Here is a 55874-nt window from a genome sequence, read left to right on the forward strand (position 1 = left end):
GGCGTCAGCAGCGTCTTCTACGACGGGGTCGCCGAGGTGTGGGTCGACGACATCGCCGACGCCGCCCGCTGGTTCACCTCCGAGACCTACACCACGACCGTCGCCGCGGACGAGGAGCAGTTCATCGACCGCTCCCTGACCCGCTTCCTCTATACGACCGAGACGCCGATCTTCGGCTGAGCACTCCGCCGGATGGGCGAATAGCTCCGTCATCCGGCCGCCCGGGACCGGTCGATCGGCCGGCAACCGCCCGCGAACATGACGTGTCGGCAACCCGGGTGCATGATGGCGGTGCTCGACACCACGACTCGTCCGCGATATCGCGGGCCGGCGCTTGGTGCTCCCGGCCGAAAGGAAAGTCCATGCGGTACAGCGAATACCGGGCCTACGACGCGGTCGGCCTGGCCGAGTTGGTGGCCAAAGGTGAGGTGCGCCCGGCCGAACTGCTGGAGGTCGCGTCGGCCCGCCTCGAACAGGTCGACCCCGAGATCAACGCGATCAGCCTGCGCATGGACGAGGTCGGGCGGGCTGCGGCCGAAGGCCCGCTGGAAGGACCGTTCGCCGGCGTGCCGTTCTTGCTCAAAGATCTCGGACAGGATTTCGCGGGCTATCCGACGGCATCGGGCACCGGTCCCTTGCGAAAACTGAAGGCCGACAAGAACGCCACGGTGGTGCAGCGGTGGATCGATGCCGGTCTGGTGATCTTCGGCAAGACCACCACCCCCGAGTTCGGCGCCGTCGCGGTCACCGAGACCCGGACCTACGGCGCGACCCGCAATCCATGGAATCTCGACCGCACCCCGGGCGGTTCGTCCGGGGGCTCGGCGGCCGCGGTCGCGGCGGGGATCCTGCCGATGGCCGGCGCCAGTGACGGCGGCGGCTCGATCCGCATCCCGGCGGCCTGCGCCGGGCTGTTCGGGCTCAAGGCCGGGCGCGGGCTGGTCCCGGCGGGTCCCGACTTCGCCGAGCACATCTTCGGCGCCGCCACCGCCGGTGTGCTGTCGCGCAGTGTCCGCGATTCGGCGGTGATGTTCGACCTGCTCAGCGAGCCCGATCCCGGCGGTCCCTACCTGCCGAGCCGGTCCGCCCAGCCGTACGCCACCGCGGTGGACGCGCCGCCGCGCCGGCTGCGCATCGGGTTCACCCATGAATCCCCTTTGGGCACACCGGTTCACGCCGAGGCGGTGCGCGCGGTCGAGGCGACCGCGGCACTGCTGGAACAGCTGGGCCATCACGTCGAGCAGGCCGCGCCGCGGATGGACAGCAGGCAGATGGCGCACGACTTCATGACGGTGTGGACCGCCAACCTCGCCGCCCGCCTCGCGCAGGCCCGAAAGCTCAGCGGCGCAAGCGATTCCGACTTCGACCTGACCACCCGCGTGGTCGCGGCCGGCGGACGCGCCCACTCCGCCACCACATTGATCGAGGCGCACGGCCGGTGGAACACCTACACCCGCGCGCTCAGCGAATTCCACGAAACCTACGACCTGCTGCTCACCCCCACCCTCGCCGAGCCGCCGCTGCGCATCGGCCAGACGAAACCGCCTGCGGCCCTGGAGAAGATCCTGGCCGTCCTGCTGGAACTGCGTGCGGGCACGGCGATCACGCGCACCCCGATCTACCGCGACCTCGTCCTCACCAACCTGGCCCCGGTTCCGTTCACCCAGCTCGCCAATGTCACCGGCCGCCCGGCCATCAGTGTTCCCCTGCACCGCACCGCCGACGGTCTCCCGCTGGGCAGCCAATTCGTCGGCCCGCTCGGCTCCGAATTCCTGCTCCTGCAACTCGCCGCCGAACTCGAACAGACCCAACCTTGGAGTCACCTCGAACCCCCGCTCGCCCCCGCGGCGGTGGAATGACCGAAGCCGACTTCGATCGTCGCATCGAACCGTTCCGGACGGAGCTGCTGGCGTACTGCTACCGGATGCTGGGTTCGGCGCACGACGCGGAGGACCTGGTCCAGGACACCTATCTGCGGGCGTGGCGGGCGCGCGAGCAATACGACGAAACGCGCAGCTCAGTGCGCACCTGGCTCTACCGGATCGCGACCAACGTCTGCCTGACCGCGCTACAGGGCCGAGGCGGCCGACCCCTGCCCTCGGGGCTGGTGGACGCGGCGGATCCGCTCGGGCCGTTCGTCCGGAGAGAGCACGCCACCTGGCTGCAACCCGTACCGGATTCATTGCTGCACAACGGGGATCCGGCCGGCACCGTGATCGATCGCAGCAGCCTGCGCTTGGCCTTCGCTTCCGCTCTGCAACACCTGTCGGCGCGGCAGCGCGGCGCGCTGATCCTGCGTGAGGTGCTCGGCTTCTCCGCGGCCGAGACGGCGGAAATCCTCGGCACCACCGTCGTGTCGGTGAACAGCTCGTTGCAGCGGGCGCGCGCCCGCTTGAAGGAGATCGGGGCCGGGGAACGGAGCAGCGAACCGTCCACGGCCGAGCAGCGCGCCTGGGTCGAGCGCTATATGACGGCGTTCGCACGGGCCGATGTCGAGGCGCTCAAGCGGCTGCTGACCGAGGACGTCGTCATGGAGATGCCGCCGATGCTGAATTGGTTCAGCGGGCGAGGCAACTACGGCCTGTTCATGGAATGGGTCTTCGAAGCTGCCGGGAAGGACTGGCTGCTGGAGCCGGTCACCGCCAACGGCGGCCAACCCGGATTCGCCGCCTATCAGCGCATCGACGGCCACTACCAACTGCACACGCTCCAGATCTTCACGGTCACTACCGAGGGCATCAGCCGGAATTCGGTGTTCCAGGATCCCGAGATCTTCGCGACTTTCGGGCTGGTAACCAGGCGCGACGCTTAGTCCTGCAACGACACTCGGGTGCGTAGGCGCTACTTGCCGTTCGGGTGGCCGACGGTCGCCAGGGCGGCGGTCCAATCGGTCGCGATCGCGCTTTGCGCCTGGGCAAGTGGGACTTTGCCCGCACAGATCAGGCTGTGCAGGCTGTTCTCCACCTGATCTTTTGGATTATTCACGCCGTCTTTGGTTTTGTGCCCCGGCGAGGGCGGCTCGACCCAGAGGTTCTGCGGGTCGTTCGGATCGCCGCCGAGCTCCAGCGAGATCAGGTGGTCGTACTCCGCTTGGCGCGGATCGCCGGTGTAGCCGTAGGACTGGGCGTTGGCCTTCTTCTCCGCGTCGGTGATCGATTCAGCGGGGCGGATCGACTTGGTGTACCCGGATTTACAGACCGTGTTCGCGAGATTCGATTGCGTCACCTTGGGATTCACGGCGCCCGGCGTGCACACCGGGTCCGGCAGTGGTTGCCCAGCCGGTGTCGACCGAACATGGCAACTTCCCGGTGCGGGCTGAGACTGCACGGTGTAGTTCGTCGGGCCGGGGCCGATCGGAATGCCCGCCGCGGGTGGCGCATCCGGTGCGGGACCGACTCCTGGCGCGGCGGGCGGCGCGGAAGTCGTTGCTGTGCAAGCGCTGACGGATAGCGTGACGGTCAATGCGGCCACAACGGGGAGCACGCCGCAGAGCCGACGCCAGGATGGGCGAATGACGAGCAAGCTCCGCTGCCCGCCGCGGGGTTGCCTGCCGATGAAATCCATATCGTCCTCCGCCTTCGATTATGAACGGGCGGAGCTGGATTCGGGCGGTAACCGGTGGTGCACAACGTCAGCGTGCTGCCCGGTTGTCTTCGGTCTGCGGATGCCGCGGCTCAGTAATGCGTTGTCCCACAGTCTTGATGAGGTGTGTTCGGAGTCCATCAGTTTGTTCTCCGCTAGCGGACTGTCGTCGTTCTCGACGGTATCCGGCTCGAACCGCACCAAGGTCAGGCTGTTGCCGCGCAAGGTTTCGACGGTGCGCTGCACGGATGAGGTTTCGCCGCGTCCGATGGCGCACTCGCGCGCACGACCCCGCGATCACGGAACTGATGAGACTCAGCTCACAAACGATGGATTGAATCCTCAACGACCCGATCTGACCTGCCGAGCCGGGTGTACGGCAGGTGAACGCGTGATCACGGCAGACGGATCCGGTCAACTAAAGATTGCCAATAAATAGCTGCGATGATTTTCTATGGGTCACTCATCCGCTGTGGCACGCGCTCCGGTGGGCAGATTTCAAGCTCCTCAGGGGAATTACGGCGTTGATCGAATAGGGAGTCCGGGTAGCGCGTTGGTCGCTATAGATGTGCCAGGGGTTCGTCGGGATGGTCAACGGAGCTGGTTTCGGGGCAGCTGGTTCGAGTGCTTCGTCCGCCATTCATTTTCGTAAGGGGTAGTAGTCGATGTTCGAACCTGATCTCAGCCGGCGACGGCGCCCATGGCGGCGCGCCGGCGTCTCGCTGGTGGCGACGGGAGCTGTGCTGGTGGCAGGCACGGTTGTCCTGCTGACCGATCCGTTCGACGCACCGGCGCAGGCTGGGCCCTACATTCCGTGTGAGCAGTGGCAGCAGATGCATCCCGGCTGGCCTTGCGTCGACGTGCCGGATCCGCCGACGCCACCGCCGGGACCGCCGACGACACCTCCAGCGTTGCCGACTCCGGCCCTGCCCGGTCAGCCTTCCGCCGGGACCGGCGCCGGCAGTCAAGCCGGTGCGCTGACTCCGCCACCGGTCGGGCCCGGCAATGGCACGCCGATCGTGCCGGTGCCGGGAGCCGAGCCCAACGGGAGCATGGGACCGACGGCCGGCGCAGGTCCGAGCCCCGCATTGCCGACCGAGCAGGCGCGGGGCACCACACCGGCACCGTCTACGTCACCCGTGTCGCCGCCGGAACCGGCCGGAGTACCTCAGGGGCCGGTGGACATTTCGAGTCCGGCCTACCGGATGGCCGGGTTGTTCGGTTGCGACTGGACCGACCTCTGGTGCGGTCTGAACAAGGGCTGGGACACGCTGAAGAAATCCGGCGAATGCCTGCTCTCCCTCGGAATCATCCTCGCGCCGTTCACCAAATTCCGCACCGTGTACAAACTGCTGACCGACCTGGCCACCAAATTCCCTAAATTCGAAAAGCCGATCAAGGGACTGCTGACGCAGCTGGAGAAGATCTTCCGGAACGAGAAGGGCAAGGACCTAGTCGACAAGATCTCGAAGACGATCTTCAAATTCCTGGTCGACAACAAGGCGTTACGCACCATTATCTTGGAGGCATTCGGCATCCTGCAGGCCTACAACAGTTGCAAGGGCGCGCTGGAAGGCTGGCTCGGCCAAGAACTTCCCGATCCGCTGGGCAGCGGTGACGGCGACGGCGGGGAAGGTGACGGCGGCGACGCGGGCGACGGTAACGGCTCGAACGAGGGTTCGGCTACCGGCGCAGGTCAGAACGCGCCGAGCAGTCCGCCCCCGAACACGACGATGGCACCGCCGCCGCCACAGCCGACGCAGCAACCGCAGCCGCCACCGACCACTCGGCCGTCGCCGCCGCCGGTGACAGTTCCGCCGCCGACGACAACCCCTAATCCGCCGCCGACCGGTTGCGGTGCGAACCCGGCCTGCCTGGCCTAGCGAGGAGGGAAATCATGCGAATCAACTTGACGAGAACACTTATCGCGCTGCCGTTCGCCGCATTTCTCGCGGCCGGCTGTAGCATCGGAACAAGTGCACCCGCTGCGCCGAATTCGCAATCGGTACAACAGGTCACCGCCGGTGCCGCGCAGCTGGCCACGTTGATATCGACGGGACAGTACAAGGCGGCATACGCGATGCGCTCCACGAAATGCCAGGCCGTGATTTCGGAAGAGGAATACGAGAACGGCATCCGAAACCTGTACGGCGTCAGAAGGGATCTCGTCTCGATCCCGCCATCGATCGTCGTGACATCGGCCGATGCGGACCGGGCCGCGGTTCAGGTGATCTACCACGACGAACCGGCGGCACTGTCCGATGACCGCGGCCCGCGTCGGTGGGTGAAGGAAAACGGCACTTGGAAGTTCGACAACTGCGAATAGCCGACGCTCCCCACCGATCGAGTACAGAACAGGAAGACGAAATGTCCGAACAGAATTCAGGCGAGGCCGGGTCGACCGTGGTCGAGCCGCGTCGCTCGGAGCCGTCGCGCTGGCTCGTCCCGGTGGCGTTGATCGTCGCACTCGTCGCGATCATCGTCGCCGTCGTGGCGGTGCTGTCTCGCGACGACGGCAGCCGAGCGACGTCCGAGTCCGAATCCGCAGTGCAGAACGCGGTCAACAATCTGGTGACCCGCTACAACGCCGGTGACAAGGACTACCTGAAGGCGAACAGTTGCGGCGAGCTCTATGCCCGAACTACCTCGGACACGCTGGGTGGCTTGCTCGACTCGAGTCAGCCCGATGGCCCCGCGACCGCGCGCGCGACAACCAGTCTCAGCGACTTCGAGTACTTCACCCAGACCGGCAAGGCGGCGCAGCTGTACGCGCGAGTCCGGCTCGACTACGGCCCAGGGCAAACTGTCAGCGACCATGTCGGCACCTTTGTGCTCCTGCAGGACGACAAAGGAACCTGGAAGGTCTGCACGGCGTTTCTGCTCAGCACCACGGGCGTAGCCTGAGCGCGACTGCGGACCGAGCAAACGAAAGGAGCGGGGCAATGCCCGAGCGCAATCTCGTCGCGAAATACCGCTGGTGGTCGGTGCTCGCACTCGTCGCGGTAGCCGCCCTCACCTTCCCGCTCTATGGTGACTCGGTTGCCGACTTCGGGCAGGCGCTGGCCGATTCGGGCCGAGCCGACGGCGGGTTCCTCGGCGTGCTCGAGCTTGCCGCCGCCTACGCCATTCTCCCCGTGGTCCTCGCCCTGGGGGCGATCGCCGGTGTGCTCACCGGCCTCGGCAAGCTGATCCTGGTGTTCGTCGCGGTCGGGCTCCTCGGCGCGGTGTTCATACTGTTGCGGCGCCGCTGGTCACGCCGGGGCGCCGCAAATCAGCCACCTCGGCGCGACCCGCACAGCGACTAGCCGGAATCCACTGCCGCTCAGTGGAATCGGATGGGCTGGTGGCATGGACTGAAACACATCGCGTTCCTCGAGCCGGTCACGCAGATAACCCGCTTGACCTCGGGTCGGAAATTCTTTCCGTGGGCGCGATGAGTTCGGGCACCGCCGCCGGTATGTATCCCTGAGTTCGCCGGACACTCCCGGCGAGCCGATCAACAAGGGAGACCTTCCGATGTCGAACCATCGTGCCGCCGACGAGGCCGCGATCCAGGCCGTGCTGGCCGATTCCTATAAGGCGTGGGCGGCGGGCGACGCCGACGCCATGGTCGCCGACTACACCGCGGACGCGACCGCCATCATGACCGGCTCGCTCCGCGACAACCGCGAGGTGATCCGCCAGAGCATGGCGCTGTCCTTCGCCGGACCGCTCGCCGGCAGCTCGACCGTGAACAGGCAGCTCAGTATCCGCTTCGTCGGCGCGGACGCCGCGATCGTCATCAGCGAATCCGCCATCCTGTTCGCCGGTGAGACCGAAGTACCCGCCGACGAGCGAAAGGTGAACGCCACCTGGGTCTTCGAGAAGCGCGACGGCCGGTGGCTGATCGCCGCTTATCACAACAGCCCGGTGCTGGCGCCTGCCCAGTGAGCTGACCGGACGGCCCTCGTCCGTCGACGCGGATGAGGGCCTTGCGCCACGATCGTCGACGCGCCGGGGCGGTCGCTCAATGGCGTGCGGTAACGGCATACCGGGGATCGACCGGAGCGGACTCGGCCTTCATGGCATCGAGGGCAGCGGCGAGAACGGCGCGCTGGCGCACGGCGATGTGTTCGTCGGTGCCGAGTCTTCCAGTGTGGCGCAACCATTCCCGTGCGCGTGCCACCTGGCGGAGGGTCAGGACCACTGGATGGTTACGGGGTGGGGTGCCGTCGGGGTCGGTGACGGAATTGACGATGCGACCGGCCCCGCCCCAGACCAGAGTCGACACGACTGGACGAAGGACCGGCGCCAAGATCGGCCGGAATGGTTGCGGTAGTACACGTTCGGCTCTCAATCCGCTGCGCAGCAAGGCCTTGGTCAGGATGACGGTGTCCTCGTCGGGCGGCGCGAACACGACCGTGGCGGCGAGGTTGAACGCGGCGGCGCGCTCGAGCGAATGCGGCAACAGCTCGTCCGGCACGCCCATGAGATACGCTATCCAGAACCACAATTGGCGGATCGCCTCCAGTTCGTCGTCGCGTAGCGAGATGTCGAACAGCTCGTACATCGCCAGCGGCAGGAGCAGGAACGCCTGCGCGGTGACCGCCATGCCGGTGGTGTGGATCGGCTCGCCCCACGCGGTTCGGTCCCAGCTACCGCTCTCGCGCAGATGGCGCCGAACCATGGCGTGCACGAACCGGATTCGGATGGTGGAGTCGAAACCGGTACCGCCCGGCCCGAGCCTGCCCGGCTCGGTGGCCGCCAGCACCCAGCGGGCGGTTTCCTCGTAGCGGCGGGCGGCCATGATCTCCGAGCGGGAGTTCATCGCCTGCGGCTTGTTGAGATCGCCGTAGGCGTACGCGCTCAGCAGCGTGCCGCCCATGCCGATGATGACGGCGGGCGCGAACCGCCACCACAGCTGTGCGCCCTGGCGGACCTGATCCGGATCGAACCAATCCGGCGGATTCAGCAACGGTGTCAGCATTTCTCGCAGCGAATCCGGGCAGTCGGGCGGGTTCGGATCCCGACTACGCAGCGCCTCCTTGAGGACCCGCCAGCCCGCACCGCGGTCCATGGCCGCGAAATCCGCTACGACCGCGTCGATTACGGAATCGGTTCGGAACAGTCCCCGCACCACGCAATCGACCGCATCGTCGGGTGCGTACTGCCGCGCGCGGTCGATCCGCGCCAACCGCGCCGGGTCGAACGGAATCGAGGAGGTAGTCATGTCTTCGACGGTAGGAAGCCGCTGATCGGACGGACAGGTGACAACCTGTCGGGTGTTTGTTAGTTTCCGCCATATGGGGGAACCGGCTCGTCCCGGGCGGTGGCAGATAGCCCGCCCGGCGGTATCGACACGGCTGCTGCTCGACACCGGCCGCGACCATGGACTGTCCGCCGACGACTGCCTGGCCGGAACCGGGCTGCGCCGAGACGATCTCGATCATCCGCGCGCAGTCGTGTTGCCGGAACAGGAATTACGGGTCATCCGGAACCTGCTCGGATGCGGCGCGGACGCACGGGCGCTCGGCCTCGAAACCGGGCTGCGCTATTCGCTCACCAGCGCCGGCCTCCTCGGCTACGCGATGCTGTCGAGTTCCACTGTGCGCGAGGCGATTCGGCTGCTGCAGCGGTTCACCGAACTCACCTCCGACTTCTTCGACGTCTCCTACACCGAGACCGCGGCCGGCTTGCTCGTGGTCGTCGGCGACGGTGATGTTCCCGCCGATGTCCGGCCCTTCCTCCTGATCCGCGACCTGGTCGCCGGTTTTCAGGTGGCCTCGCTCCTGCTCTCCGCGGGAGCGCGCCAACTGATCGAGGCCATGGACGATCCGGTCCGACTCGAGCTCACCGACTCCGGGCCGGTCGAATACGCCATGATCGCCCAGGCGCTGGTGGAACCGTTCGGCATGTCGATCATCATCGAATTCGATTCGCCCCGTAACGCTTTCACCATCCCGCACGCATTCCTCGACCAGCCGACCCCCGCCCCGGACCCGCATACCGCCGCGCTGTGCGTCCAGCAGTGCGCGGAACTCCTCGACGAACGGTGCCGCTTCACCGGCACCGCGGCCCAGGTCCGCCATCTGCTGTTGCAGAATCCCGCCGCCATGCCCTCCCTCGCCGCGGTCGCGCGCGCACTCGGTCTCTCCGAACGCACCCTGCACCGACGACTTTCAGCCGAACACACCACCTTTCGCGCACTCCTCGGTCAGATCCGCCAACTACTCGCCGACGAGCTACTCGCCCAAGGATTGACGGTAGAAGCAGTCGGCAGACGCCTCGGCTACTCCGACACCGCCGCCTTCAGCCACGCTTATCGCCGCTGGCACGGCCACCCACCCGGCAGGCGATAACCACTCGGCGGGGCTCGTCACATGGGTGCGTCGTTGGTGCGAGTGTTGTAGGTGCGCAGGCCGATTACGGCAGCGATCAGGACGGCGATGCTGCTGGCCAGCAGTGCGCGACCGAATCCGGAGGCCAAGGCTTCGGGCGGGGCCGTCCCAGCGTGCAGCAGGTGGGTGGTGTGGGAGGTCGCGAGGGTGGTCAGCACCGCGAGACCGAGCGCGCCGCCGAGTTGCTGGGAGCTGTTCAGCAGCGACGCCGCGAGTCCTGCCTGGTCTGGTGATACTCCGGCGTTGGCGGCGTTGGTGACCGACACCAGGACCGTGCCCAGGCCGACCGCCACCACCATCATGCCGGGCAGCAGATCGGTCAGGAACTCGCCGTCGACCGGCAGCCGCGACAGCAGAAACACACCGGCGGACGCGAGTACGCAACCACCCACGATCAACGGCCGGGTTCCGATGAGCGGAATCAGCTTGGTCGAGCCACCGGCGCCGATCCCGACCCCGAAGGTGAGCGGGAGATACACCAGGCCGGTCTTCAGCGCGGAGTATCCGAGCACGTTCTGCATGTAGAGGGTGAGGAAGAAGAACATCGACAGGAATCCGGCGATCGCGATCAACTGGGTGGCGTCGGCGGCCGCGAGCCCGCGGACCCGGAAGATCGACAACGGCATCAACGGATTCGGCTGCCGGTACTCGTTCACCACGAACAAGACCAGCAGCACAGCCGCACCCGCGAGCCGGCCGATCGTGCTCAGCGAGTCCCAGCCCGCGTGCGGCGCCTCGACGACCGCATAGACCAGCAGCAACACGCCACCCGTGCTCAGAATGGCACCAGCGGTGTCGAAGTCGCGGCTCGGCGCACGGTGCCGATCATCGGGCAGCAGCCGATAGATCGAGGCGAGCAGCACCGCACAGATGATCGGATTGATCAACAACACTGCGCGCCAACCGAAATACTCGGTCAGCACACCACCGAGCAGGACACCGGCGGTCGAGGCCAGCCCGATCATCGCACCCCAGGCGCCGAGGGCTCGATGCCGATCCGAACCCTCCTCGAAGGTGGTCGTCACCAGCGACAACGCCGCAGGCATCATCAACGCCGCCCCGGCGCCCTGGAACAGACGCGCACCGACGAGCAACAGCGCGGTGGTCGCGAACCCACCGACCAGCGATGCCAGCGCGAACACGACCACGCCGACGACGAGCACCCGCCGACGCCCGATCAGGTCCGCCGCACGACCGCCGAGCAACATGAACCCGCCGTAGGTCAGCAGGTAACCGGTAGCCACCCACTGCAAGCCCGGCTCGGAGAAGTCGAGCCGATGCTGGATCGAGGGTAGTGCCACGTTGACGATCACCGCGTCCATGAAGTCGAGGAACCCGACCGAGCAGAGTAGCGCGAGGATCAGCTTGCCGCGCGTGGTCGACAGGACGGCCGGATTATCCATCGCGCGAGTCATGACAAGGTGCCTCTCTGGAGTGAAAGCATCTCGAACCAGGCGGGTTTCGGGGCCGACTCCGCCCGGCAGGCGTGCCCGTTGCGCGACACCCCCGGCTGGTTGATAAAATCAAGCTTGATGGATGAAGTCAAGCGTAGGCCGAAAAGTCCCCGCTCCTACGAGCAGTTCTGCGCCCTCGCGCGCGCCCTGGATCTCGTGGGCGAGCGCTGGACGCTGCTGATCGTGCGTGAGCTGCTCCCCGGCCCGATGCGCTACTCCGAGTTGAAGACGTCACTCGCCGGGATCGCGACCAACCTCCTGGCCGAGCGGCTGCGGACGCTGGAGTCCAACGGCATCGTGCAGCGACAGCTCGGAGCGGCGGGCGTCCAGTACGCCCTGACGCCGTGGGGCGCGGGACTCCAAGAACCGATGGAGGCGCTCGGCCGGTGGGCCGCGCCGTTGCTGATGACCGGGCGTAACGGCGATTCGTTCCAGCCGCGCTGGCTCGCACTGGCCCTCCCTGCCCTGCTGCGGGGAATCACCGCGACTCCACCGGTGGAACTCGGCATCGACACGGACGGATTCCGCCTGATCCTGCGCGTCGACGAGGACGGTCCCCGCGCGGTCGCCCAGACCGACCAGCAGCCGGACACGATCTTCACCGCCATCCCGGACGTTGTCATCGGGCTCGCGGCGGGCGGACTCACGATCGATCAGGCCCTCGCCCTCGGCGATCTCCGCGGCGACCGGCGAACCCTCAGCGCGGTGTTCCTGCCGGGACGGACGATCGACGCAACCGGAGTTCCGCCGGTGACGAACGACTGACGGCACCTCCCGAAATCTAGCAACGCTAGACAATGTAGCGAGCGGATGTTACCGTTGCTCCAGCTTCTAGCGCTGCTAGATTTCGGGAAAAGGAAGTCGAAATGCTCATCGTCACCGGCCAGATCATCGCCGCCGTCGCCGTCCTCGCCAATGCCGTCGTCTACGGCACCGATGTGTGCGGGGCGGTGATCATGCGGGCGGTGTATCGCAAGCTCGATGACGCGACCGTGACCGTGAGTGCGGGCTGGGGCCACTATTACGGCGACAAGCGCATGCCGGTTATCGGTGCGGGCGGTGTGATCACCGCGGTGCTGACGCTGCTGTTCGCGCTGTTCGCCGGGCAGGCCGGAGCCGCAGTGGCGGCGGGGATCACGGTGGCGGCGCTGCTCACTTGGCTCGCCCTCTACGTCCGCATCGCCAAGCCGATCAACACCCAGCAGACCGCCGCCGCGCAGAGCGGCATCATTCCCGCCAATGCCCGTGCGCTGCAAGACAAGTGGGACAGCATCCTGAAGTACCGGGTCAGCTTGCAGTTCATCGCCATCGCCGGACTGTGCGCCGCGCTGATCCTGTTCTGATCTACCCCTGATATCGAATTCACCGAGGAGACCGACATGACCTTCACCGTCAACGAACAGCAGTTCCTCGCCGAGGCCGGGATCGGCCGGCTGGCCACCGTGTCGCCCGACGGCGTGGTGCAGAACAACCCGACCAGCTATCGGGTGAACGCCGACGGCACGATCGACATCGGCGGCATGCGGATGCGCGCCAGTCGAAAGTTCCGCAACGTCGAAGCGGGCAGCCGGGTGTCGTTCGTCATCGATCAACAGGTTTCCGTGGAGCCCTACGTGATTCGCGGCATCGAGGTGCGCGGCACGGCCGAGGCGCTGGACGACGAGGAGCCGCCGTTCCCGCCGCAGGAACGCGCGGTCATCCGCATCCACCCCGACCGGGTCATCTCCTGGGGCCTCGACGGCGGATCCTTCGACTTCACCAGTCGCACCGCCGAGTAGTCAGTCCGGCCTGCCCGTCAATCCTGCTGCGCCAGAAACGTTTCGACCAGCGGCAGCAGCAGATCGGTACGCCGCAGCACACCCATGTGGGTGGTGCCGGGCAGGACGGCCAACTGCGCCCCGGCTCCGGGGCGACCCGGGCGTACGCGTCCTGCCACTGCTGGAAGTCTTCTTGCGTCGGCATCCGATCCGCGGAATCGCCGGGCTGCGGACTACGGATTTCCGGGTGGTAGCCCGCGGACCGGTAATGCGTGGCGGCGGCCACCAGCCGGCCGACCCGCTCCGGATGGCGCATCGCCACCCGCAACGCGGTCAGCCCGCCGAGGCTGAACCCGAACAGATCAACCCGCTCGAGGCCGAGTTCGTCGAGCAGGCCGGCGATATCGTCGGCGAGGTTGTCCAGCGTGAGGTCCCGCTCGATGTCGGCAGTGTGGCCATGGCCCTGCAACTCGACCGCGATCACCTGCCGCCCGGCCGCCAGCGCAGGCAGGATCGCCCCGAACGCCACGTCGATGGTCATCAGACCGCCGTGCAGAACCACCAATGGGATACCGAACTTCGTGTCAGCGGGCGTGTCAGGTCGGCGTCAGGTCGGTATCAGCCGACCTGGCGAAGGTAGTTCCAGTGACCGGCTGGATCAACCCACCGACACACACCGACCGAAAGACACAGGAGTTCAGCCATGACCACCTTCCAGACCCCGGACCCGATCGCCGTCACCATCGACGTGCTCAGCGGCGACGTCACCGTGATCGCCACCGACCGGACCGACACCGTCGTCACGGTCCGGCCGGCCGACGCAGCGAAGAAGGGTGACGTACGCGCCGCCGAACACACTCAGGTCGCGTTCGCCGCGGGCACCTTGACTGTGCAGACACCGAAAGACTGGCGCACCTACACCCCGTTCGGCGGCAACCCGTCGGTCGCGGTGACCGTCGAGGTGCCCCTCGGCTCCCAGCTGAAGGCCAACGCCGGCGTGGGCCGGTTGACGGGCATCGGCGAACTCGGCCGATCCGACCTGGAGATCGCCGCCGGCGACATCATCGTCGAGCGCCCGAGCGACTCGGTGACCGCGAAGGTGGCCAAGGGCGACATCCGGATCCGCGAGGCGGCCCGCGGCGTGCTCCGGCTGGAGACCTCCATGGGCGAGCTGGAGGTCGGTATCCGCGCGGGCAGCGGCGTGCAGCTGGAAACCAACGCCAAGCACGGCGCGGTGCAGAACGTGCTGGGACCGGTCGGCGGCACTCAGGAGAACGCCGAAACCGTGCAGGTCATCGCCCGAAACTCTTACGGCAACATCATCATTCGGCACGCCGCCTGACCGATCCGGCCTTCGCCCCAGCAATCCGAGAGAAACGAAACCATGAACCTCCAGAACACCACCCAGGATCGTCCGGAACTCCAGCAGCTCATCGAGCAGATCGTCGAATCCGGTTTCACCGGACTGACCCTGCGGGTCGACGACGAGCAGGGTGAGTGGACCGGCAGCGCCGGTGTGAGCCGCCTCGGCGAGACCGCCAAGCCACCGATCGACGGGCACGTCCGAATCGGCAGCAACACAAAGACATTCACCGCGACGGCGGTGCTGCAACTGGTGGCCGAGGGCAAGATCGCGTTGGACACCGCCGCGGTCGACTACCTGCCCGAGTTCGAGCTCGACCCGCGCATCACCGTGCGCATGTTGTTGCAGCACACCAGCGGCATCTTCAACTTCACCGGCGAGTACGCCGCGGACGGGACGGTGGCCCCCGGCATCCCCTCCACCATCTCGGGCAAGGAGTGGGTGGACAACCGGTTCACCACCTATCCGCCGGAAGACCTTGTGCGCCTGGCGTTGTCCAAGCCGAGCAAGTTCGAGCCCGGTACGGACTGGAGCTATGCCAACACCAACTACGTGGTGCTCCGGCTGCTGATCGAGAAGGTCTCCGGGCGTTCCTACGCCGAGGAGATGCAGCGGCTGATCCTCGGGCCGCTCGGCCTGACCGGCACCGTCACCCCGACCACCCAGATCGAGATCGCCGAACCGCACGCCCACGCCTACTACCGCTACGACGACGGCGGCGTGGAGAAGACGATCGACGTCACCGAACACAATCCGTCCTGGATCTCCAGCGGCGGCGACATGATCTCGACGACGCAGGACCTGCACACCTTCATCGCCGCGCTGACCGGCGGCCGACTCCTGCCCGACGCACTGCGGACCGAAATGTTCACGCCGGAAGCCAAAGTCGGCTATGGGCTCGGCGTTTTCGTGCAACCCGTGGGTACTGACGGTGACGTCGTCATCACCCACAACGGCGGCGCCGCAGGCCACGGGGCGCTGATGTTCAGCACACCGGACGGCAAGAAAACCATGACCGCCGCCTTCAACTACGTGGACGACGCCACCCTGTCCCTGTCGGCGGCCTTCCAGGCGGCGATGAAGCTGCTCGTCGACGCGGTGTTCGGCGGTGCGCGGTGAACAACTCGGCAATCGCGGCCACCGGGCTGCGCAAATCCTTCGGGGGCAAGACCGTCCTCGATGGCATCGACCTCAATATCGGTGTCGGAACGATATTCTCGCTGCTCGGTCCGAACGGTGCGGGCAAGACGACAACGGTGAATGTGCTCACCACGCTGCTGAAGGCGGACGGCGGCACGGCACGGGTCGCGGGGCACGATATCGCGACCGAGACGAAGGCGGTGCGCGCATCGATCGGAGTCACCGGGCAGTTCGCCGCGGTGGATGATCTGCTGACCGGCGAAGAGAACCTCCAGTTGATGGCGGACATCCACCGCCTGCGCGGCACCGAGAGCAAGCGGGTGATCGCCGAACTCCTGGAACGGTTCGATCTGGTGGAGTCGGCGCGCAAGCGAGCGGCGACCTACTCCGGCGGTATGCGCCGCAAGCTGGATCTGGCGATGACGCTGGTGACCAAGCCGGACATCGTGTTCCTGGACGAGCCGACCACCGGCCTCGATCCGCGCAGCCGGCGCACCATGTGGGACATCGTGCGGGGCTTGACCGCAGGCGGCGTGACGATCTTCCTCACCACCCAGTACCTGGAGGAGGCCGACCAACTCGCCGACCGCATCGCGGTGCTCGACCAAGGTCGCATCGTGGCCGAGGGCACCGCCGACGAACTCAAGCGCCGGGTGCCGGGCAGCCACGTCCAGCTCCGCTTCACCGACGTCACGGAACTCGATGCGGCGCAACAGATCCTGCCCGACGCCACCCGCGACGACGAGGCGCTGGCCTTGCGCGTGCCGGGCGACGGCGGGTCGAAATCGCTGCACCACCTGCTGGATCGGCTCGCCGCCCATTCGATCGAGGCCGAGCAGGTCTCGGTGCACACTCCCGACCTCGACGATGTTTTCCTGTCCCTGACCGGTCACGCAGCAGCGGAGGCTAACGCACAATGAGCACCATTTCCCTGTCGGTCACCCCGCTGGCCGATTCATCGATCATGTTGCGCCGCAACTTCAAACACATCGCCAGAACGCCGGTCACGGTATTCAACGCGGCACTGATGCCGGTGGTGATGATGCTGATCTTCGTGTACGTGTTCGGCAGCGCCTTCGACGTCGGCGGAAACTACATCGACTACGCGACGCCCGGAATGATCCTGCTGGCCATCAGTTACGGGTTGTCGGGCACCGCGGTGGCGGTGAGTTCGGACATGTCGAAGGGCATCATCAATCGGTTCAAGGTCATGGATGTCTCCCGCGGGGCCGTCCTGACCGGGCACGTCGCGGCGACCATCCTGACCAACGCGGTCGCCATCGCGGCCGTGCTCGGCGTGGCCCTCGCGCTCGGGTTCCGTTCGCCCGCAACCGCACTCGACTGGCTCGGCGCGATCGGCATCATGGCGGCGACCTCGTTCGCGGCGTCGTGGCTCACCGTCGCGCTGGGGATCTCGGCGAAGACCCCGGAGGCCGCGGGCCTCACCGTGGTGCCGCTGATCATGCTGCCCTTCCTGAGCAGCGCGATCGTGCCGGCCGACAAGATGGGGCAGGGTGTGCGGCAGTTCGCGCAGTATCAGCCGTTCACGCCGATCATCGAGTCACTGCGCGGGTTCCTCACCGGCCACCCGTCCGGCGGCTACACCGCCGCCGCGCTCGGCTGGTGCGCCGCGTTCGCCCTGATCGGATACCTGTGGTCGCGGCACACGTTCACGAAGCGAGCGTAGTCGCGACCAGCTCACGCCAATCCGCTTGCGCCCCTTCGTTCATCGCCTCGGTGAAGCTCGCTTCGCCGAGGCGATCTCGTGCGCTCTGCTCGATCCTGGCCACGTCCGGATGGGACCGATCCGGCAGTCCGCGCACGCCGGCGCTCGCCGCGAGTAACCGCACAGCTTGCTCGTTCCGATCCAGCCGCAGGGCCAGGTCCGCGATTCCGACCAGCACCTGGGCGACGAGGGGTGCGTGCCCCGCCGCCGAGGCCGCCTGGAACGCCGCCGCATTCTCGGCGCGGGCTTCGTCGACCGAGTCGGCGAGGTAGCCGCGCATGCCGTGGATCATCGCGCCGACCGTCGGCTGTTCCGCGTCTTTGCCCAACAGTGTTGTCGCGACCTCGATTTGGTGGTGCGCCTGGTCGAGGTCGCCGCTCCAGCGGGCCAGCTCTGCCTTCGTCAAGGCCAGCTCGGCGAGTGCGTTCGGCCAAGCCGCCCGGTCCGCATATCGCTGCGCCTCGTCCATCGCGGCCGTGCTCGCGGCCGAATCTCCGGCGAGCCAATACAACTGCGCCTGCCGCGCCCGCATCTCGACGATGTTCTCGATCGCGCCGACCTCGGTGACCACCGCGATCGCCTGCGCGTAAAGCTCACAGGCACCGGCGAATTCGCCGCGCATGGCGATCCGATTGGCCAGCTCGGTCAGCGCGAACGACATCCCCCAGCGCTCGCCGATGGCCCGGAACTCGGCCAGCGCCGCCTCGAGATACGCGTCCGCCTCCGGGCCGTCCTGCCCGAGCACGATCCGCATCTTGCCCATTTGCAGCCGGGCCAGCGCCCGCACCCAGGGATCCTCGGCGGTGAGCAGCGGTTCGAACGCGGTCAGCAACGCCTCCGGGCCCTGCAACATGCGTTCCAGCGCGTCGATGAACGCCAGCAGCGGGTGCGCGGTCTGGCTGAGCTGGTTGAACCGGTGGGCCCGGCGGATCCACTCCGCTACGTCGTACTCGTCGTTGCGCCCGGTGCTGGCGAAATGCGCGACCAGCCCGTAGACCATGGCCCGGGTCGCGTCGTCCACCTCGCCGGACATCTCCGCGGCCGCGGTGAGCAGCTCCATGCCCTCGGCTTTGTGCCCGCCTAGCCACCAGTACCAGCCCGCCTGCACGGCGAGCCGCATCGCGCCGATCGCCTCGCCGGCCGCGAGCGCGCCGCGCATGGCGACCGCGATGTTGTCGTGCTCGGCCTCGAGCACGGCCAGCCACTCCAGCTGCTCGGCCCGGCGCAGGTGCGGTTCGGCGGTCGCGGCGAGTCCGGTGAAGTAGGCGAGATGCGCCCGGCGCGTGGCATCCGACTCCCCCGCCTCGGCCAGCCGGTCCGTGGCGTACTGCTTGATCGTGTCGAGCATCCGGTAGCGCGGCTCGCTGTCCCCGCTGCTGCGCAGCAGCGATTTCTCGGTCAGCGCGGTCAGCAGCTCCAGCACCTCCCACTGCTCCACCTCGGCGCCGACGCACACCTGTTCGGCCGCTTCGAGACTCGCGCCGCCGGCGAACACCGCGAGCCTGCGCAGCACCGCCCGTTCGGCGTCGGTGAGCAGCTCCCAGCTCCAGTCGACCACCGCGCGCAGCGTCCGATGCTGCGGCAGCGCGGTCCGGCTGCCGCCGGTCAGCAGCCGGAACCGGTCGTCGAGGCGGTCGGCGAGCTGATCGAGGGACATGGTGCGCAGCCGGGCCGCGGCCAGTTCGATCGCCAGCGGGATGCCGTCGAGGGCCCGGCAGACGCGGGCCATGGTGGCCAGTGCGTGGGCATCGGTCGCGAGGTCTTTGCGCACCGCGCCCGCTCGGTCGCGCAACAACTGCACCGCCGGGGAGGACTCGATCTCGTCCGGGTTCGCGTCTTCGGTAGGCAGGGCCAGCGGTTCGACCTGCCATAACGCTTCGCCGGTGATGCCGAGGGGTTCTCGGCTCGTGGCCAGGATTCGGAGCCGCTGGCATTCGCCGAGCAGCCGGTGCGCGAAGGCCGCCGCGGCGTCGATGACGTGCTCGCAGTTGTCCAGGATCAACAGGGTTTCGCGCTCGCGGATGGCGGCGACGAGCCGGTCCATCGGTTCCGCGCTCGTCGCGTTGCCGAGCAGCGCGTCGCGCAGACCGAGCGCGGCGAGCGTGGACTGGGCCACGTCGCCGCTCGCGCCGAGGGACGCCAGTTCCACCAGCCAGGCGCCGTCGGGCAGGTCGTCCAGCATGGTTCGCGCGGTTTCCACGGCCAGCCGGGTTTTTCCGGAGCCGCCGGGCCCGGTCAGCGTGGTGAGGCGGTGGTCGGCGATGAGTTCGCGGACGGCGGCGACGTCGGTGAATTTGCCGATGAATTCGGTCAGCTCGGCGCGCAGGTTCGTCTTGCGGTCTGTCTCCTTCGCGCCCACTTCGCCGCGCAACAGTGCGACGTGCAGGGCGGACAGCTCGGGTGAGGGGTCGACGCCCAGCGTGTCGGCGAGTTCCTCGCGGGCGCGCTGGTACACGGTCAGCGCCTCCGCGCCCCGGCCTGCCGCGCCGAGCGCGCGCATCAGCGCGGCGACGAGCCGTTCCCGGGCCGGATGCCGGGCCACCAGCTCGGTCAGCTCGGTGACCAGGTCGGCGTCGCGGCCGAGCCGGATCTCGGCTTCGTAGAGATCTTCCAGTGCGGCCAGATGCAGGCCCTCGAATCGGGCGACCACCGTGTCGACCGCGGTGTTGTCGCGCACGTCGACGTCCTGCATCGGCGCGCCGCGCCACAGCTCGACGGCCTCGCGCAGCAGTTCGGCGCGATGCGCGTCGCCACCACCGCGGGCCTGGTCGAGCAGCCGCTCGAAGCGCACCGCGTCGACGGCGTCGGGCGACACGGTCAGGCGATAGCCGCCGGCCTGCACGTCGAGCGAACCGTCGGGCAGCGCCCGGCGCAGCCGAGACACCAGGGCCTGCAACGAATTCGCCACCTCCGACGGCGGCTGCTCACCCCAAATCCAGTCGACCAGGGTCGTTTTCGGGACCGCGCGACCGGGTTCGAGCGCGAGGGCGATCAACAGCGCCCGCAGCCGCGCACCTGGTACCTCTACCGATCCGCCGTCCGCTAGCCGGATCTCGAGCGGTCCAAGTATTCCGATCTGCACCGGACCATTCTGCCGTGCATGGTCGACGATCCTCGGTCCACCCTGGATAACCACTGCTGAACCCGCAGCCCACCGTGTCAGGTCGATATCAGCCGGGCTGGCGACAGTATTCCCATGAGTCAAGACATTCCTGTCCCGCACGGCTGCCGATGGAACGCAACGCGGGGCCGTTCGACCCGCCCCGCGAGATCACCGCACTGCGCGCGGTCCGGCCGGTCAGTCCGTTGATCTTTCCCGATGGTCACGAGGGGTAGCTGGTCACCGGCTATGCCGAGGTCCGTCAGCTGATGGCCGACACCCGGTTCAGTTCGCGGCAGGACGAGCTCGCCGTCCCCGCCGGGGAGGTCGAGCTCGAGACCGACATGAATATCTATGGGGTGCACGAGCTGCCGGTCCGCTGGACGGAAACCGCGCAGTGACAATCGCGGGCCGGGGATCGGGGCGGGTTCCCGGCCCGGGTTTGACCTTGACCCTGCGTCAAGGTTGGAGCATCGTCGGATGACGAACAACAGCACCTCCTCGACTCGGCTCGCTCCGCCGATCGGCGGATTTCACGAGATCGACGGCCGCCGTCTCTTCGCGCATCGGTCGGGCAGCGGCAGGCCCGCTGTCGTGTTCCTGACCGGTGCGAGCGCGGTCGGACTGGACTATTTCGGTGTCCAGCAACAGGTTTCGCAGTTCACCACCGCGGTTCTGTATGACCGTGGCGGCACCGGTTACAGCGATCCACTCCCCCTGCCGCGCACCGCGACCGCGGTCGCCAGTGAACTGCGCGAGCTGTTGCAGGCTCAAAACATCCCTGGCCCTTGGGTTCTCGCGGCGCACTCGCTCGGCGGTCTCTATGCATACCGGTTCGCGCAGCTGTATCCGCAGGACGTGGCGGGGCTGGTCTGGCTGGACGGCCTCCATCGCGACTGGGACGACTTCATGCCGGCCGGTTCGAGTCTGGCCGAGATCGAGCGGATGGGACCCGATCTGGCGCAGCTCGAACAGATGCGCCCGGCGCTGCGCGAGACGCACGCCGAGTTGTACGCAGGCTATCCGGAGCACATCCGGCAACCGCTGATCGATGCGCGGGTGAGCGCCGAATGGATGCGCGCGGGTCTCGCCGAACGCCGCACGCTGGCCGACCTGGCCACCGAATTACGTTCCGGGCCTGGGCTTCCCGACGTCCCGGTGATCGCGCTTTCCGTAGTCGGCGCCGACCCGACTCAGCCGGAGCCGGCGACGCGAGAGATGAACGACGCCAAGATCCGAATGGACGCGGCGCTGGTGCGCACGGTCTCGCACGGCGAACAACGCCTCATCTCCGACACCCTGCACCACCGGCTCTGCTTCGACCGGCCCGACGCGGTGGTCCAGGCGATCCGCGACGTCGTGGACCGGGCGTCGCGGCCCTAGACTCGATGTTCTACGCAGACCCGAGGAGGACGGTGCTCACGATCAGTCAACTGGCGGCGACCGCCGGGGTGACCGTGCGCACCGTCCGGCACTACCACCACGTCGGTCTGCTGCCCGAGCCCGAGCGTGACGCCTCCGGGTACCGCCGCTACAGCGCGCAGATGGCGGTGGATCTCATCCGGATCCGGACCCTGGCCGATGCCGGTGTGCCGCTGGCCCGAATCGATGCGCTGCTGCACGCGCAGCCGGCCGAATTCGCCTCGGCCATCGTCGATATCGACGCCGAATTGCAGATCAAGATCGATCAGTTGATCGAATACCGGCGCCGGATCGGCGAATTGGACAGCGGGGAGAAGTTGGTGCTGCCCGCCGAGGTGGTCGCCATTCTGGATCGGATGCGCGGGCTCGGGATCAGCGAACAGCGGGTGCTGCTCGAACGGGATTCGTGGATCCTGATGCAGGCGTTGGATCCGCGGGCGCTGCCGCAGCGGATCCGGGAGAAGAACGCGGATCTGGACGATCCCGAGACGACCCGTCTGTTTGTCGCCTGCGATCAGGCGGTCGACTGGGATCCGAATGATCCGCGCCTGAATCAGCTCATCGATGACCTGGACGCCTGGGAGATCGCCCACGAACGCGAGGCCGGGCAGCCCGGGCTGCGGAAGCTGGTCGTGTCCCGGATCTCCGATGCGTCGCCGGCGTGGCAGCGGATCGTCGATGCGCTGACGCATCGCGCGAAGCAGCGGCAGAACGCCGATCAGGGATGACGCCGCGGAACTATCGACGGCAGCCGTCGAGCAGCAGCCGAATCGTGATGCGCGCGTCGTAGTTCGGATCGGTCATCTCCGCGCCCGCACAGATGTCGCCGATTCCGCGCATCAGCTGGTAGGCGGTGATGTCGGCGGTGACCTCGCCCGCGTCCCGGGCGGCGGAGAGGAGGTCGTCGAAAACCGGGACCAGGCGATCGAGGAACAACGCGTGCAGTCCGGCGAAACTGTCGGGATCAGTACGAATCGCCGCGGCCAGCCCGTGTTTGGTGGCCAGGAAATCCACGAACAGATCCACCCATCGGCGCAGCGCGTCGAACGGTGACGATGCCGCCGCGAGCAGAGTGGGTCCGGCCTCGGCGCACGCGTCGATCTGATGCCGGTAGACGCCCGCAATGAGGTCCACCCGCGTAGGAAAGTGCCGGTAGATCGTGCCCATACCGACCCCCGCCTCGGCAGCGATCCGGCGCACCGGGGCATTCACGCCATCGGTGACGAACACCGAGGCCGCGGCATCGAGCAGCGCCTTCTCGTTGCGTCGAGCGTCCGCGCGCTTACCCGGACTCACGATCGTCGACTCGGCATCTGCACTCACGCGGCACTCCTTCCTCGGCCTGCGGTTCCCCACATTCGGAGCAACGCTCCATTTCACCAGCATATCCGGTCGCTTCCGGGGGCGGAATCCGATCGGCTGCTATCTTCCGACGATGCGGGGAAATCCACCGGCGTTGCGCGCTGCGGAGACGGTGTGAGCAACGACGCGAGACGGGCCGCGGTCGTCGCACTGACCGAGTTGGCTCGCAGCACCGACGTCCGGGATCGCGCCGACGCCGGCCATGGGCTGGCCGCGTTCGCCGAAATGACCGATGCGCGAGCGATATTGGCATCTCTCGTTCTAGATGAGGACGACACCTTCGTCACAGCCGTGACGGCTGAGGCCCTGCTTCGCCGGAAGGACGCGGCCGGGCTTTCGATTGTCGCCGCCGCATTCGCCGTAGCGGATGCGACTCAGTCCGAGTGGATCGGCACGGCCTTGCAGGACGTCTACGGGGTATTCGCCGCTGAACGCGACGCCGCGGTCCGCATCTGCACGACGCTGACCCGCGACCCGGACCCGCGAATTCGTTCCGGTGCTACCGATCTCATCACCGAACTGAACCGGATCGAGCCGATTCTGCACCCGGCGTAACCACTACTCGCCGGTTTGGCCGTCGATGATCTCGCGGAGCAGATCTGCGTGTCCGTTGTGGCGGGCGTATTCCTCGATCATGTGGGTGAGGATCCAGCGGAGGGTGTAGGACTCGCCGGTCGGGTACCGGACACCGACCTTGTCCAGCTCGCGGCAACCGGCCACGATGTCGCGGGAGCGGGCACATTCTTTGCGCCACAACCGGATCGACTCGTCGACGTCGGCGTGCTCGACAACGAAGTCGGTGTCGTCGACGGAATTCGCACCCCAGTACAGCGGGGGCGCCTGGTCGCCTTCGAAGACCCGGGCGAACCACGTGCGTTCGACATCGGTCAGATGGCGGATCAAACCGAGCAGCGAAAGCGCCGACGGCGGCACCGCCCGCCGCCGAAGCTGCTCAACGCTCAGCCCCGAGCACTTCCAGTCCAACGTATCCCGCTGAAACTCGAGAAACCCGACGAGCGTCTCGTACTCCCCTGCCACTTGCGGTGGTTCACTGCGCTGACCGGACTCCATCGGATCATCATGCCCGGACCACGCGGGTCACGCCGGGTGAGCGCAGCGCACCGACGACGTCCGCCCAGGCCGACCGGACACGCCGCGTCGGCCGAGACCGATCCGTCGCGGGTCGGGCAGCGTGGCACCCTTGCGTAGTTTGCGCAGGACCTGCACCAGACCCGTCGGCGGCCCGACCGCCTGAGTCGGAGGTAGCACCATGCTTCGAGGCGCGCGGAATTCGGCGATAGTGCTGGCGATGCTGGCCGCGGTGGCGGTGCCGGCGAGCGCCGCGCCCGAGCACGCGGCATGGAGTCCGCGCCCAGCGACGTACGGGATCGTGGTGGAGAAGGACGCCGAGGTCCGGATGAGCGACGGCGTGGTGCTGCGGGCCGATATCCGCAGGCCCGCCGAGAACGGGCAAGCGGCGCCGGGACGGTTCCCGGTGATCGTCACGCAGACGCCGTACCAGAAGAATCTGCCGCCGTTGGCTTTTGCCTTCGACTACCTGGTAGAGCGCGGGTATGTGCAGGTGGTCGCCGACATCCGGGGCACCGGGAGTTCGGACGGCGAGTGGGGTCTCAACAGTGCCCGCGATCAGCTGGACGGCAAGGAACTGGTGGACTGGGCGGCCGCGCCGGAACGTGCGTGGAGCGACGGACGCATCGGCCTGACCGGAGCGTCGTACGGCGGGTTGGCCGCGCTCACCACCGCCGCCCAGCAGCCTGCCGCACTGCGGGCCATCGTTCCGGCGGTGGCGATGGTGGACGCTTACCGGGACCTGTTCATGAACGGCGGCGCCAACTCCACCGTGATGGAGTCGGGACTGATCGGCATCATCACCGGTGGCGGTTCGCTACCGCCGGTATCGCCGTCGGCGCTGGGCGATCCGGTCGGAAAGGCGCTCGACCGGATGCGGAACAACATCGGATTCCAGGTGCTGCCCGGACAGCAGGGCGATGGCGAGTTCGCCTTCGACGGTCCCTGGTATCGGGAACGATCCGCGAGCGACGTGGCCGACCGGATCACCGTGCCGACGCTGATGACGACCTCGCACTACGACCTGTTCCAGCGGGGCGGCCCGCTGCTGTATCAACGGCTGTCGGCGAACCGGGTTCCGGTCAAGATGATCATCGGTGATTGGCTGCACGGCGCCGCCGCGACCGCGGCCACCGGCGTCAAATCGCCGCTGCACCCCGAACCGCTGTCCGGACCGAACCAGCCGGAGCTGGCCCTGCGCTGGCTCGACCACTACGTCCGCGATGTGCCGGACCCGGCGCTCGACGACGACGTCGCGCCGGTCACCTACATCGAATTAGGCTCGGGCGAGTATCGGACCACCGCCCAGTGGCCGCCTGCCGACGTCGGCTACCGCAAGTTTTCGCTGGCGAGCAATGCCCAGGTCGGCAGCCCCGGCATCCTCACCGCCGAGGACGGGGACGGCGGACCCGACAGCGTGCCCGCTCAGCCGCTGGCCGGATTCTGCTCGGCGTCCACGGCCCAGGCCACGTCCGGAATGAGCCAGATGGTCGGCGCGGAATGCAGCCGCGATCAACAGGTGAACGACCTGAGCGGACTCACCTACGACCTGCCCGCGGCGCAGACGCCGATCCACCTCGCCGGGGCGATCAACGCGCACTTGGTCATTGCCGCCCAGGCGCCGGACGGCATCGTCGCCGTCCGGGTGGAAGACGTTGCCCCCGACGGGAAAGTCACCCAGCTCAGCTCCGGCTTGCAGCGATTGTCGCTACGCGAACTCGACCAGGCGAGGTCGATGGTGCAGGACGGCATGATCGTGCAACCGTGGCATCCGTTCACCCGGGAATCCCAGCGGCCCATGCCCATTGATCAACCGGTCGAGGCGGATGTCGAGGTGTTCCCCACCGGCGCGGTGATCGAGCCCGGCCACCGACTGCGCGTCGCCGTCCAGACCGCCGACTTCCCGCACGTATTCGGCAACCCGCAACCGGCCGCTCTGCGAATCCACCACGATCCACAGCACCCGTCGTGGATCGCGGTGCCGATCCGAGCCGCCGGTGCGTAGCTCGCCCGTCCCGACCGGTCGCCGACGAGTTGGGGACCAGGAGACCCACGATCTGCTCGTCGAAGCGATGCAACCAGACGGCCCGCCTGCGTGACGGGCCCTGGTGTGCGCGCTAGGACGGATCAGATCGGGCGGCCGAAGCGCACGGATTGGAAGTTCGAGTTCTCTTCGCGGGTTCCGGGTGGGAAGAGTTCGCCGAACGGTTCGGTGCAGGTGGAGTTGCGGAAGGTTTCCGCGGCCTGATCTGTGGCGTTTTCGGTGTAGGCCACGCCCAGGATGCGGAGGCATTTGCCGTTCTCGGGGTCGTGCAGGGTGTGCCGCTGACCATCGGGGGTGGTGTAGATGAAGTCGCCGGTGGCGGCGTGCGCGGTACCCGCTGTGCCGAGGACCGAGACGAGAACCAGTCCGGCCGTGGCCAATGCGGCGCCGAGGTGTTTCATTGCGATGCCTTTCGTCGAGCGATACCCGCATATCTCGTGAAATGCGGGCGTTCCCCGGCGTGGGTATTGCCGGGGCCGATCTTGTTGGGCTGCTGCGCGATTCGAACGGGCGGGGTCAAGCCTGGGGTTACGCCGTCGACCCCCTCCGATGACAGATCAATCATGTTGCCCATCAACGGGATTGAGCAAGGCCCCAATTGTCTGGCCTTCAGCGATCATGATTCGTCCCGGATCATCCGATGATTCGAGCGGACTCCCGGTATCACACTGGAGTCCTATTCCGCGTCATACCAAGGGATTACCCGCGACGAGAAATCAGCCGATAGCTTCGGTCTGTCAGTGCCCGGCCCGAGGACTGACGGAAGGACAGCAATGACGACTTCGGCTTTGGTCCCAGAGTCAGCTCCACGATCAGCGCGGCGCAGCGGCGGCGACGGTGATTACGCCCGCCTCTTGCGCCGGATCTCCGCCGCGGGACTGATGGATCGACGTCCGATCTACTACGCCGTCCGGCTCAGCCTGGTCGGGCTCGCGTTCATCGGTGGCTGGGCGGCGTTCGTCCTGGTCGGCGACTCGTGGTGGACGCTGCTGATCGCGGCGTTCATGGCGGTGATATTCGCTCAGGTCGCACTCGTCATGCACGATGTCGCGCACCGCCAGGTCTTCCGGTTGCGCGGGACGACCGAGATCGTGGGCCGAATCGTCGGCAACGCAGGCATCGGCCTGGCCTACGGCTGGTGGCAGGACAAACACACGCGCCATCACGCCAATCCGAACCACGAGGAACTCGACCCCGATGTCGCGCCCGACATTCTGGTCTGGTCGCAACGGCAGGCGCGGGCCAGCCGCGGACTGGCCCGATTCATCGGGCGCGCGCAGGCGTTCCTGTTCTTTCCCCTGCTGCTGCTGGAGGGCATCAATCTCCATGTGGCCGGCGTCCGTGCGCTCCGCAATCGGTCGGTCAAGCGCCGCGTGCTGGAGGGCTCGCTGCTCTTCGCCCACTTCGCCGGTTATCTGGCGGTGCTGTTCGCGGTCCTGCCCGCCGACAAGGCCATCGCGTTCCTCGCCGTGCACCAGGCGCTGTTCGGCCTGTACATGGGCTGCATCTTCGCCCCGAACCACAAGGGCATGCCGACCCTGACCGGCGACGATCGCCCCGACTACCTGCGCAGGCAGGTGCTGACCTCGCGCAACGTGCGCGGCGGCGCGTTGACCGACTTCGCCCTCGGCGGGCTGAACTATCAGATCGAACACCACCTGTTCCCGAGCATGCCGACGCCGAATCTGCGGCGCGCCCAGGTGATCGTCCGTGACTACTGCGCCGAAATCGGTGTGCCGTACCACGAGACCGGGCTGATCGCGTCCTACGCCGAGGCGCTGAAGCACCTGCATCACGTCGGCGCACCCCTGCGCACCGACGAATCCTCTACCCCCGCAACGACTCCCAGGTAACTCACGCCGATCGGCCGGCAGCCGTCAGGCGACGCCGAGGGCGGCGGCGGTTGGACGCCAGAGGCGGTCGGCGGCTTGGCCGGGGGTCGGGAGTGGGGTGATGCGGAGTTGCTGAGCGATGCCGTAACGCAGACCGCCGATGACGAAAGCGCCTGCGCTGTCCGGATCTACGTCGGCGGGGAGTTCGCCGTTGGCTTGGCCGCGGCGGATGTTGTCGGCGGCGTTGTCGCTCATGTTCTGGACATAGACCGCCTCGAGTTCGGTGAGTTGCGGGTCGAGGGCGGCGCGGTCGAGCAGGACCGGGGCCAGCGGATCGGCGAAGTGGTAGGCGACGAAACGGCGGGTGCGTTCGTGTTCGCGGGTCGCCCAGTCGGCGTCGGCGGGTAGGTGGGCGTCGGCGATGGCGTGCCGGAGCCCTTCGTAGAAGCCGTCGTAAATCGCGGCCAGCAAGCCACTTTTGGAACCGAAGTGATGGTAGAGCGCGCCGGTACTCAAACCTGCGCGCCGGGTGAGCGCGACGAGTTCCAGCACGCCGTTGCCGCGGACCAGTTCGTCGCGGGCGGCGTCGAGAAGTTGTTGACGTCCGATCGGTGCACGTGCCACAGTCGAAGCATAACCGAACTCAGTTATGTTCCGATCTCGAGGAGCCGCCATGAGCACCGAAGTGTCATCGTTGATGGACCTGGGTGGCGATCTGGCCGGGACCTACCGGCGAACCGCGAGCAGCGGCGCGACCATCGACCCGGCGCTCAGCGCGGCGGATCTGGCCGCGGTCCAGCGCGACGGATACGTGATCCTGCCCGATCTGCTCACCCCGCAGGAACTCGACGAAATCCGCGCAGCCGTGGCGCCACTGCTGGATCGGCGCGGCCGCAACGACTTCGAGGGGCACACCACCCAACGTATCTACAGCGTGCTGAACAAGACCCGCGCCTGCGACCGGATCGCCGACCATCCGCGCGTGCTGGCGCTGCTGGATCGGCTGTTCTTGCCGAACTACCTGCTGTCGATGTTGCAGGTGATCAACATCCTGCCCGGCGAGCAGGCGCAGATGCTGCACACCGACGACGGCTTCTATCCCCTGCCCCGACCGCGCGCCGCCCTCGGTGCGGCGACGATCTGGGCGATCGATGATTTCACCGCCGAGAACGGCGCGACCGACATCATTCCGGGCAGTCACCTGTGGGCCCACCGCCTGCCCGAAGCGGCCGAGCGGGAACCCGTGGTGATGAAAGCCGGCTCGTGCGTCTTCTTCCTCGGCACCCTCTGGCATGGCGGCGGCGCCAACCGCTCACCGAAGCCGCGACTGGCCGCCACCGCCCAATACTGCGAGCCGTGGCTGCGCCCCCAGGAAGCCTTCACCCTCTCGATCACCCGCGACACCGTCCGCACCGTGTCGGAGGACATCCGCCGCATGCTCGGCTACAGCATCCATCCCCCGTTCATCGGCCAGGTCGACGGCATGCACCCCAAGCGACTCCTGGAACCCGACGCCCCACCGCTGTGACCGGGCCCGCCGCCACGGGAACTAGCGGGTTTTCTCCAGCAGCTCGAGAATCTCTGCGGTGGTGCCGGTTTCGCCGAAGCGCGGCAGGACCCGGGTGACGCTGTGCGCGTGAACGGTCTCGTCCATATCGGTCATCGCATCGGTGGCGAAGGTGACGTGATACCCGTGGTCGTGCGCGGCCCGGGCGGTGGATTCGACGCCCATGCTGGTCGCCACGCCGCCCAGCACGATCTGGGTGATGCCGCGGCGGCGCAGGTGCAGCTCGAGGTCGGTGCCGTAGAACGCGCCCACGTTGCGTTTGGTGACGACGAGATCTTCGGAGTGACCGGTCAATTCGTCGACGATCACATCCCAGCCCGCCGGCCGCTGGCCCGAACGGCGCGGGGCATCGCTGCGGCCGGGCGCGAAGTCCGAGCCGTCCGGGGCACCGCTGACCCGCACCAAGATGACGGGCAACTGGTGCGCACGGAAGGCATCGGCCAGTTCGACTGCCCGATCGATGATCTCGGACATCGGGTACGGCGACCCGGGCATCGCGGTGATGCCCTTTTGCAGGTCTATGAGGACGAGCGCAGTGCGGGCGTCGAGGGTGCTGAGTGCCATGGGTGCTGCTCCTAGTTGGTTGTCCGGGATTCATGCGGATCCGAGTCCCGCTCGGCCGGTGTGGATTCGGTTCGAGTGCCGCGCAGTACCGCGAGCGCCGCGAGCGCGGCAAGCACCGCGCCGAATGCGAACACGATGACCAGACCGGTATGGAACGGCCCGGAGATCAACTGCGGGAAGAACTCTCGACCCGTGAGCGTCTGTTGCTGTGCAGTGCTGAGAGTCGGTAGCACTCCGCTCGGTTCGAGCATGTGCTGGATCGGGTTGACCCCGAGTTGAGCGGCGAAGAGTGTGGCGACCGGCGGCAACTCGGCACTCTGCGCGGCGACCGACGCCGGAACCCCTTGCTGCTGAAGCCCGTTGGTCAGCGTGTTGGGCAGGCTGCTGGCCAGACCGGCGATCATCAGGGCGAAGAACACCGCGATCGACACGGCGGTGCCGGTGTTCTGGAAGGTCGACCGCACCCCCGAGGCGACACCGCGCTTGTCCGCGGGCACGCTCCCCATGATCGCCGAGGAATTGGGCGAGGCGAACATGCCGCTGGCGATCCCATTGATCGCGATCAGCACCGCAAAGGCCCAGTAGCTGAAGTTGATCGGCAACAGCAGCAATCCGATGAAGCTGGCCCCGAACAGCCACGCACCACTGCTGGCCAGTCCCCGCGAACCGAACCGGTCCGACAGATACCCGCAGACCGGGCCGGCGGCCAGGAACCCGGCGGTCAACGGCAGCATGAAAATGCCCGCCCACAACGGAGTATCGGCGTAGTCGTAACCGTGCAACGGCAGCCAAATGCCTTGCAGCCAGATGATCAGAATGAATTGCAGACCGCCGCGACCGATGGCGATGGCCGAACTCGCAAGATTGCCCGCGGTGAAAGCGCGCACCCGGAACAGGCTCAGCTCGATCATCGGTGCGCCGACCCGCTTTTCGATCACGACGAACGCCGTGAGCAGTCCGAGCCCGGCCGCGCCCAGGCCGATCACCGCCGGACTGGTCCACCCCATCGTGTGCCCGCCGTGCGGCTGCAAGCCGAAGGTGGCCGCCACCAGCAGCGCGCTCAACCCGACCGCGAAAGTGATGTTCCCCCACCAATCTATGCGTCCGCCGACGGCCCGGCTGGTCTCGCGCAACGTGCGATAGGCCCACACGGTGAAGAAGATCCCGATCGGCACGTTCACCCAGAACACCGCCCGCCAGTCCCACGCGACCAGCAGTCCGCCGGCGACCAGCCCGATGAACATCCCGGCCAGCGCGGCAACCTGGTTGATCCCCAACGCGAATCCGCGCTGCCGCTCCGGAAACGCGTCGGTGAGAATGGCCGCCGAGTTCGCGGTCAGCATCGACCCGCCGATGGCCTGCAACACCCGCCAGCCGATCAACCACATCGCCGCGTGCCCGCCGTCGAGCGGATCGACCGACAGCAGGATCGACGCGAAGGTGAACACCGCGAACCCGGCGTTGTAGATCCGCACCCGCCCGTACATGTCGCCGAGCCGCCCGACGGTCACCGTCAGCACGGCCTGCACCAGCCGGTACCCCATGATCATCCACAGCAGGTAGGCAATGTTGCCCGGCGCCAACGGATCCAGATGAATGCCGCGAAAGATGGCCGGCAGCGCGATCAGCACGATCGAACCGTCCAGCGCCGACATGAACACGGCGGCAGTGGTATTGGTCAGCGCAGCCCACTTGTAGCCGTCGGTGGTGGGCGCTTCGGTGCGCTGCTGTTGCAGATCGATCATCGGAAATGCACCTATCGAACGTTGCGGATCAGATGTCGCGCGCGAGCCGCTCGATCAGCGGCGCGGCCGCGGCCAGCTGTTTCAACTGCGCGGCCGTGAACTCTTCGACGAGTACCCGGGCCATCAATTCGGTTTTGGCACTGCGTTTTTCGGTCAGCACCCGGGAACCCGCGGGTGTCGGCGCAAGCACGACGCGTCGACGGTCCGCCGGATCCGAATGCCGTTCGACCAGGCCGCGAGCTTGCAGCGCACTCAGCGTCGCCCCCATGGCCTGCGGGGTGATCTGTTCTTTGCGCGCCAATTCCGCCGAGGTCGCGGGTCCCTCGCGATCGAGCCGGGCCAACGCGGTCCGCTCGGGCATCGTGAGCGCGTCTTCGAGCTGTAGCTGCCGTAACCGGCGTACCAGCGCGCCCACCCCGACCAGCAGGGCGGCGGCAACATCGGACGCATCCGGGTCGTCGGTCATATTCTGAGCTTACCTAATCAGTCTAATTTATCAACTTACCTTAGTATCTGCCCTGCCGACGTCCGACGTCACGTCATGGATTGCGGAGGCATAACCAAAGAGGCCAAACAACGCCCGGAATGACCTGAATTCGGCTTCCGAACGACCATCCGATGGCCGAAACTTGAAGGTGCATCCGGCTCCGGGCGCTTCGCTCCCTTATCTCGGGTACGCGCAGAACGACCGGTCCACCCAGAGGAATATGGCTGGTCGCCGGGGCCGGATGCACCTCGACCGTCGCCAGGGAAGGCCTACCTTGCCCACGCAGCTGGACAACCGAGAGCTGGGGGACGCGCGATCGCGCGCGCGAACCACGACACCGAGTCTCCGTAGTGAGGCACGAGCCGGTCGCATTTGCCAGGGGCACGCGCCGGGTCGCGCCGACCACCTCACGTGACCGTGCAGACCGCCGACGGACCCAGGGCGCGGGCCATGTCGATCGACGGCGGCGCCCGGCGCCCGCTCCTGCCGGACTGGCACGAACTGTCCGCCGCACTCCGCTTACACACCGGTGATCGTCCAGGCGACCACCTCGTCATCCAACTGGCCCGAGCCTTGGCGCAGCTGCACCACACGCGTCGCGCCCAACCGGAGCGGCTGGTCGAAATCGACTGCCGCCGTGCCGAAGTCGTCGCCGTGATCGACGACTGGGTGGCCAAGCAGGTGCCGCCCCGGCGCGGTAAGGACCGCCCGCCCGAGTCGCTCGGCGGCACCGTCGACCGCATGGCCGCCGCGCAGATCCTCGCCGACCATCTGTTGATGACCGCCGAGAACGTTCCGGAACAACGGGTACACGCGGCCTGGTCCCGGCTCGCCGCACTCGCCATCAAATGGACCGATCTCGCGCACGACATCGAGTCCCGCCGACCACGTTCGATCGACCGTCGCTGATCCGCCGTCGCTCAGGTGATCGTCGGAATGGTCCAGAGGTAAGCCGATATCGGAGGCAGTTCCGTCGTATCGACAAGGGGGTCGACACGTAGTAGGCCGAGGAATTCTTCCAACGACGTATACCGCGCCAAAATGTCCTCCAACAGGCGGCGCGCGGCGTCCTCCGGTTTCATGACCGGGTTATGCCCACGAGTCCGATAAACAAACCGGCCCATAGTTTTCGCGATCCGTTCATTACGGCCCTCCAGGAGTTGGGTCAGTGCCGATCGGACTCATTGAATTGCCGTTCCACCCGTCGGCGGAACGTGCTCAGATTACCCATCCGGCAGGCGTCGAGCCGCATTCCCGCAGTGTGCGTCGCGAACTTTTCAGACAGGGAAATTCAACGATGGATCCCGACCAGTCGGTAATCGCGACCGGTTACTCCGCGGCACCCCGAACTGGGCGGCGGTACTTGACATCTCGTCGCGCCGATAGGACGAATGCGCCGCGCCCGGACAGCCCGGGCAGCAGAATGTGGTCTATGACTGCCTTGGATCAGGAAGCCCTCGACTGGCTCGTCCAGTTCGGGGCGCAGGCTCGCAACGACGAGCAGACCCAGCAGCTGGTCGACCTGGTGGACGGCAAGATCAACGAGGTCAACGCGCAACTGCCCGGCGACGCCGAACTCGCCGAAATGCTGCACGCCGCGACCCGTTCGCACTGGCGCAGCTTCCTCGCCATGGTGAGCCGGGAGGTGTTCGAGGTGCACGCGCCCGCGGAGGTGCTCGCGCTCTCCCGCACGGTCGCCCGGCGTGGTTTCGGCATAGACGTGGTGATGCGGACCTACCGGGTCGGGCAGGCCATGCTCTGGCAGTTCATCACCGATTTCCTGAACAAGGCGATCGAGGACGACCAGCTGCGCAGCGCGGTGCTGCTGCTGTTCTGGGATCGCGTGCTCGAATGGACCGACACCTGTGTGGAGGCGTCGGTCGCGGTCTACACCGACGAGCGCGAGCAGTGGCAGCGCGGCGCGCTGGCGCGGCGGTTCGGGCTGGCCGGCTCGCTGCTGCGTGGCGACGCGATCGACATCGACCACGCCGAGGCCCAGCTCGGTCATTCGCTGCGCCGCTATCAGACCGCGATCGTGCTGTGGGCCGACGACGCGGCGGCCACCCCGGACCCGGTGCGCACGCTGGAGAAGTTCGGCAACGACATCGCCGCGCTGCTCGACGCGCCGCGCCCGCTCATGCTCTCCTCCGGCGTGCGCGGCATGTGGGCGTGGATCGCCACGTCGAGCGTGCCGGATCTGGCGGCGCTGCCCGCGGTCGGTCAACCGGGCCTGCACGCCGCCATCGGTTCGTCGGCGCCGGATATCGCCGGGTTCCGGCAGAGCCATCGCGAGGCCATCGCCGCGCAACGCGTGGCCATCGAAACCGACCATGCCGCAACGGTGATCCGTTATGCCGACGTCGAATTGGTTTGCCTCACCACCGGCGACGGCAGCGTCGAAGCGATGCGGGTGCTGGCGACAAGGGAATTGGGCGCATTGACCGGTGCCGACGAGACCACCGCCCGATTGCGTGAAACTCTGCTCGCCTATCTGGCCGGCGGCCGCAATGTCCCGGCCACCGCGCAACAATTGAACGTGCACCCCAACACGGTTCGCTATCGCATCAACCAATCCGAGGAATTGCTCGGCCATTCCATCGAGGAACGCGCCACCTATATCGAATTGGCGTTGCGCTGCGCGCAGACCTACGGCGACAAAATCCTTACCCCGCAGCCGGATCGGGCCATCGCCTGAGTCGTCCCGCATCAGTCGATATCCGCCAAGAAGCTCTGCACCAGCGCGGTGACCACGCCCGGTTGCTCCACAACACAACAGTGGCCCGCATTCTCGATCACTTCGAAGCGCGCCTTGGGAATGAGCTCGGTGAGCCGCCACGCGTCCGCGATCGGGGTGACCGCGTCGTCGACGCCGACCGCGACCAGGGTCGGCGCGGTGATGGCGGTGATCTCCGGATCGGCCGGCGCGCGACCGATCGCGCCGCGGATCGCCTTGCGGGTGCCCGCGCTGTCGATGCGCTCGAGCCGCTCGGCCCATTCGGCGATGGTGTCCGCGGCGGCCGGATCGGCCAGGAACGCCGGGCCGAACAGCAGCTTCGCCACCTGGCCGCGGACCAGGTCGACGCCGAAAAGGCGTACCGCCCAAGTCAACCGGACGTAACGGCCGATCTTGCTGCGGTCCTGCGGGCCTGCGCTGGTGGACAGCAGGGTGAGTGAGCGGATCAGTTCGCCGTGCCGGGCCGCGACCCGCTGCCCGACGAAGCCACCCATGCCGATGCCGACCCAGTGCACCGGCGCGAGCCGCAGCGCGCGGATCAGACCGACCGCGTCGGTGGTGAGCGTGTCCATGTCGTAGCCGTCCTCGGTCGGCTGGGTGCCGCCTTGGCCGCGCCAGTCGATGCCGATGCAGCGGTAGTGCTCGCGCAGCACGTCGATCTGCGCGCGGAACATCCAGCTGCCGAACAGGAGGCTGTGCGCGAAAACTATGACGGGACTGTCGGATCGGCCGTTCGGATCGCCCGTGTCGGTGTAGCCGATCGGCACGCCGTTCACGACGATCGTCCGAATGATCGTGGAGAGCATCAGAGCGGCTCCTCGGGAGAGGCGTCAACCGAAATCCGGAATAGCGCTGTGCCCAGCCTGGCAGAGGCGAGGGTTGCGGCGCTTGGCCCAGCCACCAACTCGGCGACCACGGGTTGTAGCCGAGCACAAGCCCGAGCCCCCGAGGCTTCCCTGGTACGGGCCATTATCCGTCGCGATGTTTGTGCAATATGCACAGTCGGACCCCGAAGAAATTAGTATTTTGCCTCTGGTCCCGCATCTAATTCTAGCATTTGCTGTTACTTAGCCTTACAGACATTCTGGTGGGTGACGCGCGGCGTGCCGTACACGAGCACGCGGTCGTGGCCGGAATACTTTCTGCGCCCGACAGATCCATTTCCTGGATCTCATCATCACCGCTCACCAGCGAAAGAAGCTCAATGAACACAGTCGTACCCGGAAAGTTCGGGCGATTCCGCACTGCGGCTTTCATCGCCCTTATCGCGACTTGCATTCAGGTAGCTGTCGGAATACCGGCAATTGCGACACCGGCACAAAACCCGGTCGCGCAGGAGGTTCCGGTGCAGCCGCCGCTGCCGTTTCCCATTCCGCCGGCGCCGCCGGAACTCGATCCGGGTTTCTACGCACCACCCGCGGACCTGGTCGCCTCGAAGCAACCCGGCGAGATCATCGCGGCCCGCGCGGTGCACCTGGCGTTCTACTCGGTCATCCCGTTCAACATCGACGCCTGGCAACTGTCGTTCCGCTCCACCAACACCAGGGGCGAACCGATCGCCGCCGTCACCACGCTGATGAAGCCGCGCGGCGACAACGCGGGCGCGCCCCGCCCGCTGCTGTCCTACCAGTTCCCGCAGGACTCCAACGCGCAGTACTGCGCGGCATCCTATGTGCTGCAACAGGCTTCGGTGCCGGGCAATATCACCGGCCAGTTCGACATCCCGTTCGAGTTCGTGCTGCCGCTGACCGCGCTCGGCGCGGGCTGGGCGGTGGCAATGCCGGATCACGAGGGCCCGGACTCGGCCTTCGCCGCGGGTCCGCTCGGCGCGCGGATCACGCTCGACGGCATCCGGGCGGCGGAGAACTTCGAGCCGATGGGGCTCGGCCCGCAGACCAAGGTGGGGCTGGCCGGGTATTCCGGCGGCGCGATCACCACCGGGCACACCGCGGAACTGGCCGCGTCCTACGCGCCGGAGCTGAATATCGTCGGCGCGTCCGAGGGTGGCGTTCCCGCCGACATCAAGGCGATGTATCAGCTGGCCAGCGGCAATCTCGGCTCCGGGCTGATCTTTTCGGGCCTGCTCGGTGTCGCGCGGGAGTATCCGGAGCTGGCCGCGTACAACGAGCAGCACATGAAACCGATCGGCAAGACGCTGGCGCCGATCAAGAACTCGCTGTGCCTCTACTCGGCCGCGCTGCTGCCCTTCATGAACCTGACCGACGGCATGTACGACTCCCCCGACCCGCTCGACGATCCCGTGCCCAGCAAGGTGTTCGACGCGCTGCGCATGGGTCATTCGGTGCCGAAGATGCCGATGTTCATCTTCAATTCCAACCCCGACTGGATCGCTCCGGTCGGCCCGGTGAACACCCTGGTCGACGAGTACTGCCGCGACCCGAACGCCCAAGTGCATTACACCCGTGACCATTTCAGCGAGCACATCACGCTGGAGATCGACAGCATCGCCCGGGTGCTGTTGTGGATGAAGGACCGCTTCGACGGCGTACCCGCCGAGCCGGGCTGCTCCATCCACGACGAGGGATCGATGGCGCTGGATCCCGCGAGCTGGCCGATCTGGCTGCAAGGAGCGGGCACGGTGCTCGCCGGACTGCTGCAACAACCCATCGGCAGCCGGTAGGCCGCTCGATAATCCGTCTCGATCGCCGTCCCTGCCGTCACCGCGCTCACCAACGGGGCGATCGGCTGGTTGCTCGTCGGCCGGTACTCGCCGCTGGTGCCCAGCGCGGTCGGCGCCGGACTGCTTCTGCTGACGCCGGTCGGCTCGCTGCTGCTCGGCGCGCTGATCCTCGGCGAGCGCCCCGCGCCGCTCCAAATCATCGGCTGCGCGGTGATTCTCGCGGTTGCCTACGGTGCCTCGGCGGTCAGAAGAGGGTCATCGGCTCGATAGGCGCGGGTTCGGGCAGCGGGGTCAGTTCGGGGACCTCGGCGGCCACCTCGGCGTGGAAACGGCGGGCGAGGGTCACGCCCTGGGCGTTGTCCGGGGTGTGGATGAAGACGGTGGGCGAGCGTCCTTCGCGCAGCCAGTCCGCGACCGTGCCGATCCACGGCTGCCAGCCCTCGACGGTGCGCTCGGCCGAGTCGCGACCGTGGTAGCGGACGATCGGGTACTCGGTCAGCGCGCGCGTCCGGCGCGGCAGACGTGGCTTCTTCGAATAGGCCTCCTGTTCGGCGGCGGTGACCGGGAGTCCGTCGAAAAGCACTGTGGTGTCGAAGGGTATCCATTCGGCGCCGACCCGGCCGAGCACGCTTTCCAGCTGCCGCGCGGCCTGCTCGTTCTCGAAGAACGCGGGATGGCGGACCTCGACCGCCGAGCGGTAGTACGGCGGCAGCCGGCGCAGGAACAGCGCGAGCGCGCCGAGATCGTTAGGCCCGAACGAACCGGGCAACTGCACCCACAACGCGTGCGTGCGCGGGCCGAGCGGCTCGATCGCGGACAGGAACGCGTGCATCTCGTCGTCGACGCCGGTCAGCCTGCGTTCGTGGGTGATCGACTTGTGCAGCTTCACCACGAACCGGAAATCCGGCGCGGTCTGCCCGGCCCACGACTCGACCGTGCGCCGCGCCGGTATCGCGTAGAACGTGGTGTTGCCCTCGACGGCATTGCACCGCTCGGCGTAGGCCGCCAGCCGATCCCCCGAAGCCGGTTGCCATTCCTGCCATGACGCGTGCGTCCACATCGCACAGCCCACGTGAAGCCGCATACCGCGACGTTAGTACAGCGGACCGACACGCTTCGCGGGTGTGCAAGCCGGGAATGAATGGGCGGGCCCGTTGGTAGAACAAGGCATGAAACTCGACGACGATGCTCGCGCGCTCATCGGCGCCGGCGCGGACGCCACGCTGGTCACGATCAACCCGGACGGCAGCCCGCAGGTGAGCGTGGTGTGGGTGGCGCTGCAATCGGGCCCGGACGGAGACGAGCTCGTCACCGCCCACCTGGGCGAATACAAGAAGGTGCGCAATGTCCGCCGGGACAGCCGGGTCGCGGTGACGATCCTGTCCGCCGAGCGCGGCGAAGTCATGCGCCCGTACCTCTCGGTCACCGGAACCGCCCGGATCGTCGAGGGCGGCGCCCCCGAACTCCTCACCGAACTGGCCGCGACGCTGGCCAGCCCCGACGCCGGCTTCCCGCCGGCCGACGCACCGCCCGGCCTGCTGACCCGCATCCGCATCGACAAGGTCGGCGGCATCGGCCCCTGGGCCTCCTGAACGGGCGCAACGAAGTGTGACTTTGTACCGGTAGGACCGGGAAGTCAGGACGAATACTCCTTCGGCTGCTTACAGTTTCGATAACGCCGTTGCGGGCACCCGGGTTGCGCGGGGTGCCCGCGCTAGGTTTCGACCCTGAGGAGATCGTCCGTCGTGGTCCGTCCAGACAAGATCAGACCGTCCCAGCAAGCAGCGACCAACACCACCGCCCGCTCCGGCCCCGCCGTCGTGTGGCCAGATCCGAGCCCGCTGGCCGACTGGTGGCAGCAGGTGATGGAACCCGGGACCGGCGAGTTCCCGGCGGCGTTCGAGGCGATGTCATGAGCGAGGGCGAGGTCTGGGTGCAGGGCACCGTTCGCTGGTTCGACACCGCGAAGGGCTTCGGGTTCCTGGAATCCGCGGATTACCCGGACGGCGTTTTCGTCGAGTACTCCTGCATCGACTCCCCCGGTTTCAAGACGCTCGCCGCGGGTCAGCCGGTCACGTTCATCGGTGAACTGCGCCCGCGCGGCGTCGAGGCCGTCGCGGTGCGGCCGATGGCGTTGTTATCCACTGCCGCCGCGTAATCCGGACAGGCCGAGCACCTCGGCGCCGATCGCCGCCGACGCGGACACGATGTCGGGGAAGGCACGCAGGTGCGAGGTCAGCGCTAGATGGCTCAGCATCGATTGGGCGGCTTGGACTCGCATACGAGCCGGGATCGGGTCCCAATCGGGGTGCAGCTTGCGCAGTAGGTGCACCCATTCGGCGATGTAGGCGCGTTGCGCGGCCTTCGCTCGGTGATGGTCCGCGTCGGGCAGATGCCGCGCCTCGGAGACGAGGGTCTGCATGAGGTGCGGATTCTCGAACACGAAAGCGCCGTAACCCGCGAGCAGCCGTTCGAGTCCGTCTCGCGGGTCGGTGGCCTGCGCGAGCGCGCGGTTCAGGTCGATGCGCAGCCATTCGTCGCCGCGGACGATGGCCGCCATGAGGATGTCCACTTTCCCGGGGAAGTGGTTGTAGAGACTCGGCCCGGCAATGCCGACGGCCGCACCGATGTCGTCCATGCTGACGCTGGCGAAGCCGCGTTCGGCGAAGAGCGTGGTCGCCTCGGTGAGGATCGCTTCGCGCCGGGAACGCGCGGCGAGCGGCGCCTGCGCGACCGTCCGGTCTCCCCGTTCCCCCAGCACCGGATTCGGCGCGGCGAGCACCGCGGCGATGAATTCGCCCAGCAGCGTGGTGAATTCGGGCTCGGGCAGCGAAAGACTATGGAACGACACACTATTCGCGACAGCCAACGCCGCCCAGGAGAGCAGGTCGGCGGCCGTCGGATCGAGCTCGGGGCGGCGCGCGGCGATGATCTCGGCCAGGCGGGCGCCGATCTGCCTGGCCTGGATGCGAAACGCGGCCCGATCCGCGTCGGACAGGTGCCGGGCTTCGCGCCGCCACAGCACCCCGACATCGCGGCCGGCCAGCACGGTCGCGGCCAGCGTGTGCGCGAGGTCGTCGGGCTCGTCCGCCGCGGATTCGACCGCGGCGGCGAACACGGTCAGCGCCTCCTCGACCACCGTGGCCAGCAGGCTCTGCTTGCCCCGGAAATGCCGGTACAGCGCGGACGGGCCGATGGCCACCGCCTCGGCCACCTCACCCATGCCCACGTTCCCGTATCCGTTGCGGCAGAACAACTCCGTGGCCGCCGCGACGATCAGTGCACGCCGGTTCGCCGGCCTGGTGCCACGGGCCGGACGGACCAGGTCCGGCCCGTTCACCATTCGATGTCGCCCCTCAGGAAACTTGACTGTCGCTGGGATCCCAGTACTTCTTGCGCAGTTCGCGCTTGAGGATCTTACCGGCGCCGGAGATCGGCAACGCTTCGGTGAACTCCACCGTGCGCGGCGCCTTGTATCCGGCGATCAGCTCTTTGCAGTGCGCGCGCAGCTCCGCCTCGGTGGCCTGCGCGCCGGGTAGCAACACCACGACGGCGTGCACCCGCTCGCCCCATTCGTCGTCCGGCACCCCGATCACCGCGCACGACGCCACCGCGGCGTGCGCCGCGAGGGCGTTCTCCACCTCGGCGGAGTACACGTTCTCGCCGCCGGTGATGATCATGTCCTTGATCCGGTCGACGATGAAGACGTAGCCGTTCTCGTCCATCCGGCCGCCGTCGCCGGTGTGCATCCAGCCGCCGCGCAGGGCAACGGCGGTGTCCTGCGGTCGATTCCAGTAGCCGAGCATGATGTTGTCGCCGCGGACGACGACCTCGCCGACCGCGCCGCGCGGCACCTCGTTGTCGTCCGGATCGACGATACGGACCTCGACGTGCGGCGTGGCGCGGCCCGCCGAGCGCCGCAGCGCCGGGTCGTCGTGATCGGCCGGCGACAGCAGCGTGGCCACCGGCGCCAGCTCGGTCATGCCGTACGCCTGAGTGAATCCTGCTGTGGGAAAAGCTTTTCGGGCCCGTCCGAGGACCGCCTCGGCGATCGGCGAGGCGCCGTAGGTCACCGTCTCGACGGTGCCGAGATCGAAGTCCAGCATCGCCGGATCGTCGACCAGCAGCTGAATCATGGTGGGCACCAACAGGACATTGGTGACACCGTGCTCGCTGATCGCCCGCAGCACGCCGGCGGGCGTGAACATCGGCACGATGACGTGGGTGCAGTTGACCAGGTTCCCCGCCGTCAGCATGGCGATGTCCGCGAGATGGAACATCGGCGCCGCGTGCAGCACGGTGCCGCCCAGACTCACGAATTCGCCGCCGGCCGTGCTGCCGAGCGCGGAGATGATCAGGTTGTCGTGGCTGAGCATCACGCCTTTGGGATGCCCGGTGGTGCCGCCGGTGTAGAAGACACCGGCCAGGGTGTCCCCGCCGGTCCTGGTGTCCTCGACCGGCTCGTGCTCGGCGACGAGCGTCTCGTAGTGCAGCACGTCGGCCGGCGGTTCACCGTCTCCGCAGAAGATCACCGAGGTCAACTCCGGAAACTCTTGCCGCAGTGTGGGAATCATGGCGGAGAACGCGTCGTCGACGAGCAGCACCCTGGTGTCGGATTCGCGCAGCGAGTACACGATCTCCGCCGGGCTCCAGCGAATGTTCACCGGGTTGACCGCCGCCCCGATCCACGGCACCGCGTACAGATATTCGTAGTAGCGATCGGAATTCAGCGCCAGCATGCCGACCCGATCCCCCGGCCGGACCCCGAGGGCGACCAGCGCACCGGCGAAACGCGCTATGCGATCGGCGGATTCGGCGAAGGTGCGCACCCGGTCGCCGTAGACCGTCAGCGGGCGATCCGGATTCAGTTGCAGATTGCGGTGCAGGGATTGGGTCAGGTACATGGCGGTCCCTCGGTCCTAGATGCTGAAGCCGCCGCCGCAGACCAGAGTCTGCGCGCTGACGTAGTCGGACTCGGGCAGGCACAGCAGGTACACCGCGCCGGCCGCCTCGGCCGGCGTGCCGCCGCGGCCGAGCGGGATCATCTGCTCCATCGCGGCCAGCAGGTTCGGGTTCACCCCGACCTTGATCTCCTTGCCCTGCACGTCGATGGTGCCGCCGGTGCCCGCGGGCGCCTCGGTGAGCCGGGTCTTGATCAGCCCGAACGCGACCGCGTTCACGGTGACGTTGTAGCGGCCCCACTCTTTGGCCAGCGCCTTGGTCAGGCCGAGCACGCCCGCCTTGCCGGAGGAGTAATTCGCCTGTCCCGCATTGCCGCCGGTGCCCGCCATCGAGGAGATGTTGACCACCTTGCGGCACGGCACCGGCTCGCCGGCCGCCTTGGCCTGCTTCACCGCCGCCGCGATCACCGGCTGCGCGGCTCGCAGGATCCGGAACGGGGCCTTGAGATGTACGTCGAGGATGGCGTCCCACTGTTCGTCGGTCATCTTCTGGATGACCGAGTCCCAGGTGTAGCCAGCGTTGTTGATGATGATGTCCAGCCCGCCGAACTCGTCGACGGCGGTCTGCACGAAGCGTTCGGCGAAGCCCTCCTCGGTGACGCTGCCGACGCACGACACCGCCTGTCCGCCCGCGGCTTCGACGGCGGCGACGGTCTCCTTGGCCGGTTCGGCGTCGAGGTCGTTCACCACCACCTTCGCGCCTTCACCGGCCAGTTTCAGCGCGATCTCGCGGCCGATGCCGCGGCCCGAGCCGGAGACGATAGCGACCTTGCCATCCAGAGTTCCCATGTGCGGCAATTCCTTTCAGAGGGCGACGACGGCGTCGCCGGTGAGTGTGACGGTGCCGTCGGCGAGGGTGACGGCGAGTTCGAGGGTGGCCCGGCGTTCGCCGTCCACGGTGTCGATCGAGACGACCTTGCCGGTCGCGGTGGGTTCGGCGTGCACCGGCGTGATGGCGGCGAAACGCACCCGGTAGCTCCGGATCGACTGCGGGTCAACCCAATCGGTGAGCAGCCGGCCGAGGTAGGCCATCGACAGCATGCCGTGCGCGAACACGTCGGGCAGCCCGGCGGACTTGGCCACGTCCAGGTCGATGTGGATCGGGTTGTGATCGCCGGAGGCGCCGGCGAACAGCGCCAACGTGGTCCGGGAGATCGGTTTCACCCGCAGCGGCGCGAGTTCGGTGCCGAGGTCGACGGATGCGAGGTCGGTCATTTCGCTGCCTCCGGGTTGCGCACGACGATCACGGATTTCAGTTCGGCGACCAGGGTGCCGTCGGCGCGGGTGACAGTGGAGGTCTTCTCGATGAACTCCAGCGCGCCGCCCTTCTTGGTGTAGACGTTGCCGATGGTCGGCGTCGCGGTGAGCACGTCACCCGCCACCGCGGTGGCGTGATAGATGAACGACTGCTCGCCGTGCAGCACCCGGCGCAGGTCGATGCCGAGGTCGGCCAGCCAGCTGAACGAATCGGGATTGTCCAGCTCGATGCCGAACAGGAAGGTCGGCGGCACCGGGAGATTCGGGTATCCCGCCGCTTTCGCCGCGTCGAGGTCGGTGAAGATCGGGTTCCGCTCGCCGATCGCCTGGGCGAAGAAGCGCAGCCGTCCGGCCTCCACGATCAGGGTGCTCGGCGGCAGCGGCTTGCCGATTACGCTCTGGTCCAACGGCATTCGGTCAGCTCACCTTCTCGTACAGGGTCACCACGGCCGCGCCGCCGAGCCCGATGTTGTGCTGCAGGGCGAGTTTCAGGTCATCGGCGACCTGCCGTCCCTCGGCCTGTCCGCGCAACTGCCAGACCAATTCGGCGCATTGCGCGAGCCCGGTCGCGCCGAGCGGATGCCCCTTGGACAGCAGCCCGCCGGACGGATTCGTGACGACCCGGCCGCCGTAGGTGTTGTCGCCGTCGTTGACGAACTTCTCCGCCGTGCCCTCGGGAGTGAGCCCGAGCGCCTCATAGGTGAGCAGTTCGTTGGCGGTGAAGCAGTCGTGCAGCTCGACCACCCTGATGTCCTCGGGCGAGACACCCGAGGCCGCGTAAACCTGTTGTGCCGCAGCCTTGGACATGTCGTAGCCGACGATCTTCGTCATGTCCTTCTCGGCGAAGGTGGACGGGAAGTCGGTGGTCATCGCCTGCGCCCGGATCACGATCGACGCGTCGATGCCGTTGGCCCTGGCGAAATCCTCGCTGACGATGACCGCCGCGGCCGCGCCACAGGTGGGCGGGCAGCATTGCAGCCGGGTGAGCGGGCCGTAGATGTGCGGCGAGGCAAGCACTTCGGCGACCGTGACCGGATCCGTGAACACCGCGAACGGATTGTTGGCCGCGTGCCTGCGCGACTTCACCGAGATCTTGGCGAAGGTTTCCGGTGCGGTGCCGTACTTTTCCGCGTACTGCCGCCCGGCCCCGCCGAACATCTGTGCCGCGAACGGGGATTCGTCGCGCTCCTGGATCTCGTCCATCACCTCGTCGAAGCGGGCGAACGGACTCGGCCGGTCGGCGTAGCCACGGGCCAGCGCGCCGCGCTGCATCTGCTCGAAGCCGACGGCGAGAACCGCTTCGGCGGCACCGGATTCCACCGCCTGGCGGGCGAGGAACAGGGCCGACGATCCGGTCGAGCAGTTGTTGTTGACGTTGATCACCGGGATGCCGGTCTGCCCGAGCCCGTAGATCACCGCCTGCCCGCAGGTCGAATCGCCGTAGACGTAGCCGGCGTAGGCCTGCTGGATCTGGGCGTAGTCGACGTCGGCATCGAGCAGCGCGGCCCGCGCGGCTCTCGTGCCCATGACGTCGTAGGTCTGGCTCCGGCTCGGCGTGGTGAACGGAATCATTCCCACACCGGCGACGACGGCGCGTCTGCTCATGTCGTTCCCATCAACGGTGACTAGCGGATATTCACTTATTGAACATCACCTGGCTCACACCTGGAAGAGCAATCAGCAAAGACGCTGGTCAGTGACCTTCATTACGCTATGGGCTATTCACTTAGCCGACTGTGGCAGGCCGCGGAAACGACTCGAGCCCCCGCATCTCGTCGAGAGATGCGGGGGCTCGGGTCATGTCCGGCGTCAGGCGTGCGGCGGATTGACCTCCCCGACAGCAGACCCGGAGCCATCTTCGGCTCTACTGAATACCGGCTGATGATGTACGTCACTGCTCTCGGCAGGCGTATACACCTGGATGGGAATGGTGTCATGGCTGAACAGCCCGGACCCTTGCCCGCTTTCCTGACTCATTCGTCGAGCCTCCTCCGATCGGCCGCGAATAGCCAATCCCCTCTATTCAACCCCTTCCGCGCGGAACCGCGCATGATCGGCGTCCCACTGGGATGTTGTCGTGTCCCGGCGCAGCCGATACGCGGTGCGGTCATGTCCCGTTGTACTGGCGTCCGCCTGCTGTTGCCGTGGCGGTGTCCGCGGCGCTGGTACCGTCGAGGCAAGAATCATCGTCGGCCATTTCTTCGGCCGATCATCGAGCTCGGTTCACCTGAGCAACGCCGATCACGACCCGAGTCGGCGGCCTGACCGGGCTTTCCTGCGCCTGCGCGCAGCCGATCCACCCGAAGAGGACCAATGGCTATCACCGACATTGCCGTGTACACGCACCTGAGCAAGGAAGACATCGAGGCGCTCGGCACCGAGCTCGACGCGATCCATCGCGACGTGAGCGAGTCGCTCGGCGGCCGCGACGCCGCCTACATCCGGCGCACCATTCGATTCCAGCGCGCCCTCGACATCGCGGCCCGGCTGCTGATCGCGGTGAATCGGAACAAGGCGACCTGGCTGCTCGGCACGGCGGCGCTGGCCGCGGCCAAGGCCGTCGAGAACATGGAGATCGGGCACAACGTCTCGCACGGCCAATGGGATTGGATGAACGACCCGGAGATCCACTCCAGCACCTGGGAATGGGACATGGTCGGGCTGTCTTCGCAGTGGCGGTACTCGCACAACTATCGCCACCACGTCTACACCAACGTGATCGACATGGACGACGACATCGGCTTCGGCGTGATGCGGGTGACCAGGGACCAGGAGTGGAACCCGAGCCATCTGCTGCAACCGCTGCAAAACCTGTTGCTGGCCACCACCTTCGAGTGGGGCATCGGCCTGCACGGCCTCTACGCCGACCGCGACCGGTTCGAGTCGAAGGCCGAAAAGACCGCGGTGACAATGGCTTTCCTGAAGAAGATCTCCCGCCAGGCGATCAAGGACTACGTGCTGTTCCCCGCGCTGAGCGGAAAGCGCTGGCGCCGCGCGTTGACCGCGAACCTCACCGCCAACGTCGTGCGCAATGCCTGGACGTACGTGGTCATCTTCTGCGGCCACTTCCCCGACGGCGCGGAGAAGTTCACCCCCGCCGCGCTCGAGGACGAGACGAAGTCCGAGTGGTACCTGCGCCAGATGCTCGGCACCGCGAACTTCGACGCCGGCCCGACCCTCGCCTTCGCCAGCGGAAACCTGTGCTACCAAATCGAACACCACCTGTTCCCGGACCTGCCGAGCAACCGCTACGCCGAGATCGCCGTCCGGGTGCGCGCGCTGTGTGACAAGTACGACCTGCCCTACACCAGCGGGTCCCTGCTGCGGCAGTACCTGCTCACCATGCGCACAATCCACAAGCTCGCGGTCCCCGACCGGTTCCTGATCGCCACCTCCGACGACGCGCCGGAGACCGCCTCGGAGCGCAAATTCCAGAACGGCGCCACCCTGGCTGTGTCCGAAATCACCGGCGCGGCAGAGGGTTTGCGCACCGCCCTGCACAACGGACGCCTGCGCCTCGAGCTGGAGGCCGGACTCAAGGGCGGCCGGTTGCGCCGGACCGCGCAGCGGGTGCGTTCGAATATCGAAGGCTCGCTGCGCAGGCCGGTCGCTACCACGTAATCGGCGTCAAGCGCCCGCCGGATGGCGCTTCGAACGTTTCCAGCCGAAGGTCAATTGGACTGCGCGCTGCCAGTTCTCGTACTCGTCGGCGCGATGTACCGGGTCCATCTGCGGACGCCATTGGGCGGCCAGCCGCCAGTTGTTGCGCAGACCCTCCAGATCGGGCCAGTACCCGACGGCCAGGCCGGCCGCGTATGCCGCACCGAGGGAAACGGTTTCGGCGTTGAACGGGCGCATGACGGGGACGTCGAGGACGTCGGCGACGATCTGCATGAGCAGGTTGTCGGAGGTCATCCCGCCGTCGACCCGCAGGGCGCGGGCTTGTAAACCGGAGTCGGCGTTCATCGCGTCGACCACCTCGCGGGTCTGCCACGCGGTCGCCTCCAGGACCGCGCGGGCCAGGTGGCCCTTGGTGATATAGGACGTCAGGCCGACGATGAGACCGCGGGCGTCGCTGCGCCAGTGCGGCGCGTACAGCCCGGAGAAGGCCGGCACGATGTAGCAGCCGCCGTTGTCTTGCACTGTGCGCGCGAGGGTTTCGATCTCCGGCGCGCTGGCGACCAGGCCGATGTTGTCACGCACCCACTGCACCAGCGAGCCGGTGACCGCGATCGGGCCCTCCAGTGCGTACACCGGCTTCTCGTCGCCGATCTGGTAGCCGATGGTGGTGAGCAGGCCGTGCGAGGACTGCACCAATTCGCGGCCGGTGTTCATCATGAGGAAGCCGCCGGTGCCGTAGGTGCATTTGGTTTCCCCACGCGCGAAACAGGTTTGGCCGAACAGCGCGGCATGCTGATCGCCGAGGGCGGCGGCGATCGGGATGCCGGGCACGACGCGGCGGGTGGTGCCGTAGGACGCGGTCGAGGGCTGGATGCGCGGTAGCATCGCCGCGGGGATGCCGAAGAAGCTCAGCAGTTCCGCGTCCCACTCGAGGGTGGCGAGGTTCATCAGCAGGGTGCGGCTGGCATTGGTGACGTCGGTGAGGTGCAGGCCGCCGTCCACCCCGCCGGTCAGGTTCCAGATCAGCCAGGTCTCCATGGTGCCGAATAGCACCTCGCCGCGTTCGGCCCGATCACGCAGGCCCGCAATGTTATCCAGCAGCCAGCGCAGCCGCGGCGCGGCGAAGTAGGTGGCCAGCGGCAACCCGGATAGCTCCCGGATATGTTGCGCGCCAGGCCTTTCCTCGAACTCGCGGACCAGATCCTCGCTGCGGGTGTCTTGCCAGACGATGGCCCGGCGGATCGGCGCGCCGGTGCGTCGATCCCACACCACCGTGGTCTCGCGCTGGTTCGCAATGCCAAGGGCCGCAATCTGATCCGCGGTGATGCCGGCGTCGCGCAGCGCCTGCGGCACGATCCGGTCGACATTGCGCCAGATCTCCATCGCGTCCTGCTCGACCCACCCGGGCCGCGGATAATGCTGCTGATGCTCGCGTTGCGCGACCGCGACCAGGCGTGCGCGCTGATCGAACAGGATGCACCTGGTGGAGGTGGTGCCCTGATCGATGGCGAGCACGAACCGCTGCGTCATCCGCGTCCTTTCCTGAGGTGAAACGGTGTGGTCAGTGTCCGGCGCCGAGATCGCGCGAGACCGCGTGCGCGGCGTCGCGCACGAGGGTGATCAACGCGGGACGGTGCCGTAATTGCGGGTCGCAGAGCCGGTCGACCGGTCCGCTGATGCCGATGGCGCCCACCACGAGTCCGCCGTGCGCGCGGATCGGCGCGGCGATGCCCGCCTCGCCCGGCCGGAACTCCTCGGTGTCCCCCGCCCAGCCGGCCTGCCGGACCGCGGCGAGGGCGCGATTGAGCGCGACCCGGTCGACGATGGTGCGCCGAGTGAGCGAGGGCAGGTCACCCCCGCGCACGGCAGCCGCGAGCTCCGCGTCGAAGGCGAGCAGCACCTTGCCGAGGGCGGTCGCATGGGGTGGTAAGAGTTCGCCCAGCTCGAGGGCCTGTTCGGTGTTGTCCGGACGGAACACGTGATGCACGACGACTACTGCTCCGTCGAAGGGGGGACGGTTGCCGGCGAAGCCGGCGGGGTGGGTGAACGCTGTCGCACCGATGCGGACCGCCTCGCCGGTGCGGGCGGCCAGCGCGTCGGCCCAGTTGATCGCGCGCGAGCGCAGCTCATTGGCATCCAGATAGCTGGTGCCGAGGTGGAGCAGCGCCGCGCCGAGTTGATACTTGCCGGTCGCCGAATCCTGCTCGACGAAGCCGACACCCTGCAGGGTGCGCAGGATGCCGTGTGCGGTGGGTTTGGCCAGGTCGAGTGCGCCGGCGATCTCGCCGACGCCGAGGCGGCCCGCGCCGCGGGCGAGCAGCCGCAGAATGGCCGCCGCTCGTTCGATCGATTGGATCGGACCGGGCATGAACCGAAACCTAACCTCTCGGTTCGACAATGTCGAACACCTAGTAAACGGAGAGCAACACACCCGGCGCGCCGGTGTGACGTGCGTCATGTCGACCCCCTCGGGCGCCCGACAGTAGTGGCAGCGGCCACCCGCAGCCAGCCCGACCGTTCAGCATTGTCGAACGTGTCCTATGTGCCTGGAGTTAATCCCGTCGTAACGTCGAGGTCCGCAAGGTCGCGACCGCGGCCGGCAGGGCGAACGGAGACTCAACGGTGAACTTCGGCTCGATCTTCCTGAGTGAAGCACTCGGCACGGGAATGCTGGTGCTACTCGGTGTCGGCGTAGTCGCGAATGTGTTGCTGACCAAATCCAAGGGATTCGACGGCGGCTGGCTACTGATCAATTTCGGGTGGGGACTCGGCGTGCTCGCCGGCGTCTATGTCGCGTATAAAACGGGCGGCCACCTCAATCCCGCGTACACGATCGGCGTGCTGTTCAGCGGCGCGGACGAGTACACCCCCGGCGTCGAGGTCACCGTCGCCACCACACTCGCTTATATCCTCGGCCAGCTGGCCGGCGCGTTCGTCGGCGCGAACCTCGCCTACGTCGCCTACAAGCGGCACTTCGACGAGGAGACCGACGCGGAGAAGAAGCTCGGCGTCTTCGCCACCGGCCCGGCGATCCGCAACCTGCCCTGGAACTTCGCCACCGAGGTGGTCGCCACCTTCGCCCTCGTGCTGGTGCTGCTGGCCATGGGCCACACCGCGACCGGACTCGGCCCGCTCGCCGCGGCGTTGCTGGTCGTCGGCATCGGCGCCTCGCTCGGCGGGCCGACCGGCTACGCCATCAACCCGGCCCGCGATCTCGGCCCCCGGCTGGCGCACGCGCTGCTGCCGGTGCACAAGACCACGGCGGTGCGCGAGCCCGCGACCGTCGGCGGCCGCTCGGCCGAACCGCTCGCCGATCCCGGCCCGGCCCAGGTGCCCGCGGGCAAGAACTCCGACTGGGGATACGCCTGGGTGCCGATCGCCGGTCCCCTGCTGGGCGGCGTGCTGGCAGGATTGGCCGCACAGGTCCTTTTCTGAATCTCTTTCTCTCTCCGTAGTTTTCTTTCGAAAGGACCACGATGAGCCAGTACGTAGGCGCCATCGACCAGGGCACCACCAGCACCCGCTTCATGGTGTTCGATCACAGCGGCAACGAGGTCGCCCGCCACCAGCTCGAGCATCAGCAGATCCTGCCGCAGGCGGGCTGGGTGGAGCACGATCCGACCGAGATCTGGGAGCGCACCCGCGCGGTCATCCAGAGCACGCTCACCAAGGCCGATCTCCAGGCGAGCGACCTGGCCGCGGTCGGCGTCACCAACCAGCGCGAAACCACGGTGGTGTGGAACCGCAACACCGGGCGCCCCTACTGCAACGCCATCGTCTGGCAGGACACCCGCACCGACCGCATCGCCGCCGAGCTGGAGCGGGCCGGCCACGGCGACACCATCCGGCACAAGGCCGGATTGCCCCCCGCCACTTACTTTTCCGGCGGCAAGCTGCGCTGGATCCTGGACAATGTCGCCGGCGTCGCGGAAGCGGCCGAGCGCGGCGAGGCGATCTTCGGCACCACCGACAGCTGGCTGCTGTGGAACCTGACCGGCGGCGTGGACGGCGGGGTGCACGTCACCGACCCGACCAACGCCAGCCGCACCATGCTGATGGACCTGGAGACGCTGGACTGGGACGACGAACTGCTGTCCATCTTCGGCATTCCGCGGTCCATGCTGCCCACCATCGCGCCGTCGTCGAACCCGGAACTGTTCGGAAAGACCAGGGCCGACGGGCCTTTCGGCGGCGAGGTGCCGCTGTCGGGCGTGCTCGGCGATCAGCAGGCGGCCACCGTCGGGCAGGTGTGTTTCCGGCCCGGCGAGGCGAAGAACACCTACGGCACCGGAAACTTCTTGCTGCTCAACACCGGTGAGGAGATCGTGCGGTCGCAGCACGGGCTGCTCACCACGGTCGCCTACCAGCTCGGCGACGCCAAGCCGGTGTACGCGCTGGAGGGTTCGATCGCGGTGACCGGCTCGGCGGTGCAGTGGCTGCGCGATCAGCTGGGCATCATTTCCGGTGCGTCGCAAAGCGAATCGCTGGCCAGGCAGGTCGAGGACAACGGAGGCGTGTACTTCGTGCCCGCGTTCTCCGGCCTGTTCGCGCCGTACTGGCGCTCGGACGCGCGCGGCGCGATCGTCGGGTTGTCCCGGTTCAGCACCAACGCCCATCTGGCGCGGGCGACGCTGGAATCCATTTGCTACCAGACCCGTGACGTCGTCGAGGCGATGCAGGCCGACTCCGGTGTGCCGCTGGATGTGCTGCGGGTGGACGGCGGCGTCACCGCCAACGAGCTGTGCATGCAGATCCAGGCCGACTTCCTCGGCGTGCCGGTGTCGCGGCCGGTGGTCGCCGAGACCACCGCGCTCGGCGCCGCCTACGCGGCCGGGCTGGCGGTCGGATTCTGGAGCAGCACAGACGAACTCGTGCAGAACTGGCACGAATACAAGCGCTGGAACCCCACCTGGTCCGAGGAGCAGCGCGAACGCGGCTATGCCCGCTGGCAGAAGGCCGTGTCGCGCACCCTCGACTGGATAGACGTAGACGACTGAGTCGCCGACGCGAATATCACTGAAACAAGGAGAGATTCATGTCTGCACGACTAGACCCCGCCTACCGCGCCGAGGCCATCGACGCGCTGGGCGACGAAGAGATCGATGTGCTGGTGATCGGCGGCGGCGTGGTCGGCGCCGGCGCCGCACTGGACGCCGCTTCCCGCGGCCTGAGCGTCACCCTGGTGGAAGCCAGGGACTTCGCGGCGGGCACCTCCAGCCGCTCCAGCAAGCTCATCCACGGCGGGCTGCGCTACCTCGAACAGCTCGACTTCTGGCTGGTGCGTGAGGCGTTGAAGGAACGCGGCCTGCTGCTGAACAAGCTGGCGCCGCACCTGGTGCGCCCGGTGTCGTTCCTGCTGCCGCTGCAGCATCGGGTGTGGGAGCGCGCGTACATCGGTGCGGGCGTTGCCCTGTACGACACGATCGGTGGCGCACGCGCGTTGCCGATGCACCGGCACCTGTCCCGCACGCGCGCACTGGAATTGGCGCCCGCGCTGCGCGAGGACTCGATGACCGGGGCGATCCGCTACTTCGACGCGCAGGTCGACGACGCGCGGCACACCATGACGATCGCCCGCACCGCGGCCCAGCACGGCGCGACCGTGCTGACCCGCACCAAGGTGACCGGGCTGCTGCGCGACGGCGACCGGGTCGTCGGCGCGCACGTCACCGATCTGGAGACCGGGTGCGAGTACACCGTGCGCGCCCGCCGGGTGATCAGCGCGACCGGTGTGTGGACCGACGAGATGAACAAAATGACGGGCGTCGAATTCCCGTTCCACGTGCGCACTTCCAAGGGCGTGCACATCCTGGTGCCGCGCGAGCGGCTGGACCTGGACACCGGGTTGATCATGCGCACGGAGAAGAGCGTGCTGTTCGTCATCCCGTGGCACCAGCACTGGATCATCGGCACCACGGACACGGATTGGTCGCTGGACAAGGATCATCCGGCCGCGAGCAACGCCGACGTGCAGTACATCCTCGATCACGTCAACGCGGTGCTGCGCGAGCCGCTGACCCGCGACGACATCGTCGGCACCTACGCCGGACTGCGCCCGCTGGTGTCCGGCGCGTCCAGTGACACCGCGAAGCTGTCGCGGGAACACGCTGTGGCGGAACCGGTTCCGGGCCTGTTCGTGATCGCGGGCGGCAAGTACACCACCTACCGGGTGATGGCCGCCGATGTGGTGGACGCGGCGGTGCAGGGTCTGGGCCGCGCGGTCGCGCCGTCGGTGACCGACAAGCTACCGCTGCTGGGTGCGGTCGGCTACCAGGAGATGGCCGCCGATCTGGACAGCGTCGCGCAGCGCGCCGGGCTGTCGAAGGCGACCGTCGAGCATCTGCTCGGCCGGTACGGCTCTGCTGTGCACGACCTGTTCGAGCTGATCGCCGAGGATTCCACGCTGGCCCAGCCGCTCGCGGGCGCCGAGGAGTACCTCGCCGCCGAGATCGTCTACGCGGTAACTCATGAGGGCGCACTGCATCTCGACGACGTGCTCACCCGCCGCACCCGCATCTCCATCGAGGCCTCGGATCGCGGCTTGCTGGCCGCCCCCGAGGTCGCCATGTTGATCGGCGCCCGCCTCGGCTGGGATGCCGCCGACGCCGAGCGCGAGCTCACCCGCTACCGGGACCGCGTCGAGGCCGAACTGGCCGCCAACCAGGCCGCCGATGACGAAGCGGCGAACGCCGCCCGCCTGGTCGCCGTCGCCTGATTCCGCGCCCGCCGGCGAGCTCGAACCTGTTGTCAGGCCTGTTGTTTCGGCCGAACATCGAGCTCGCCGGCCGGACACACCGCCGACGCTGTCGCGAGCTACAGGCGCAGGTACAGCAGACCGGCGGCGGTCGTGCGGAATCCACAAGCTTCGAGGTAGAAGGGGCGTAACCGCTCTTCGAAGTCGACGTGCAGCCAGGTGCAGCCTGCTCGGCGGGCGGCTTCGGCGGCGCTGCGGACGAGTGCGGTGCCGATGCCGTTGTGCTGGTGGTCGGGGCGGACCTTGGGATCGAGCAGGAAGGCGTGCTCGGCGCCGTCCCAGGCGACGTTCACGAAGCCGATCAGTGCCGCGCCGGAACGAGCGGTCGTCCAACCGAGGCTGTGCGTGCGGACGCGATCCCACCAGCCCGCTTCTGCGTTCCCGCCGTGGGATCGGGTCAGTTCGACGACCTCGTCGTCGGTGAGTTCGCCTCGCCACCGATAGTCGATGCCCATGCTGCCCTTCGGTTCGCCTGCGGTTTCGGATTGGACGATAGGGAGATGTTCAGTCTCGCTCCAGCGAATAAACGCAGGGTTGACCTCAACTTCGGTTCAGGGTGGACGATCGAGGTATGACGAGATCAGCTGAGTTCTGGAATGCCGCTTATGACAACGATGTCGCGCCGTGGGTGATCGGTGAACCGCAGGCTGCGATCGTCGCGCTGGAGCGCGACGGCTGGATACGCGGGCGGGTGCTCGATCCCGGTTCGGGGGCGGGTGAGCACACGATTCTGCTGACCAAGCTCGGGTACGACGTGCTCGGTATCGATCTGTCGTCGAGTGCGGTCGAGTTCGCGCGGGGAAACGCTGCGGCGCAAGGAGTTCCGGCCGCGAAGTTCGAGGTCGCCGATGCCATCGCGTTCGGTGTCGCCGAGGACGCACCGGTGTTCGACACGATCGTGGACAGTGCGCTGTTCCACGTCTTCGGAACCGAGCCCGAGCCGCGCGCCGCGTACGTGCGCAGTCTGCACGCGCTCTGCAAGCCGGGCGGGCTGGTCAATATCCTGGCGCTGTCGGATGCCGGACCCGGTTTCGGGCCGCAGATCAGCGACTCGGTGATTCGCGAATCTTTCGCCGACGGTTGGGAATTGGAAGATATCCAGCCCGCCTACTATCGGGGCAGGGTTACCGCGTCAGCGCTCGAGCAGAACCCGGACATCGGGGTGTCCGAGGGCAGTTCCATCGATGTCATCGCCTGGCTGGCCCGCATCCGGCGCGTCTAGCACCGGTCGGGTACGTCCGGTACCTGGGTAGCGCAAGGCAGCGTGGTGGTTTGGCTCTCCGGGGTGAGGCGCG

58 protein-coding genes (1 of these 58 running past the window's edge) are annotated in these 55874 nt (G+C 67.4%); 35 read left to right on the forward strand and 23 right to left on the reverse strand.

Features of this window, described 5'->3' with window-relative positions; translation table 11 throughout:
- The 3 genes from F3087_RS45995 to F3087_RS19720 all read left to right on the forward strand — a co-directional run.
- Positions 1-180, forward strand: the 3' portion of a protein-coding gene (locus F3087_RS45995) for an EthD domain-containing protein (protein WP_191094057.1). The gene continues 165 nt to the left of window position 1, outside the view; the window shows 180 of its 345 coding nt (coding positions 166-345); the start codon falls outside the window, past its left edge; its stop codon occupies positions 178-180.
- A 182-nt stretch (positions 181-362) separates the two neighbouring features.
- Positions 363-1859 (forward strand): amidase, encoded by a 1497-nt coding sequence (locus F3087_RS19715; RefSeq protein WP_150403467.1) that lies wholly within the window; start codon positions 363-365, stop codon positions 1857-1859.
- Positions 1856-2812 carry a sigma-70 family RNA polymerase sigma factor gene (locus F3087_RS19720; protein WP_150403468.1) on the forward strand — a complete coding sequence of 319 codons (957 nt, stop codon included), beginning with the start codon at positions 1856-1858 and terminating at the stop codon, positions 2810-2812. Before F3087_RS19715 ends, F3087_RS19720 begins: the two co-directional genes overlap by 4 nt.
- A 29-nt stretch (positions 2813-2841) precedes the next feature.
- On the opposite strand, the gene F3087_RS46660 is transcribed toward F3087_RS19720, so the two are convergent.
- Positions 2842-3225, reverse strand: coding sequence for a hypothetical protein (locus F3087_RS46660; protein WP_223885211.1), 384 nt, complete (start codon positions 3223-3225; stop codon positions 2842-2844).
- A gap of 1022 nt (positions 3226-4247) precedes the next feature.
- Here F3087_RS46660 and F3087_RS19730 point away from each other — a divergent pair.
- The 5 genes from F3087_RS19730 to F3087_RS19750 all read left to right on the forward strand — a co-directional run bounded on the left by F3087_RS19730 (position 4248) and on the right by F3087_RS19750 (position 7512).
- Positions 4248-5465: a hypothetical protein gene (locus F3087_RS19730; protein ID WP_150403469.1), complete on the forward strand. Its 1218-nt coding sequence runs from the start codon at positions 4248-4250 to the stop codon at positions 5463-5465.
- Between the two features lie 14 nt (positions 5466-5479).
- Positions 5480-5908, forward strand: coding sequence for a hypothetical protein (locus tag F3087_RS19735; RefSeq protein WP_150403470.1), 429 nt, complete (start codon positions 5480-5482; stop codon positions 5906-5908).
- 41 nt (positions 5909-5949) lie between these two features.
- The gene (locus F3087_RS19740) at positions 5950-6486 is read left to right on the forward strand and encodes an Rv0361 family membrane protein (RefSeq protein WP_150403471.1); all 537 of its coding nucleotides are present in this window, start codon (positions 5950-5952) and stop codon (positions 6484-6486) included.
- A gap of 38 nt (positions 6487-6524) precedes the next feature.
- Entirely contained in the window at positions 6525-6887 is a 363-nt protein-coding gene (locus tag F3087_RS19745; RefSeq protein ID WP_150403472.1) for a hypothetical protein, read from the forward strand.
- A gap of 211 nt (positions 6888-7098) precedes the next feature.
- Positions 7099-7512 carry an SgcJ/EcaC family oxidoreductase gene (locus F3087_RS19750; RefSeq protein WP_150403473.1) on the forward strand — a complete coding sequence of 138 codons (414 nt, stop codon included), beginning with the start codon at positions 7099-7101 and terminating at the stop codon, positions 7510-7512.
- A gap of 76 nt (positions 7513-7588) precedes the next feature.
- On the opposite strand, the gene F3087_RS19755 is transcribed toward F3087_RS19750, so the two are convergent.
- Positions 7589-8791: an oxygenase MpaB family protein gene (locus F3087_RS19755; RefSeq protein WP_150403474.1), complete on the reverse strand. Its 1203-nt coding sequence runs from the start codon at positions 8789-8791 to the stop codon at positions 7589-7591.
- A 73-nt stretch (positions 8792-8864) separates the two neighbouring features.
- Between F3087_RS19755 and F3087_RS19760 the strand changes: the two genes are divergently transcribed.
- On the forward strand, positions 8865-9920 hold the full coding sequence (locus F3087_RS19760) for an AraC family transcriptional regulator (RefSeq protein ID WP_150403475.1): 1056 nt from the start codon (positions 8865-8867) through the stop codon (positions 9918-9920).
- A gap of 17 nt (positions 9921-9937) precedes the next feature.
- Here F3087_RS19760 and F3087_RS19765 read toward each other — a convergent pair whose 3' ends face one another.
- The gene (locus F3087_RS19765) at positions 9938-11374 is read right to left on the reverse strand and encodes an MFS transporter (protein WP_150403476.1); all 1437 of its coding nucleotides are present in this window, start codon (positions 11372-11374) and stop codon (positions 9938-9940) included.
- A 117-nt stretch (positions 11375-11491) separates the two neighbouring features.
- Here F3087_RS19765 and F3087_RS19770 point away from each other — a divergent pair, with 117 nt between their 5' ends.
- The 3 genes from F3087_RS19770 to F3087_RS19780 all read left to right on the forward strand — a co-directional run bounded on the left by F3087_RS19770 (position 11492) and on the right by F3087_RS19780 (position 13191).
- A complete protein-coding gene (locus tag F3087_RS19770) occupies positions 11492-12178 on the forward strand; it encodes a winged helix-turn-helix transcriptional regulator (RefSeq protein WP_150403477.1) in 687 nt (228 codons plus the stop codon).
- 101 nt (positions 12179-12279) lie between these two features.
- Positions 12280-12756, forward strand: a complete 477-nt coding sequence (locus F3087_RS19775; protein WP_150403478.1) for a DUF1772 domain-containing protein — start codon at positions 12280-12282, stop codon at positions 12754-12756.
- 36 nt (positions 12757-12792) lie between these two features.
- On the forward strand, positions 12793-13191 hold the full coding sequence (locus tag F3087_RS19780; RefSeq protein ID WP_150403479.1) for a PPOX class F420-dependent oxidoreductase: 399 nt from the start codon (positions 12793-12795) through the stop codon (positions 13189-13191).
- On the opposite strand, the gene F3087_RS19785 is transcribed toward F3087_RS19780, so the two are convergent.
- On the reverse strand, positions 13169-13732 hold the full coding sequence (locus tag F3087_RS19785; protein ID WP_223885236.1) for an alpha/beta fold hydrolase: 564 nt from the start codon (positions 13730-13732) through the stop codon (positions 13169-13171). The two genes, F3087_RS19780 and F3087_RS19785, sit on opposite strands and share 23 nt — an antisense overlap.
- A gap of 141 nt (positions 13733-13873) precedes the next feature.
- On the opposite strand from F3087_RS19785, the gene F3087_RS19790 reads away from it, so the two are divergent.
- Genes F3087_RS19790 through F3087_RS19805 form a run of 4 tightly spaced genes read left to right on the forward strand, consistent with a single transcriptional unit; the run spans position 13874 to position 17360 of the window.
- Positions 13874-14512, forward strand: a complete 639-nt coding sequence (locus F3087_RS19790) for a DUF4097 family beta strand repeat-containing protein (RefSeq protein WP_150403480.1) — start codon at positions 13874-13876, stop codon at positions 14510-14512.
- 42 nt (positions 14513-14554) lie between these two features.
- Positions 14555-15652: a serine hydrolase domain-containing protein gene (locus F3087_RS19795; RefSeq protein ID WP_150403481.1), complete on the forward strand. Its 1098-nt coding sequence runs from the start codon at positions 14555-14557 to the stop codon at positions 15650-15652.
- On the forward strand, positions 15649-16593 hold the full coding sequence (locus F3087_RS19800; protein ID WP_150403482.1) for an ATP-binding cassette domain-containing protein: 945 nt from the start codon (positions 15649-15651) through the stop codon (positions 16591-16593). Before F3087_RS19795 ends, F3087_RS19800 begins: the two co-directional genes overlap by 4 nt.
- Entirely contained in the window at positions 16590-17360 is a 771-nt protein-coding gene (locus F3087_RS19805) for an ABC transporter permease (RefSeq protein WP_150403483.1), read from the forward strand. The genes F3087_RS19800 and F3087_RS19805 overlap by 4 nt, the downstream gene beginning before the upstream one ends.
- On the opposite strand, the gene F3087_RS19810 is transcribed toward F3087_RS19805, so the two are convergent.
- Entirely contained in the window at positions 17344-20481 is a 3138-nt protein-coding gene (locus F3087_RS19810; RefSeq protein WP_150403484.1) for a BTAD domain-containing putative transcriptional regulator, read from the reverse strand. The two genes, F3087_RS19805 and F3087_RS19810, sit on opposite strands and share 17 nt — an antisense overlap.
- A 287-nt stretch (positions 20482-20768) precedes the next feature.
- On the opposite strand from F3087_RS19810, the gene F3087_RS47590 reads away from it, so the two are divergent.
- The 3 genes from F3087_RS47590 to F3087_RS19825 all read left to right on the forward strand — a co-directional run bounded on the left by F3087_RS47590 (position 20769) and on the right by F3087_RS19825 (position 22649).
- The gene (locus tag F3087_RS47590) at positions 20769-20900 is read left to right on the forward strand and encodes a hypothetical protein (protein ID WP_449583780.1); all 132 of its coding nucleotides are present in this window, start codon (positions 20769-20771) and stop codon (positions 20898-20900) included.
- Between the two features lie 79 nt (positions 20901-20979).
- Positions 20980-21882 carry an alpha/beta fold hydrolase gene (locus F3087_RS19820; RefSeq protein WP_150403485.1) on the forward strand — a complete coding sequence of 301 codons (903 nt, stop codon included), beginning with the start codon at positions 20980-20982 and terminating at the stop codon, positions 21880-21882.
- A 32-nt stretch (positions 21883-21914) separates the two neighbouring features.
- Positions 21915-22649 carry a MerR family transcriptional regulator gene (locus F3087_RS19825; RefSeq protein ID WP_150403486.1) on the forward strand — a complete coding sequence of 245 codons (735 nt, stop codon included), beginning with the start codon at positions 21915-21917 and terminating at the stop codon, positions 22647-22649.
- 10 nt (positions 22650-22659) lie between these two features.
- Here F3087_RS19825 and F3087_RS19830 read toward each other — a convergent pair whose 3' ends face one another.
- Positions 22660-23244 carry a TetR/AcrR family transcriptional regulator gene (locus F3087_RS19830; RefSeq protein ID WP_223885212.1) on the reverse strand — a complete coding sequence of 195 codons (585 nt, stop codon included), beginning with the start codon at positions 23242-23244 and terminating at the stop codon, positions 22660-22662.
- A gap of 153 nt (positions 23245-23397) precedes the next feature.
- Between F3087_RS19830 and F3087_RS19835 the strand changes: the two genes are divergently transcribed.
- Positions 23398-23838 carry a hypothetical protein gene (locus F3087_RS19835; protein WP_150403488.1) on the forward strand — a complete coding sequence of 147 codons (441 nt, stop codon included), beginning with the start codon at positions 23398-23400 and terminating at the stop codon, positions 23836-23838.
- A gap of 3 nt (positions 23839-23841) precedes the next feature.
- Here F3087_RS19835 and F3087_RS19840 read toward each other — a convergent pair whose 3' ends face one another.
- Positions 23842-24354, reverse strand: a complete 513-nt coding sequence (locus F3087_RS19840; RefSeq protein WP_150403489.1) for a DinB family protein — start codon at positions 24352-24354, stop codon at positions 23842-23844.
- 199 nt (positions 24355-24553) lie between these two features.
- On the opposite strand from F3087_RS19840, the gene F3087_RS19845 reads away from it, so the two are divergent.
- Complete coding sequence (locus F3087_RS19845) at positions 24554-26377, forward strand: CocE/NonD family hydrolase (protein WP_150403490.1); 1824 nt, start codon at positions 24554-24556, stop codon at positions 26375-26377.
- 122 nt (positions 26378-26499) lie between these two features.
- On the opposite strand, the gene F3087_RS19850 is transcribed toward F3087_RS19845, so the two are convergent.
- A complete protein-coding gene (locus tag F3087_RS19850) occupies positions 26500-26817 on the reverse strand; it encodes a hypothetical protein (protein ID WP_150403491.1) in 318 nt (105 codons plus the stop codon).
- A gap of 372 nt (positions 26818-27189) precedes the next feature.
- On the opposite strand from F3087_RS19850, the gene F3087_RS19855 reads away from it, so the two are divergent.
- On the forward strand, positions 27190-28269 hold the full coding sequence (locus F3087_RS19855; protein WP_150403492.1) for a fatty acid desaturase family protein: 1080 nt from the start codon (positions 27190-27192) through the stop codon (positions 28267-28269).
- Between the two features lie 24 nt (positions 28270-28293).
- Here F3087_RS19855 and F3087_RS19860 read toward each other — a convergent pair whose 3' ends face one another.
- Positions 28294-28872 carry a TetR/AcrR family transcriptional regulator gene (locus F3087_RS19860; protein ID WP_150403493.1) on the reverse strand — a complete coding sequence of 193 codons (579 nt, stop codon included), beginning with the start codon at positions 28870-28872 and terminating at the stop codon, positions 28294-28296.
- A 49-nt stretch (positions 28873-28921) separates the two neighbouring features.
- Between F3087_RS19860 and F3087_RS19865 the strand changes: the two genes are divergently transcribed.
- Positions 28922-29776: a phytanoyl-CoA dioxygenase family protein gene (locus F3087_RS19865; RefSeq protein WP_150403494.1), complete on the forward strand. Its 855-nt coding sequence runs from the start codon at positions 28922-28924 to the stop codon at positions 29774-29776.
- 21 nt (positions 29777-29797) lie between these two features.
- Here F3087_RS19865 and F3087_RS19870 read toward each other — a convergent pair whose 3' ends face one another.
- Genes F3087_RS19870 through F3087_RS19880 form a run of 3 tightly spaced genes read right to left on the reverse strand, consistent with a single transcriptional unit; the run spans position 29798 to position 32590 of the window.
- Entirely contained in the window at positions 29798-30379 is a 582-nt protein-coding gene (locus F3087_RS19870) for an isochorismatase family protein (RefSeq protein ID WP_150403495.1), read from the reverse strand.
- Between the two features lie 11 nt (positions 30380-30390).
- Positions 30391-32124: an MFS transporter gene (locus F3087_RS19875; protein ID WP_150403496.1), complete on the reverse strand. Its 1734-nt coding sequence runs from the start codon at positions 32122-32124 to the stop codon at positions 30391-30393.
- Between the two features lie 28 nt (positions 32125-32152).
- The gene (locus F3087_RS19880; RefSeq protein ID WP_150403497.1) at positions 32153-32590 is read right to left on the reverse strand and encodes a MarR family winged helix-turn-helix transcriptional regulator; all 438 of its coding nucleotides are present in this window, start codon (positions 32588-32590) and stop codon (positions 32153-32155) included.
- A gap of 432 nt (positions 32591-33022) precedes the next feature.
- Here F3087_RS19880 and F3087_RS19885 point away from each other — a divergent pair, with 432 nt between their 5' ends.
- On the forward strand, positions 33023-33520 hold the full coding sequence (locus F3087_RS19885; protein WP_223885213.1) for a DUF4254 domain-containing protein: 498 nt from the start codon (positions 33023-33025) through the stop codon (positions 33518-33520).
- 523 nt (positions 33521-34043) lie between these two features.
- Positions 34044-35306, forward strand: coding sequence for a PucR family transcriptional regulator (locus tag F3087_RS19890; RefSeq protein WP_191094059.1), 1263 nt, complete (start codon positions 34044-34046; stop codon positions 35304-35306).
- Positions 35307-35317: 11 nt separating this feature from the next.
- On the opposite strand, the gene F3087_RS19895 is transcribed toward F3087_RS19890, so the two are convergent.
- Positions 35318-36151 (reverse strand): alpha/beta fold hydrolase, encoded by an 834-nt coding sequence (locus tag F3087_RS19895; RefSeq protein WP_223885214.1) that lies wholly within the window; start codon positions 36149-36151, stop codon positions 35318-35320.
- Between the two features lie 398 nt (positions 36152-36549).
- On the opposite strand from F3087_RS19895, the gene F3087_RS19900 reads away from it, so the two are divergent.
- Both F3087_RS19900 and F3087_RS19905 read left to right on the forward strand, forming a co-directional pair.
- On the forward strand, positions 36550-37986 hold the full coding sequence (locus F3087_RS19900; protein ID WP_150403499.1) for a lipase family protein: 1437 nt from the start codon (positions 36550-36552) through the stop codon (positions 37984-37986).
- 69 nt (positions 37987-38055) lie between these two features.
- A complete protein-coding gene (locus F3087_RS19905; RefSeq protein WP_449583781.1) occupies positions 38056-38256 on the forward strand; it encodes a hypothetical protein in 201 nt (66 codons plus the stop codon).
- Here F3087_RS19905 and F3087_RS19910 read toward each other — a convergent pair.
- Positions 38231-39070 carry a DUF72 domain-containing protein gene (locus tag F3087_RS19910; RefSeq protein ID WP_150403501.1) on the reverse strand — a complete coding sequence of 280 codons (840 nt, stop codon included), beginning with the start codon at positions 39068-39070 and terminating at the stop codon, positions 38231-38233. The genes F3087_RS19905 and F3087_RS19910 overlap by 26 nt on opposite strands.
- Before the next feature lie 85 nt (positions 39071-39155).
- Between F3087_RS19910 and F3087_RS19915 the strand changes: the two genes are divergently transcribed.
- The 3 genes from F3087_RS19915 (at position 39156) to F3087_RS19920 (ending at position 40144) form a co-directional block, all read left to right on the forward strand.
- Positions 39156-39578 (forward strand): PPOX class F420-dependent oxidoreductase, encoded by a 423-nt coding sequence (locus F3087_RS19915; protein ID WP_150403502.1) that lies wholly within the window; start codon positions 39156-39158, stop codon positions 39576-39578.
- Positions 39579-39731: 153 nt separating this feature from the next.
- Positions 39732-39902, forward strand: a complete 171-nt coding sequence (locus F3087_RS46000) for a hypothetical protein (protein WP_191094060.1) — start codon at positions 39732-39734, stop codon at positions 39900-39902.
- Complete coding sequence (locus F3087_RS19920) at positions 39899-40144, forward strand: cold shock domain-containing protein (RefSeq protein WP_150403503.1); 246 nt, start codon at positions 39899-39901, stop codon at positions 40142-40144. Before F3087_RS46000 ends, F3087_RS19920 begins: the two co-directional genes overlap by 4 nt.
- Here F3087_RS19920 and F3087_RS19925 read toward each other — a convergent pair.
- Genes F3087_RS19925 through F3087_RS19950 form a run of 6 tightly spaced genes read right to left on the reverse strand, consistent with a single transcriptional unit; the run spans position 40124 to position 45809 of the window.
- Complete coding sequence (locus F3087_RS19925) at positions 40124-41329, reverse strand: TetR/AcrR family transcriptional regulator (RefSeq protein ID WP_150403504.1); 1206 nt, start codon at positions 41327-41329, stop codon at positions 40124-40126. The genes F3087_RS19920 and F3087_RS19925 overlap by 21 nt on opposite strands.
- Positions 41330-41342: 13 nt before the next feature.
- Positions 41343-42890 (reverse strand): long-chain-fatty-acid--CoA ligase, encoded by a 1548-nt coding sequence (locus tag F3087_RS19930; RefSeq protein WP_150403505.1) that lies wholly within the window; start codon positions 42888-42890, stop codon positions 41343-41345.
- Between the two features lie 15 nt (positions 42891-42905).
- Entirely contained in the window at positions 42906-43736 is an 831-nt protein-coding gene (locus F3087_RS19935) for an SDR family NAD(P)-dependent oxidoreductase (RefSeq protein ID WP_150403506.1), read from the reverse strand.
- 15 nt (positions 43737-43751) lie between these two features.
- Positions 43752-44162, reverse strand: coding sequence for a MaoC/PaaZ C-terminal domain-containing protein (locus tag F3087_RS19940; RefSeq protein WP_150403507.1), 411 nt, complete (start codon positions 44160-44162; stop codon positions 43752-43754).
- A complete protein-coding gene (locus F3087_RS19945) occupies positions 44159-44617 on the reverse strand; it encodes a MaoC family dehydratase N-terminal domain-containing protein (RefSeq protein ID WP_150403508.1) in 459 nt (152 codons plus the stop codon). The genes F3087_RS19940 and F3087_RS19945 overlap by 4 nt, the downstream gene beginning before the upstream one ends.
- Before the next feature lie 4 nt (positions 44618-44621).
- The gene (locus F3087_RS19950; RefSeq protein ID WP_150403509.1) at positions 44622-45809 is read right to left on the reverse strand and encodes a lipid-transfer protein; all 1188 of its coding nucleotides are present in this window, start codon (positions 45807-45809) and stop codon (positions 44622-44624) included.
- Between the two features lie 708 nt (positions 45810-46517).
- Here F3087_RS19950 and F3087_RS19955 point away from each other — a divergent pair.
- Positions 46518-47825 (forward strand): fatty acid desaturase family protein, encoded by a 1308-nt coding sequence (locus F3087_RS19955; protein WP_150403510.1) that lies wholly within the window; start codon positions 46518-46520, stop codon positions 47823-47825.
- Positions 47826-47831: 6 nt separating this feature from the next.
- On the opposite strand, the gene glpK (F3087_RS19960) is transcribed toward F3087_RS19955, so the two are convergent.
- The gene (glpK, locus tag F3087_RS19960) at positions 47832-49355 is read right to left on the reverse strand and encodes a glycerol kinase GlpK (RefSeq protein ID WP_150403511.1); all 1524 of its coding nucleotides are present in this window, start codon (positions 49353-49355) and stop codon (positions 47832-47834) included.
- A 31-nt stretch (positions 49356-49386) separates the two neighbouring features.
- The gene (locus F3087_RS19965; RefSeq protein ID WP_150403512.1) at positions 49387-50193 is read right to left on the reverse strand and encodes an IclR family transcriptional regulator; all 807 of its coding nucleotides are present in this window, start codon (positions 50191-50193) and stop codon (positions 49387-49389) included.
- Between the two features lie 254 nt (positions 50194-50447).
- Here F3087_RS19965 and F3087_RS19970 point away from each other — a divergent pair, with 254 nt between their 5' ends.
- Genes F3087_RS19970 through glpD form a run of 3 tightly spaced genes read left to right on the forward strand, consistent with a single transcriptional unit; the run spans position 50448 to position 54540 of the window.
- Positions 50448-51260, forward strand: coding sequence for an MIP/aquaporin family protein (locus F3087_RS19970; protein ID WP_150403513.1), 813 nt, complete (start codon positions 50448-50450; stop codon positions 51258-51260).
- A gap of 41 nt (positions 51261-51301) precedes the next feature.
- Complete coding sequence (glpK, locus tag F3087_RS19975; protein WP_150403514.1) at positions 51302-52822, forward strand: glycerol kinase GlpK; 1521 nt, start codon at positions 51302-51304, stop codon at positions 52820-52822.
- 38 nt (positions 52823-52860) lie between these two features.
- Positions 52861-54540, forward strand: coding sequence for a glycerol-3-phosphate dehydrogenase (glpD, locus tag F3087_RS19980; RefSeq protein ID WP_150403515.1), 1680 nt, complete (start codon positions 52861-52863; stop codon positions 54538-54540).
- A gap of 98 nt (positions 54541-54638) precedes the next feature.
- Here glpD and F3087_RS19985 read toward each other — a convergent pair whose 3' ends face one another.
- On the reverse strand, positions 54639-55034 hold the full coding sequence (locus F3087_RS19985; protein ID WP_150403516.1) for a GNAT family N-acetyltransferase: 396 nt from the start codon (positions 55032-55034) through the stop codon (positions 54639-54641).
- 116 nt (positions 55035-55150) lie between these two features.
- On the opposite strand from F3087_RS19985, the gene F3087_RS19990 reads away from it, so the two are divergent.
- Positions 55151-55801: a class I SAM-dependent methyltransferase gene (locus tag F3087_RS19990; protein WP_150403517.1), complete on the forward strand. Its 651-nt coding sequence runs from the start codon at positions 55151-55153 to the stop codon at positions 55799-55801.
- Positions 55802-55874 lie beyond the last annotated feature (73 nt).

Source organism: Nocardia colli, from assembly GCF_008704205.1.
In the GTDB taxonomy this organism is placed as follows: domain Bacteria; phylum Actinomycetota; class Actinomycetes; order Mycobacteriales; family Mycobacteriaceae; genus Nocardia; species Nocardia colli.

Coding starts and splice junctions, on each gene's coding strand:
- F3087_RS19870 (WP_150403495.1), bottom strand. CDS start 30,379: ATGGCACTCAGCACCCTCGACGCCCGCACTGCGCTCGTCCTCATAGAC.
- F3087_RS19755 (WP_150403474.1), bottom strand. CDS start 8,791: ATGACTACCTCCTCGATTCCGTTCGACCCGGCGCGGTTGGCGCGGATC.
- F3087_RS19880 (WP_150403497.1), bottom strand. CDS start 32,590: ATGACCGACGACCCGGATGCGTCCGATGTTGCCGCCGCCCTGCTGGTC.
- F3087_RS19730 (WP_150403469.1), top strand. CDS start 4,248: ATGTTCGAACCTGATCTCAGCCGGCGACGGCGCCCATGGCGGCGCGCC.
- F3087_RS19720 (WP_150403468.1), top strand. CDS start 1,856: ATGACCGAAGCCGACTTCGATCGTCGCATCGAACCGTTCCGGACGGAG.
- F3087_RS47590 (WP_449583780.1), top strand. CDS start 20,769: ATGGCCGACACCCGGTTCAGTTCGCGGCAGGACGAGCTCGCCGTCCCC.
- F3087_RS19820 (WP_150403485.1), top strand. CDS start 20,980: ATGACGAACAACAGCACCTCCTCGACTCGGCTCGCTCCGCCGATCGGC.
- F3087_RS19845 (WP_150403490.1), top strand. CDS start 24,554: ATGCTTCGAGGCGCGCGGAATTCGGCGATAGTGCTGGCGATGCTGGCC.
- F3087_RS19955 (WP_150403510.1), top strand. CDS start 46,518: ATGGCTATCACCGACATTGCCGTGTACACGCACCTGAGCAAGGAAGAC.
- F3087_RS19990 (WP_150403517.1), top strand. CDS start 55,151: ATGACGAGATCAGCTGAGTTCTGGAATGCCGCTTATGACAACGATGTC.
- F3087_RS19795 (WP_150403481.1), top strand. CDS start 14,555: ATGAACCTCCAGAACACCACCCAGGATCGTCCGGAACTCCAGCAGCTC.
- F3087_RS19895 (WP_223885214.1), bottom strand. CDS start 36,151: ATGCTCTCCACGATCATTCGGACGATCGTCGTGAACGGCGTGCCGATC.
- F3087_RS19940 (WP_150403507.1), bottom strand. CDS start 44,162: ATGACCGACCTCGCATCCGTCGACCTCGGCACCGAACTCGCGCCGCTG.
- F3087_RS19935 (WP_150403506.1), bottom strand. CDS start 43,736: ATGGGAACTCTGGATGGCAAGGTCGCTATCGTCTCCGGCTCGGGCCGC.
- F3087_RS19740 (WP_150403471.1), top strand. CDS start 5,950: ATGTCCGAACAGAATTCAGGCGAGGCCGGGTCGACCGTGGTCGAGCCG.
- glpK (WP_150403514.1), top strand. CDS start 51,302: ATGAGCCAGTACGTAGGCGCCATCGACCAGGGCACCACCAGCACCCGC.
- F3087_RS19915 (WP_150403502.1), top strand. CDS start 39,156: ATGAAACTCGACGACGATGCTCGCGCGCTCATCGGCGCCGGCGCGGAC.
- F3087_RS19945 (WP_150403508.1), bottom strand. CDS start 44,617: ATGCCGTTGGACCAGAGCGTAATCGGCAAGCCGCTGCCGCCGAGCACC.
- F3087_RS19875 (WP_150403496.1), bottom strand. CDS start 32,124: ATGATCGATCTGCAACAGCAGCGCACCGAAGCGCCCACCACCGACGGC.
- F3087_RS19840 (WP_150403489.1), bottom strand. CDS start 24,354: ATGGAGTCCGGTCAGCGCAGTGAACCACCGCAAGTGGCAGGGGAGTAC.
- F3087_RS19745 (WP_150403472.1), top strand. CDS start 6,525: ATGCCCGAGCGCAATCTCGTCGCGAAATACCGCTGGTGGTCGGTGCTC.
- F3087_RS19865 (WP_150403494.1), top strand. CDS start 28,922: ATGAGCACCGAAGTGTCATCGTTGATGGACCTGGGTGGCGATCTGGCC.
- F3087_RS19950 (WP_150403509.1), bottom strand. CDS start 45,809: ATGAGCAGACGCGCCGTCGTCGCCGGTGTGGGAATGATTCCGTTCACC.
- F3087_RS19760 (WP_150403475.1), top strand. CDS start 8,865: ATGGGGGAACCGGCTCGTCCCGGGCGGTGGCAGATAGCCCGCCCGGCG.
- F3087_RS19890 (WP_191094059.1), top strand. CDS start 34,044: ATGACTGCCTTGGATCAGGAAGCCCTCGACTGGCTCGTCCAGTTCGGG.
- F3087_RS19930 (WP_150403505.1), bottom strand. CDS start 42,890: ATGTACCTGACCCAATCCCTGCACCGCAATCTGCAACTGAATCCGGAT.
- F3087_RS19855 (WP_150403492.1), top strand. CDS start 27,190: ATGACGACTTCGGCTTTGGTCCCAGAGTCAGCTCCACGATCAGCGCGG.
- F3087_RS19715 (WP_150403467.1), top strand. CDS start 363: ATGCGGTACAGCGAATACCGGGCCTACGACGCGGTCGGCCTGGCCGAG.
- glpD (WP_150403515.1), top strand. CDS start 52,861: ATGTCTGCACGACTAGACCCCGCCTACCGCGCCGAGGCCATCGACGCG.
- F3087_RS19965 (WP_150403512.1), bottom strand. CDS start 50,193: ATGCCCGGTCCGATCCAATCGATCGAACGAGCGGCGGCCATTCTGCGG.
- F3087_RS19780 (WP_150403479.1), top strand. CDS start 12,793: ATGACCTTCACCGTCAACGAACAGCAGTTCCTCGCCGAGGCCGGGATC.
- F3087_RS19775 (WP_150403478.1), top strand. CDS start 12,280: ATGCTCATCGTCACCGGCCAGATCATCGCCGCCGTCGCCGTCCTCGCC.
- F3087_RS19765 (WP_150403476.1), bottom strand. CDS start 11,374: ATGACTCGCGCGATGGATAATCCGGCCGTCCTGTCGACCACGCGCGGC.
- F3087_RS19735 (WP_150403470.1), top strand. CDS start 5,480: ATGCGAATCAACTTGACGAGAACACTTATCGCGCTGCCGTTCGCCGCA.
- F3087_RS19900 (WP_150403499.1), top strand. CDS start 36,550: ATGAACACAGTCGTACCCGGAAAGTTCGGGCGATTCCGCACTGCGGCT.
- F3087_RS19750 (WP_150403473.1), top strand. CDS start 7,099: ATGTCGAACCATCGTGCCGCCGACGAGGCCGCGATCCAGGCCGTGCTG.
- F3087_RS19790 (WP_150403480.1), top strand. CDS start 13,874: ATGACCACCTTCCAGACCCCGGACCCGATCGCCGTCACCATCGACGTG.
- F3087_RS19770 (WP_150403477.1), top strand. CDS start 11,492: ATGGATGAAGTCAAGCGTAGGCCGAAAAGTCCCCGCTCCTACGAGCAG.
- glpK (WP_150403511.1), bottom strand. CDS start 49,355: ATGACGCAGCGGTTCGTGCTCGCCATCGATCAGGGCACCACCTCCACC.
- F3087_RS19985 (WP_150403516.1), bottom strand. CDS start 55,034: ATGGGCATCGACTATCGGTGGCGAGGCGAACTCACCGACGACGAGGTC.
- F3087_RS19925 (WP_150403504.1), bottom strand. CDS start 41,329: ATGGTGAACGGGCCGGACCTGGTCCGTCCGGCCCGTGGCACCAGGCCG.
- F3087_RS19805 (WP_150403483.1), top strand. CDS start 16,590: ATGAGCACCATTTCCCTGTCGGTCACCCCGCTGGCCGATTCATCGATC.
- F3087_RS19910 (WP_150403501.1), bottom strand. CDS start 39,070: ATGCGGCTTCACGTGGGCTGTGCGATGTGGACGCACGCGTCATGGCAG.
- F3087_RS19850 (WP_150403491.1), bottom strand. CDS start 26,817: ATGAAACACCTCGGCGCCGCATTGGCCACGGCCGGACTGGTTCTCGTC.
- F3087_RS19920 (WP_150403503.1), top strand. CDS start 39,899: ATGAGCGAGGGCGAGGTCTGGGTGCAGGGCACCGTTCGCTGGTTCGAC.